At 62.0% G+C, this 56,420-nt stretch carries 51 protein-coding genes (1 of these 51 running past the window's edge); 27 read left to right on the forward strand and 24 right to left on the reverse strand.

What is annotated here, in order from left to right; genetic code table 11:
• Positions 1-331, forward strand: a 331-nt coding sequence (locus tag HMPREF2736_RS12255; protein ID WP_141761636.1) for an HNH endonuclease signature motif containing protein, incomplete at its 5' end; no start/stop codon positions are given.
• A gap of 23 nt (positions 332-354) precedes the next feature.
• Here the strand turns inward: HMPREF2736_RS12255 and HMPREF2736_RS09780 are convergent.
• The 5 genes from HMPREF2736_RS09780 to HMPREF2736_RS09800 form a co-directional block, all read right to left on the reverse strand.
• Positions 355-864 carry a GNAT family N-acetyltransferase gene (locus tag HMPREF2736_RS09780; RefSeq protein ID WP_083323059.1) on the reverse strand — a complete coding sequence of 170 codons (510 nt, stop codon included), beginning with the start codon at positions 862-864 and terminating at the stop codon, positions 355-357.
• Complete coding sequence (gene dapD, locus HMPREF2736_RS09785) at positions 854-1,828, reverse strand: 2,3,4,5-tetrahydropyridine-2,6-dicarboxylate N-succinyltransferase (protein ID WP_070829511.1); 975 nt, start codon at positions 1,826-1,828, stop codon at positions 854-856. The genes HMPREF2736_RS09780 and dapD overlap by 11 nt, the downstream gene beginning before the upstream one ends.
• A gap of 5 nt (positions 1,829-1,833) precedes the next feature.
• Positions 1,834-3,192, reverse strand: coding sequence for an amino acid permease (locus tag HMPREF2736_RS09790; RefSeq protein ID WP_070829512.1), 1,359 nt, complete (start codon positions 3,190-3,192; stop codon positions 1,834-1,836).
• Positions 3,192-4,613, reverse strand: a complete 1,422-nt coding sequence (locus tag HMPREF2736_RS09795; protein ID WP_070829589.1) for an amino acid permease — start codon at positions 4,611-4,613, stop codon at positions 3,192-3,194. The genes HMPREF2736_RS09790 and HMPREF2736_RS09795 overlap by 1 nt, the downstream gene beginning before the upstream one ends.
• Positions 4,614-4,675: 62 nt before the next feature.
• On the reverse strand, positions 4,676-5,617 hold the full coding sequence (locus HMPREF2736_RS09800) for a 2,3,4,5-tetrahydropyridine-2,6-dicarboxylate N-succinyltransferase (RefSeq protein WP_070829590.1): 942 nt from the start codon (positions 5,615-5,617) through the stop codon (positions 4,676-4,678).
• Between the two features lie 29 nt (positions 5,618-5,646).
• Here HMPREF2736_RS09800 and dapE point away from each other — a divergent pair, with 29 nt between their 5' ends.
• From dapE to HMPREF2736_RS09835, 7 genes are read left to right on the forward strand one after another with little or no spacing between them, the layout of a single operon-like run.
• Positions 5,647-6,735: a succinyl-diaminopimelate desuccinylase gene (gene dapE / locus HMPREF2736_RS09805; protein WP_070829513.1), complete on the forward strand. Its 1,089-nt coding sequence runs from the start codon at positions 5,647-5,649 to the stop codon at positions 6,733-6,735.
• Positions 6,736-6,740: 5 nt separating this feature from the next.
• Positions 6,741-7,526, forward strand: coding sequence for an LOG family protein (locus HMPREF2736_RS09810; protein ID WP_070820553.1), 786 nt, complete (start codon positions 6,741-6,743; stop codon positions 7,524-7,526).
• A gap of 4 nt (positions 7,527-7,530) precedes the next feature.
• On the forward strand, positions 7,531-8,358 hold the full coding sequence (gene folP, locus HMPREF2736_RS09815) for a dihydropteroate synthase (RefSeq protein WP_070829592.1): 828 nt from the start codon (positions 7,531-7,533) through the stop codon (positions 8,356-8,358).
• Entirely contained in the window at positions 8,355-9,104 is a 750-nt protein-coding gene (locus HMPREF2736_RS09820; RefSeq protein ID WP_256381023.1) for a glucosyl-3-phosphoglycerate synthase, read from the forward strand. Before folP ends, HMPREF2736_RS09820 begins: the two co-directional genes overlap by 4 nt.
• A 10-nt stretch (positions 9,105-9,114) precedes the next feature.
• Positions 9,115-9,420 (forward strand): hypothetical protein, encoded by a 306-nt coding sequence (locus HMPREF2736_RS09825; protein ID WP_070421784.1) that lies wholly within the window; start codon positions 9,115-9,117, stop codon positions 9,418-9,420.
• Between the two features lie 12 nt (positions 9,421-9,432).
• Positions 9,433-9,603 carry a DUF3117 domain-containing protein gene (locus HMPREF2736_RS09830; RefSeq protein WP_070421785.1) on the forward strand — a complete coding sequence of 57 codons (171 nt, stop codon included), beginning with the start codon at positions 9,433-9,435 and terminating at the stop codon, positions 9,601-9,603.
• 28 nt (positions 9,604-9,631) lie between these two features.
• On the forward strand, positions 9,632-10,492 hold the full coding sequence (locus HMPREF2736_RS09835; RefSeq protein WP_070829514.1) for a methyltransferase domain-containing protein: 861 nt from the start codon (positions 9,632-9,634) through the stop codon (positions 10,490-10,492).
• A 118-nt stretch (positions 10,493-10,610) separates the two neighbouring features.
• Here HMPREF2736_RS09835 and HMPREF2736_RS09840 read toward each other — a convergent pair whose 3' ends face one another.
• Entirely contained in the window at positions 10,611-12,035 is a 1,425-nt protein-coding gene (locus HMPREF2736_RS09840; RefSeq protein ID WP_070829515.1) for a GH32 C-terminal domain-containing protein, read from the reverse strand.
• Complete coding sequence (gene glgA / locus HMPREF2736_RS09845) at positions 12,035-13,189, reverse strand: glycogen synthase (RefSeq protein WP_070829516.1); 1,155 nt, start codon at positions 13,187-13,189, stop codon at positions 12,035-12,037. The genes HMPREF2736_RS09840 and glgA overlap by 1 nt, the downstream gene beginning before the upstream one ends.
• Before the next feature lie 67 nt (positions 13,190-13,256).
• On the opposite strand from glgA, the gene glgC reads away from it, so the two are divergent.
• A complete protein-coding gene (gene glgC / locus HMPREF2736_RS09850; RefSeq protein WP_070829517.1) occupies positions 13,257-14,474 on the forward strand; it encodes a glucose-1-phosphate adenylyltransferase in 1,218 nt (405 codons plus the stop codon).
• Here glgC and HMPREF2736_RS09855 read toward each other — a convergent pair.
• On the reverse strand, positions 14,471-15,124 hold the full coding sequence (locus HMPREF2736_RS09855; protein WP_070421859.1) for an O-methyltransferase: 654 nt from the start codon (positions 15,122-15,124) through the stop codon (positions 14,471-14,473). The genes glgC and HMPREF2736_RS09855 overlap by 4 nt on opposite strands.
• 111 nt (positions 15,125-15,235) lie before the next feature.
• Here HMPREF2736_RS09855 and sigE point away from each other — a divergent pair, with 111 nt between their 5' ends.
• The 3 genes from sigE to tatB are packed head-to-tail and all read left to right on the forward strand — an operon-like array spanning position 15,236 to position 16,563.
• Positions 15,236-15,826, forward strand: a complete 591-nt coding sequence (gene sigE, locus HMPREF2736_RS09860; protein WP_070820549.1) for an RNA polymerase sigma factor SigE — start codon at positions 15,236-15,238, stop codon at positions 15,824-15,826.
• Positions 15,827-15,845: 19 nt separating this feature from the next.
• On the forward strand, positions 15,846-16,166 hold the full coding sequence (locus HMPREF2736_RS12820; protein WP_070453058.1) for an anti-sigma factor family protein: 321 nt from the start codon (positions 15,846-15,848) through the stop codon (positions 16,164-16,166).
• Positions 16,167-16,176: 10 nt separating this feature from the next.
• Entirely contained in the window at positions 16,177-16,563 is a 387-nt protein-coding gene (gene tatB / locus HMPREF2736_RS09870; RefSeq protein ID WP_070829518.1) for a Sec-independent protein translocase protein TatB, read from the forward strand.
• Here tatB and HMPREF2736_RS09875 read toward each other — a convergent pair.
• Positions 16,556-17,692 (reverse strand): Mrp/NBP35 family ATP-binding protein, encoded by a 1,137-nt coding sequence (locus tag HMPREF2736_RS09875; protein ID WP_070829519.1) that lies wholly within the window; start codon positions 17,690-17,692, stop codon positions 16,556-16,558. The two genes, tatB and HMPREF2736_RS09875, sit on opposite strands and share 8 nt — an antisense overlap.
• Positions 17,693-17,751: 59 nt before the next feature.
• Between HMPREF2736_RS09875 and HMPREF2736_RS09880 the strand changes: the two genes are divergently transcribed.
• Together HMPREF2736_RS09880 and HMPREF2736_RS09885 are read left to right on the forward strand one after the other, a co-directional pair.
• Complete coding sequence (locus tag HMPREF2736_RS09880; RefSeq protein ID WP_070829520.1) at positions 17,752-18,279, forward strand: YflT domain-containing protein; 528 nt, start codon at positions 17,752-17,754, stop codon at positions 18,277-18,279.
• A 6-nt stretch (positions 18,280-18,285) separates the two neighbouring features.
• Complete coding sequence (locus HMPREF2736_RS09885) at positions 18,286-18,996, forward strand: type 2 periplasmic-binding domain-containing protein (protein WP_070829521.1); 711 nt, start codon at positions 18,286-18,288, stop codon at positions 18,994-18,996.
• 63 nt (positions 18,997-19,059) lie between these two features.
• On the opposite strand, the gene HMPREF2736_RS09890 is transcribed toward HMPREF2736_RS09885, so the two are convergent.
• From HMPREF2736_RS09890 to HMPREF2736_RS09900, 3 genes are all read right to left on the reverse strand, one after another.
• Positions 19,060-22,794, reverse strand: a complete 3,735-nt coding sequence (locus tag HMPREF2736_RS09890) for a multifunctional oxoglutarate decarboxylase/oxoglutarate dehydrogenase thiamine pyrophosphate-binding subunit/dihydrolipoyllysine-residue succinyltransferase subunit (RefSeq protein ID WP_070829522.1) — start codon at positions 22,792-22,794, stop codon at positions 19,060-19,062.
• 123 nt (positions 22,795-22,917) lie between these two features.
• Positions 22,918-26,532 (reverse strand): ABC transporter ATP-binding protein, encoded by a 3,615-nt coding sequence (locus HMPREF2736_RS09895; protein WP_070829523.1) that lies wholly within the window; start codon positions 26,530-26,532, stop codon positions 22,918-22,920.
• Positions 26,519-27,424 carry a hypothetical protein gene (locus tag HMPREF2736_RS09900; RefSeq protein ID WP_070829524.1) on the reverse strand — a complete coding sequence of 302 codons (906 nt, stop codon included), beginning with the start codon at positions 27,422-27,424 and terminating at the stop codon, positions 26,519-26,521. Before HMPREF2736_RS09900 ends, HMPREF2736_RS09895 begins: the two co-directional genes overlap by 14 nt.
• Before the next feature lie 100 nt (positions 27,425-27,524).
• Between HMPREF2736_RS09900 and HMPREF2736_RS09905 the strand changes: the two genes are divergently transcribed.
• Entirely contained in the window at positions 27,525-29,054 is a 1,530-nt protein-coding gene (locus HMPREF2736_RS09905; RefSeq protein WP_070829525.1) for a carboxylesterase/lipase family protein, read from the forward strand.
• A gap of 88 nt (positions 29,055-29,142) precedes the next feature.
• The gene (locus HMPREF2736_RS12440; protein ID WP_070829526.1) at positions 29,143-29,961 is read left to right on the forward strand and encodes a hypothetical protein; all 819 of its coding nucleotides are present in this window, start codon (positions 29,143-29,145) and stop codon (positions 29,959-29,961) included.
• Here HMPREF2736_RS12440 and HMPREF2736_RS12445 read toward each other — a convergent pair.
• Positions 29,958-30,485, reverse strand: coding sequence for a hypothetical protein (locus HMPREF2736_RS12445; protein ID WP_168161869.1), 528 nt, complete (start codon positions 30,483-30,485; stop codon positions 29,958-29,960). The two genes, HMPREF2736_RS12440 and HMPREF2736_RS12445, sit on opposite strands and share 4 nt — an antisense overlap.
• Before the next feature lie 95 nt (positions 30,486-30,580).
• On the opposite strand from HMPREF2736_RS12445, the gene HMPREF2736_RS09920 reads away from it, so the two are divergent.
• The 5 genes from HMPREF2736_RS09920 (at position 30,581) to HMPREF2736_RS09940 (ending at position 35,541) form a co-directional block, all read left to right on the forward strand.
• A complete protein-coding gene (locus HMPREF2736_RS09920; protein WP_070829528.1) occupies positions 30,581-31,780 on the forward strand; it encodes an MFS transporter in 1,200 nt (399 codons plus the stop codon).
• The gene (locus HMPREF2736_RS09925; RefSeq protein ID WP_070829530.1) at positions 31,777-32,772 is read left to right on the forward strand and encodes a nucleoside hydrolase; all 996 of its coding nucleotides are present in this window, start codon (positions 31,777-31,779) and stop codon (positions 32,770-32,772) included. The genes HMPREF2736_RS09920 and HMPREF2736_RS09925 overlap by 4 nt, the downstream gene beginning before the upstream one ends.
• A gap of 91 nt (positions 32,773-32,863) precedes the next feature.
• Positions 32,864-33,670, forward strand: coding sequence for a glycosyl transferase family 9 (locus HMPREF2736_RS09930; protein ID WP_070421802.1), 807 nt, complete (start codon positions 32,864-32,866; stop codon positions 33,668-33,670).
• Between the two features lie 9 nt (positions 33,671-33,679).
• A complete protein-coding gene (locus HMPREF2736_RS09935; protein WP_246821233.1) occupies positions 33,680-34,387 on the forward strand; it encodes an energy-coupling factor transporter transmembrane component T family protein in 708 nt (235 codons plus the stop codon).
• A complete protein-coding gene (locus tag HMPREF2736_RS09940; protein WP_168167634.1) occupies positions 34,378-35,541 on the forward strand; it encodes an ATP-binding cassette domain-containing protein in 1,164 nt (387 codons plus the stop codon). Before HMPREF2736_RS09935 ends, HMPREF2736_RS09940 begins: the two co-directional genes overlap by 10 nt.
• A gap of 103 nt (positions 35,542-35,644) precedes the next feature.
• On the opposite strand, the gene HMPREF2736_RS12050 is transcribed toward HMPREF2736_RS09940, so the two are convergent.
• The 4 genes from HMPREF2736_RS12050 to HMPREF2736_RS09955 all read right to left on the reverse strand — a co-directional run bounded on the left by HMPREF2736_RS12050 (position 35,645) and on the right by HMPREF2736_RS09955 (position 39,509).
• Positions 35,645-36,265, reverse strand: coding sequence for an Eco29kI family restriction endonuclease (locus HMPREF2736_RS12050; RefSeq protein WP_083308970.1), 621 nt, complete (start codon positions 36,263-36,265; stop codon positions 35,645-35,647).
• Positions 36,265-37,455 (reverse strand): DNA cytosine methyltransferase, encoded by a 1,191-nt coding sequence (locus HMPREF2736_RS09945; protein WP_070829532.1) that lies wholly within the window; start codon positions 37,453-37,455, stop codon positions 36,265-36,267. The genes HMPREF2736_RS12050 and HMPREF2736_RS09945 overlap by 1 nt, the downstream gene beginning before the upstream one ends.
• A 94-nt stretch (positions 37,456-37,549) precedes the next feature.
• Positions 37,550-38,362 (reverse strand): DUF6414 family protein, encoded by an 813-nt coding sequence (locus tag HMPREF2736_RS09950; protein WP_141750685.1) that lies wholly within the window; start codon positions 38,360-38,362, stop codon positions 37,550-37,552.
• A 187-nt stretch (positions 38,363-38,549) separates the two neighbouring features.
• On the reverse strand, positions 38,550-39,509 hold the full coding sequence (locus HMPREF2736_RS09955; RefSeq protein ID WP_070615246.1) for an L-lactate dehydrogenase: 960 nt from the start codon (positions 39,507-39,509) through the stop codon (positions 38,550-38,552).
• 134 nt (positions 39,510-39,643) lie between these two features.
• On the opposite strand from HMPREF2736_RS09955, the gene hisD reads away from it, so the two are divergent.
• Entirely contained in the window at positions 39,644-40,942 is a 1,299-nt protein-coding gene (gene hisD / locus HMPREF2736_RS09960) for a histidinol dehydrogenase (RefSeq protein ID WP_070829534.1), read from the forward strand.
• Between the two features lie 18 nt (positions 40,943-40,960).
• On the opposite strand, the gene HMPREF2736_RS09965 is transcribed toward hisD, so the two are convergent.
• The 4 genes from HMPREF2736_RS09965 to HMPREF2736_RS09980 form a co-directional block, all read right to left on the reverse strand.
• Positions 40,961-42,370 carry an amino acid permease gene (locus HMPREF2736_RS09965; RefSeq protein ID WP_070482733.1) on the reverse strand — a complete coding sequence of 470 codons (1,410 nt, stop codon included), beginning with the start codon at positions 42,368-42,370 and terminating at the stop codon, positions 40,961-40,963.
• A 413-nt stretch (positions 42,371-42,783) separates the two neighbouring features.
• Positions 42,784-43,743 (reverse strand): hypothetical protein, encoded by a 960-nt coding sequence (locus tag HMPREF2736_RS09970; RefSeq protein WP_070450190.1) that lies wholly within the window; start codon positions 43,741-43,743, stop codon positions 42,784-42,786.
• A 40-nt stretch (positions 43,744-43,783) separates the two neighbouring features.
• Positions 43,784-44,377, reverse strand: a complete 594-nt coding sequence (locus tag HMPREF2736_RS09975; RefSeq protein ID WP_070829536.1) for a hypothetical protein — start codon at positions 44,375-44,377, stop codon at positions 43,784-43,786.
• 13 nt (positions 44,378-44,390) lie between these two features.
• Positions 44,391-45,740 carry a CitMHS family transporter gene (locus HMPREF2736_RS09980; protein ID WP_070482738.1) on the reverse strand — a complete coding sequence of 450 codons (1,350 nt, stop codon included), beginning with the start codon at positions 45,738-45,740 and terminating at the stop codon, positions 44,391-44,393.
• Positions 45,741-45,839: 99 nt separating this feature from the next.
• Between HMPREF2736_RS09980 and HMPREF2736_RS09985 the strand changes: the two genes are divergently transcribed.
• The 3 genes from HMPREF2736_RS09985 to HMPREF2736_RS09995 all read left to right on the forward strand — a co-directional run bounded on the left by HMPREF2736_RS09985 (position 45,840) and on the right by HMPREF2736_RS09995 (position 50,031).
• On the forward strand, positions 45,840-47,981 hold the full coding sequence (locus HMPREF2736_RS09985; protein WP_070450179.1) for a DEAD/DEAH box helicase: 2,142 nt from the start codon (positions 45,840-45,842) through the stop codon (positions 47,979-47,981).
• A 107-nt stretch (positions 47,982-48,088) separates the two neighbouring features.
• The gene (locus HMPREF2736_RS09990; RefSeq protein WP_070829538.1) at positions 48,089-48,904 is read left to right on the forward strand and encodes a chymotrypsin family serine protease; all 816 of its coding nucleotides are present in this window, start codon (positions 48,089-48,091) and stop codon (positions 48,902-48,904) included.
• A 98-nt stretch (positions 48,905-49,002) separates the two neighbouring features.
• The gene (locus HMPREF2736_RS09995; RefSeq protein WP_070829539.1) at positions 49,003-50,031 is read left to right on the forward strand and encodes a chymotrypsin family serine protease; all 1,029 of its coding nucleotides are present in this window, start codon (positions 49,003-49,005) and stop codon (positions 50,029-50,031) included.
• Between the two features lie 70 nt (positions 50,032-50,101).
• Here the strand turns inward: HMPREF2736_RS09995 and HMPREF2736_RS10000 are convergent, their stop codons facing one another.
• Genes HMPREF2736_RS10000 through putP form a run of 3 tightly spaced genes read right to left on the reverse strand, consistent with a single transcriptional unit; the run spans position 50,102 to position 52,805 of the window.
• The gene (locus HMPREF2736_RS10000) at positions 50,102-50,587 is read right to left on the reverse strand and encodes a DUF2269 family protein (protein ID WP_070829541.1); all 486 of its coding nucleotides are present in this window, start codon (positions 50,585-50,587) and stop codon (positions 50,102-50,104) included.
• Between the two features lie 16 nt (positions 50,588-50,603).
• A complete protein-coding gene (locus tag HMPREF2736_RS10005) occupies positions 50,604-51,224 on the reverse strand; it encodes an HNH endonuclease family protein (RefSeq protein WP_070482743.1) in 621 nt (206 codons plus the stop codon).
• 6 nt (positions 51,225-51,230) lie between these two features.
• Positions 51,231-52,805, reverse strand: coding sequence for a sodium/proline symporter PutP (putP, locus tag HMPREF2736_RS10010; RefSeq protein ID WP_070829543.1), 1,575 nt, complete (start codon positions 52,803-52,805; stop codon positions 51,231-51,233).
• A gap of 118 nt (positions 52,806-52,923) precedes the next feature.
• Between putP and HMPREF2736_RS10015 the strand changes: the two genes are divergently transcribed.
• Both HMPREF2736_RS10015 and HMPREF2736_RS10020 read left to right on the forward strand, forming a co-directional pair.
• Positions 52,924-56,052 carry a DEAD/DEAH box helicase gene (locus HMPREF2736_RS10015; protein WP_070829545.1) on the forward strand — a complete coding sequence of 1,043 codons (3,129 nt, stop codon included), beginning with the start codon at positions 52,924-52,926 and terminating at the stop codon, positions 56,050-56,052.
• Positions 56,045-56,420, forward strand: partial view of an SWIM zinc finger family protein gene (locus HMPREF2736_RS10020; protein WP_070450157.1) — the 5' end (the start) only. The gene runs 440 nt beyond the window's last position; 376 of the gene's 816 nt are visible here — the first part of the coding sequence; it begins with the start codon at positions 56,045-56,047; its stop codon lies beyond the right edge, outside the window. The genes HMPREF2736_RS10015 and HMPREF2736_RS10020 overlap by 8 nt, the downstream gene beginning before the upstream one ends.

Genomic DNA, 56,420 nt, shown 5'->3' on the forward strand with positions numbered 1-56,420 from the left:
AGTCAACCTGTATCGCACCCAGCGGTTTGCCAATGGCAAGCAACGCGCGTTGGCATCCATGATGTCGCCGACGTGTCCGGTGCCGGATTGCCGGCATGGGGCTGACAACTGCGAAATGCACCACATCCAGGCCTGGCGGTATGGCGGGGAAACCAACCTGGCCAACCTCGTGCCGTTGTGTCGGTTCCATAACGGGCGCAACGATGATGACCCGCGTGAAAACCGCTACGGGCGAATACAGATACGTGATGGGATACCGGTGTGGGTATCGCCGGGAGGGTCGGTCGTCGAGAAGCATCCGCCCGGAGCCATGCAACAACTCTTCAACTAGTCAATAACCCGCCAACGAGCGGGCTATTCGGCATGCCTGACATACTCCACGTGGCCGTCGCGCTCGCCGGCAAAGGCGAAACCGCTAACCTCCGCGACGTGGCGCGAGGCAGCATTGCCCGGCAGCGCACGAATAATCAGCAGGGGAGCCCCCTCGGCGAAAGCGTGATCGGTCACCAGGCGCACGGCACGAGTCATCAGGCCACGCCCGCGGGCCCACGGGGCAGTGTTGTAACCAAAATCGGCACCACCGGAATCATCGGGGCGCAGCTCGATGCTGCCGCAGTACCGGTCATCGACGACAAGCGCCCACCGTGCACACCCGTCACCTGAGTCGCCGAGGAACGCCTCGGCCATCTCGACGGTGTACGGCGACGGCACCGTCGTCCACTCAATCATCCGCGGGTCAACCGACGCAGCGAACAGGTCGTCGCGCACGCCCGGAACGGTTTTCACGCGCGACCACGGCAGGAGCGTCAACTCGCCGTCGGTGAGAGTGTCGTTGGCGGGTGGGAACCAGGGGTTAGTTGGCATGGAGGGCCTCGTTGAGTTCGATGCCCTTTGCAGGGACGGCTTCGACGGAGCCGGTGACGGAGTTGCGGCGGAATTGCAGGCCGTTGGCGCCGGAGAGTTCGAGGGCCTTCACCTCGGCACCGGTGTCTTTGCCCAGGGCTTCGGCGACGGGTGCGGTGAGGACGACTTTTGTGCCGGCGGTGACGTAGAGGCCGGCTTCGACGATGCAGTCGTCGCCAAGTGAGATGCCCACGCCTGCGTTGGCGCCGAGGAGGCAGCGTTCGCCAAGCGAGATGACTTCTTTGCCGCCGCCGGACAGGGTGCCCATGATGGAGGCGCCGCCGCCGATGTCGGTTCCGTCGCCGACGACAACACCTGCGGAGATGCGGCCTTCGACCATGGATGCGCCGAGGGTGCCGGCGTTGAAGTTCACAAAGCCTTCGTGCATCACGGTGGTGCCTTCGGCGAGGTGGGCGCCGAGGCGGATGCGGTCGGCGTCGCCGATGCGCACGCCGCTCGGCACAACGTAGTCGACCATGCGTGGGAATTTGTCCACGGAGAAAACGACGACGGGGCCGTTTTCGGCGAGGCGGGCGCGGGTCATTTGGAAGTCGGCGACGGCGCAGGGGCCGTAGTTGGTCCAGACGACGTTGGACAGGAGGCCGAACACGCCGTCCATGTTGGCGCCGTGGGGGCGGATGAGGCGGTGGGACAGCAGGTGGAGGCGCAGGTAGACGTCGTATGCGTCGATGGCCGGTGCGCTGAGGTCGGCGATGGTGGTTTCGACTGCGACGCGGGCGACGCCGCGGGCCTCGTCGGGGCCGACGAGGTTGGCGAAGCGGGCATCTGGCTCTTCTAGTCGACGAGTGCCTGCTTCCGACACCGCCTCGTCAACCTTGGGGGCGGGGTACCAGACGTCGAGGACTGTGCCGTCGTGGGTGATGGTCGCGATTCCGCGTGCAATTGCAGTCGTGGGGGTAGTCATGGCGACTACCTTACGACACTGCGTTTCTTGGTCAGCAGCGACAAGCCGACCAGGATGGCGGAGAGGATGATGACGGAGATGACTTGGGAGCGGGCGGCGTCGTCGAAAAGCATGAGCACCGTCAAACCGACGAGGGCGGCGAGCGTGACCCATGGCACCCAGGTGGCGCCGTGGACACGGACGGCGGATTCGCTGATGCGTGGGTGGAGTTTGATGAAGCTTAAGGTGATCATGATCCAGGTGACGATGAGGCAGCCGCCGGTTGCGGACATGATGAAGTCGATCATTCCGGGCGGGTTCCACCATTGCAGGCCGACGGCGAGAAACGCGAAGACTACGGAGACGAGCACGGAGTTCATGGGCACGTTGTTGGCGTTGGTTTTTGCCATCCATTTTGGTGCGTCGCCTTCGAGCGCTTGTTGGTAGCCGAGGCGGGAGGTGCCGTAGAGCTGCGCGTTGAATGCGGAGAGTAGTGCGAGCACGATGACGACTTCCATGAAGGCTGCGGCGCCTGGGATGTTTGCCATTTCGAGCACGGCGGTGAAGGGGGAGTCGGCGGCGGAGTCGGCGCCGTCGATGGTGGCGTATGGCAGCAGCAGGGTGATCACGGCGACGGAGCCGAGGTAGAAGATCGCGATGCGCCAGATGATGGAGTTGACGGCGCGTTTGACGTTGTCGGCGGGGTCTTCAGATTCGGCTGCAGCGATGGTGACCACTTCGATGCCGCCGAATGCGAATGCCACGGCGAGGAGGCCTGCGGCGATGCCGGCGACACCATTGGGGGCGAAGCCGGATTCGCGCACGTTGTCAAAGCCGACGAAGCCGCTGGCGGGCAGCACGCCCAGCCAGAGGAGAACGCCGATGATGAGGAATCCGACGATCACCGCGATTTTGATCATGGCGAACCAGTACTCGAACTCGCCGAAGCCCTTCACTTGCGCGAGGTTCACCGCGGTGAGCACAACTACGACGATGAGCCCGGGCACCCATTGGGGCACGTCGAACCAGGAGGCCATCATGGCGGAGGCGCCGGTGAGTTCGGCACCACACGCCATGATCAGCAGGAAGTAATACAGCCAGCCGAGGAGGAATCCTGCCCAGTGGCCGTACGCCATGCGTCCGTAGGTGGCGAATGAGCCCGATGATGGGTGGGCGGCGGCCATTTCGCCGAGCATGCGCATCACGGCAATGACGATGAGTCCGGCGATGGCGTATGCGACCAGAATCGCGGGTCCGGCGGCACGAATGCCGACGCCGACGCCGAGGAACAGGCCCGCACCCACGGCAGTGCCGAGCCCCATGAGTGTCAGGTGGCGGGACTTCAGCCCGGTGCCGAGCTCGCTATTGCTTGTCGACGACCCCATTACCGCACCTCCTCAATCTCTGCCACGTTCTTCTTCGCCGGTTGCTTTCCTGTCGCGCGGGTCCACAAAATTCCCGCGAGGGAAACAACACCGACGACGACGGCGACGGCGAACATTTGGAAACGCCCGTCGGGGTCGGCGAGCATCAGGGCGATAACTCCGCCGGCAAGCGCAACCATGACCCAGGGCAGGACGTTTGGGGCCCACATACGTACGTCGGTGATTTCGCCGCTTGCTTCGAGTTGTGGGTGCAGACGCACGAACGAGAGGGCGACGACGATCCACAGCACGATCAGGCAGCCACCGACTGCGTTGAGGAGGAAGGCGAGCAGCCCGGGCGGGTTCCAGTACTGCAGGGCAACGGCGACGAAGCCGAAGAACACGGACACGATCACGGCACGGACGGGCACGCCGCGGGGGTCGGTTTTAGCGAAGGTCTCGGGGGCGTCGCCACGCACAGCAAGGTTTTGCATGAAGCGCGACGAACCGTAGATCTGCGTGTTGCAGGCGGACAGCAGGGCGACGACGATGACGGCCTCCATGATGCCGACGGCACCCGGGATGTTTGCCATTTCGAGCACTGCAGTGAACGGGGAGTCGGCTGCGGAGTCCGCGCCGCCGATTTCGTCGAAAGGCAACAGCAGCACGATCAGCAGCACGGAGCCGATGTAGAAGATGGAGATGCGCCAGATGATGGAGCGGATCGCGGAGTGGACGCCGGCTTCGGGGTTTTCGGATTCGGCGGCGGCGACGGTGACCAGTTCAATGCCGCCGAACGCGAAGGCGACCGCGAGCAACGCGGTGGCAACGCCAGCCCAGCCGTTGGGCATGAAGCCGACCTCGCTGATATTCGACAGGCCTACGAACCCGCCGGTGGGCAGCACACCGAGCCACAGGGCCACACCGATGCACAGGAACGCCACGATCACAACGACCTTGATCAGGGCGAACCAGAATTCGAACTCGCCGAAGTTTTTCACCGCGGCGAAATTGATCACGGTGAAAAAACCAATGGCGATCAGCGCCGGGATCCAGGGGGAAATGGCGAACCATTGGGCGACGATCGCGGACGCGCCGGTGATTTCGACGGCCATGATCATGATCATCATGAACCAGTACAGCCAGCCGATGGCGAAGCCGGCCCAGCGGCCGAAGGCTTGCTCGGCGTAGGTGGAGAACGTGCCCGACGACGGGCGCGCGGCGACCATTTCCGCGAGCATCTGCATGAAGCACACGGTGATGAAGCCTGCGACGACGTAGGCGAGGATGACGGCGGGGCCTGCGGCTGCGATGCCAACGCCGGTGCCAAGGAAGAGTCCGGCACCGATGGCTGAGCCGAGGCCCATCATGGTGAGGTGGCGCGTTTTCAGGCCGCGTGCGAGCGCGGTGGAATCGGCGACGGGGGAAACGGGGGTTGACATGTCGAACACCTTAAACCTCGACATGCAGTGAAGTGCATTCTTTTCCGGTTTATATGCGTGTGTTACGTGCGCGTGGTTTCTGCGGGGCGCAGCACGGGGGCGGTGGTGTAGGGCTCGTGTTGGATGCGCAGGTTGTTGCGGCCGGCGAGTTTTCCCGCGGGAAAATCTTCTCCGGTGGCGGGGTCGAAGATTCGGGTGTGGGGTTCGAGGGTGATGCCGGCGCCGATGTCGCAGTTGTTGCCGAGGGTGATGCCGTTGATGCTGGCGGTGGGGTGGAGGTGGCAGTTGGCGCCGATGCGCATGGGGTGGCGGGCGAGGGCGTTGTTGTTGGTGGGGGTGGCGATGAGGGCGGTGCTGCGGGCGAGGGTGGTGTTGGCGCCGACGGCGACTGCGGAGGAGATGGTGCCTTCGATGCGTGCGGGGCCGAGGGTGCCGGCGTTGTAGGAGATGTAGCCTTCGCGGACGACGGTGGTGCCTTCGGCGAGGTGGGCGCCGAGGCGGACGCGTTCGGCTTCGGTGATGGTGACGCCGGTGGGGACGACGTAGTCGACCATGCGGGGGAGTCGGTCGATGCCGTAGACGTGGATGGGGCCGCGGGCGCGGAGGTTGGTGCGTACGGTTTCGAAGTTGTCGGGGAGGCAGGGGCCTTTGTTGGTCCAGGCGACGGGGGTGAGGTGGTCGAGGGCGTTGTCGAGGTTGATGGTCAGTGGTTCGACGAGGCGGTGGGAGAGGAGGTGGAGGCGGAGGTAGACGTCGTGGGCGTCGATGGGTGGGGCGTCGAGGTCGGCGATGGTGGTGCGTACGGGCACGGTTTCGACGAGGCGGTCGCGGTCGGCGCCGATGAGGCGCAGGAATTCGGGGGAGAGGTTGTGGGCGGAGGTGCGTTGGGTGGTGGTGGGGTGGTCGTCGTTAAGTGTGAGCTTGGGGTTGGGGTACCAGGTGTCGAGCACTGTGCCGTCTATGGCGATGTTGGCGATTCCGAGGCCGTGTGCTCCCAAAGACATGGCCGTCATTGTAAACGTAGGATCGCGGTGTGACTTCCTTAGATCTTTTTGCGGACCCTGTTGTTTTGTCGGCTGCGTTGGTGGATATTGAGTCGCCGTCGCACCATGAGGAGGCGATCGCGGACGCCATTGAGGCTGCGTTGCGTGACCTTGAGCATGCGGAGGTGCAGCGCTTCGGTAATACCGTGGTGGCGCGTACGAATTTCGGGTTGGATTCGCGGGTGGTGTTGGCGGGCCATATTGATACGGTGCCGCTGGCTGATAACACGCCGCATCGGCTCGCGGACGGTATTTTGCACGGCTGTGGCTCAGTGGATATGAAGTCGGGGTTGGCGTGTTATTTGCATGCGTTTGCCACGTTGGCGCAGCCGGGGAAGGCGGCGCATGATTTGACGCTGATCGCTTATGAGGGCGAGGAGGTGGCGCAGGAGTTCAATGGCTTGTACCACCTTGAGCGTGATCATCCGGAGTTGCTGCAGGGTGATATTGCGTTGTTGGGCGAGCCGTCGGGTGCGATCATTGAGGCGGGTTGTCAGGGTACGATCCGCGTGTTTGTGGATGCGCATGGCACGCGTGCGCATTCGGCGCGCTCTTGGCTTGGCCATAATGCGGCGCATGATCTTGCGGGCGTGCTCACCCGTATCGCGGCGTATGAGCCGCGCACTGTGCTTATCGACGACTGCGAGTACCGCGAGGGTTTAAACGTCGTCGGGCTGGAGGGCTTCGTGGCGACGAATACGATCCCGGATCACGCGCGACTGATCGTGAATTTCCGCTACGCGCCGGATCGCAGCGTCGAGGACGCGAAGGCGCACTTGGAAGAGACACTCGCGCTGGAAGAGGGCCTCGAGCTCATTTACGACGACGTCGCGCCGGGTGCCATGCCGGGTCTTGGCGACCCGGTGGCGGCTGGGCTGGTCAAGGCTGTGGGCGGGAACTTCCGCGCCAAGTTCGGGTGGACGGATGTGGCGCGCTTTTCTAGCCTGGGTGTTCCTGCGGTGAACTTCGGGCCTGGCGATCCGGGGTTTGCCCACAAGAAGGACGAGCAGTGCCCGGTCGATGAGATTCGTCAGGTGGCAGCGCAGTTGCTCGATTACTTGAGTGCTGAAAGCGAGTAAGAGATATGGCTCCGTTGAATTTCCCCCGCCCGGACCGTGACCGGAAGTTGCGTGGGCCGATGGCGCTGCGCAACGAGGCCGAGCAGGCCACGACTTATGACCAGCGTTTGTTGGAGTCCATGGGGCAGTCTGATGGGTACTGGAAGCACCAGGATCCGTGGCGTGTGATGCGGATCCAGTCGGAGTTTGTGGCTGGGTTTGATGCGTTGTCGGAGTTGCCGAAGGCTGTGACGGTGTTTGGCTCCGCACGTCTTGGCGAGGGCACGCCTGAGTACCAGTTGTCCTACGAGGTCGGCCGCGCGCTGGTGGAGGCGGGCTACGCCGTGATCACCGGCGGTGGGCCGGGTTTGATGGAGGGGCCGAACCGGGGTGCTCACAACGCGGATGGTTTGTCGGTTGGTTTGGGTATCGAGTTGCCGTTTGAGCAGGGCCTGAACGACTGGGTGGATCTGGGTCTGAATTTCCGGTACTTCTTCGCTCGCAAGACTATGTTTTTGAAGTACTCGCAGGCGTTTATTTCGCTGCCCGGTGGTTTCGGCACGATGGACGAGGTCTTTGAGGTGCTGTGCATGGTGCAGACTGGCAAGGTGACCAACTTCCCGATCGTGCTGATGGGCACTGAGTTTTGGTCCGGGCTCGTGGATTGGATCGAGCAGCAGTTGCTTGGCCGTGGTTTGATTTCGCCGGGGGATGAGAAGTTGTACCTGGTGACTGATTCCGTGGAGGAGGCCGTGGCGCACATTGTGGAGGCCCACAAGGTGATGACGGACGAGCGCCTGCGCGATGAGTGAGGTCATGGCGATCGTGAACCGCACGCCCGACTCGTTTTATGACAAGGGTGCGACGTTCGCGATTGAGAAGGCGCTTTTGCGTGTCGACGACGCCGTTTCCGCCGGGGCCAGCATCATCGACATCGGCGGCGTGAAGGCAGGCCCGGGCGACGACGTGTCCGTTGCCGAGGAGATCGACCGTGTCGTGCCGCTGATCGCCGGGGTACGTGAGCGCCACCCGGACGTGACGGTGAGCGTGGACACCTGGCGCGCCGCGGTGGCCGAGGAGGCGATCGCAGCCGGCGCGGACCTGATTAACGACACGTGGGCCGGCTTCGACCCCGAGTTGGTTGAGGTGGCAGGCGCCCACCGCGTGGGGTACGTGTGCTCGCACACCGGCGGGGTCACGCCGCGCACGCGCCCGCACCGGGTGCACTACGACGACGTGGTCGCCGACGTGATTGCGGAAACCACCGCCTTGGCCGAGCGCGCCGTCTCCCTCGGCGTGCCGGAGGAGGCGATCTTCATTGACCCCACGCACGACTTTGGCAAGAACACCTACCACGGGCTGGAGATCCTGCGGCGTATCGACGAAATCGTCGCCACCGGCTGGCCCGTCCTCATGGCCCTGTCCAACAAGGATTTCGTGGGCGAGACCGTCGGGCGTGGCCTCAACGGTGCCGACATCACCCAGCGCGTGCCCGGCACCCTCGCAGCAACCGCGTGGGCGGCCGCGCGCGGGGTGGCGGCGTTTCGCGTCCATGAGGTCGAGGCGACGATCGACGTCATCCGCATGATCGAGGCGATCCAGGGCACCGCGGCACCGCTGGCAACCGTGCGGGGGCTCGCGTGAGTGCCGACACGCTCGCCGGCATGCGCACCGATGTACGAATCAGTGTGGTGATTCCTGCGCTGGATGAGGAGGCGACGGTGGGTGGGGTCGTCGAAAAGTGTGTGGCTTCGTCAGCGGACGAAGTCATCGTCATCGACTCAGACTCCACCGACCGCACCGCCGAGCGCGCCGCCGCAGCCGGGGCAACCGTGGTGAACTGGCGCGACGTCGACCCACGCACACCCTGGCCCGGCAAGGGCGAGGCGCTGTGGCGCGGCGTGAAAGTCGCATGCGGCGACGTGGTGGTCTTCGTCGACGCCGACGTGACCTCACTCGAACCCTGGTGGGTCGACGCGCTCGCCGAGCCATTTATCGACGACACCGTCCACCTTGTCAAAGCCTCCTACACCCGCGAAGGCGCCGGCGGTCGCGTCACCGAACTGACCGCGAAACCCCTCCTGCGCGCCCTGTTCCCAGACATCACCGTCGACCAGCCGCTCGCCGGCGAATACGCCATCCGCCGCTCAACCGCGCTTTCGCTGCCGTTCGTCGCCGGCTACGGGGTGGAAGCGGGCTTGCTCATCGACGTCGCCCGCACCCACGGCCCAAAAGCCATCCAGCAAGCGCAACTGAGCCCCCGCACCCACCGCAATAGGCCGCTGTATGAACTTGCTGGGATGGCTGATGTCGTCGCAAAGACGATTCTCGCGCGCGCGGGAAAATTCCCCGTCGAGGTCGGCGAGCGCCCCGCCTGGGCCGACAGCTAAACTAACCCGCATGCTTTCCTGGATCATCCTCATCCTGGTGCTCGCACTGCTGAGCATCATTGGCCTGAAACTGTTCGCCACCGTCTTCGGCCGCGGCGAGGCCCTGCCGCCCATGCCACCAACAGAAGAGGTGAAGGAAGCCAACCGCCGCGCGGTGGAAGAAGGCAACTTCGGCGACATTCAGCTCGAGGTTGTGCACCGCGGTTACCGCATGGATCAGGTCGATGCGCTCATCGAACAGTTGGCGGGCGGCAACCTTGCGCCGGAAACACGGGTAGAATCTCCGGAAGAACACGTTTCGGAAACAAAGCAATAAGGAGTGTTGACGATGGCAGCAATGAAGCCGCGTACCGGTAGTGGCCCGATGGAAGCGGTGGAGGAGTCGCGCAAGATCGTCATGCGTATCCCGTCTGACGGTGGCGGACGCCTCGTCATTGAACTGAGCAAGGAAGAGGCTGGCGAACTTGGCCGCTTGCTCACGGAGGCTGCTGGAGAGTAGTTCCGGCCAAACGCGGTAGTATCACCACATGCTCAACGAGATCGTGGATGTACTCGCGGACCCGGTAGACCTGACCCCGCTTCGGGGCGAGGACGATTTTGGTCGTCTCGTCTCCGAATCGGGGCATTCTTATGACGTAGCCAAGCAGGGTTATGTCACGCTCGCGTCGGGGCGCGGGCTGAATCATGAGGGCGATTCGCTGGAGATGATTAACTCCCGCGAAACGTTCCTGTCGAATGGCCATTTCGCGCCGTTTGTGGAGGCGGTGTCGGATCGTGTGGCGGATGTTGTGGAGCATGCCGCAGGCGATCATGATCCGGTAATTCTGGAGGCTGGCGCCGGAACCGGCTACTACCTCGCGCACACGCTGGACCTAATTGATGGCGCGCGTGGCGTGGGGTTGGATATTTCGGTGCCTGCTGCGAAGCATTTGGCTAAGGCGCATCCGCGTTTGGGTGCGATTGTGGCGGATGTGTGGGAGCAGCTGCCTATCCGCACGGGGGCGGTTGATGTGGTGACGGTGGTGTTCGCGCCGCGCAATCCTGCGGAGTTTGCGCGTGTGCTTAGCGACGACGGCGAGGCCGTCATCCTCGTCGCCGACCAAGGCCACCTCGATGAGCTGCGCGAGCCGCTCGGCATCCTCGGGGTGGAGGACGGCAAGGTGGCGCGACTGATCGAGCAGTCGGCGCAGTGGCTGACCCCGGTGGCTGATCCGGAGTTGATTTCGTTCCCGATGAATCTGGGCCGTGACGCGATCGCCGCGCAGGTGGGTATGAGCCCGTCGGCGCGTCACCTGGATAAGGACGTGCTGCACGCGCGACTCGAGGACCTCCCGGAGCAGATGGAGGTCACCGCCCGCGCCCAGCTGATCCGTCTGCGCAAGAAGTAGCACGCCGGCGCTTCGCTCACGACGCGCTAAAGAAACGGAGAAGGCCCGCGTGATGCGGGCCTTCTTGCTGTGCCTGGCTCATGTGCCGGCTCATGCGCCGGCTCACGCGCCGGCTGGCTTAGAAGCGGGCGGGGTATCCGCGGCGCCACTCGCCGCTGATGGATGCTTCGCCGGTGGCGCGGCTGCGGATGCCGTTGCAGCCGCCTTCGGGCCAGATGCGCGACGACATGACAACGCTGCCGCCGCCGGCGTAGACCTCGAGGGTGCAGCCGTCGACGATGACGGTGACGTTGTCTTCGTCGTCGTCGTGAAGCGGTGCGGTTGCGGGGGAGCCGTCGAGGCGGTCGAGTGTGAGCTGCTCGCCGTTATGAGTGATCACCGCAGCCGGTTCGTTGTTGCCGTCGAGCACCTCGAGGGTGACCTGGGAGCCGGCCGGGATTTCGCACAGGCCGGCCCACATGCGGGCGCGGTCGGTGGCGCTGACGGCGTCTGGCAGGCCTGGTGCGGGCACTTGGAAAAGACGCCCACCTTGCAGGGTGGCGCGGCGCGGGAGGGTGAGGGCGTTGGCCCAGCCTTCGGTGGCCCAGTTGGGTTCGAGGGTGGGGTCGCCGGCGCGGTCGGTGTTGGTCATGAACCCGAGCAGGTAGGCGCGCTCGTAGCGGTTTTCCGCAGTGGTTTCGTCCAGCGGGTAGTTGGTGTTGCGTGGGCGGGTGAAGTCGTGGCCGTAGTCGAGAAGCGTAAACGGCGTGGTGATGTCGAAGACGTTGCCCCGCAGCCGGCCCACGGCGTAGACGGCGGTGTCTTTGCCGTCGCGTTCCAGGGTGATGAACAGGACGTCGCGGATTTCGCCGTCGACTTCGTCGCGCAGGCGCACGATGCGTGGGGCAACGAGGGAGGCATCGAGGGTGATGCCGGTGTCGCCATTGAACTCGAGCGGGCCTTGCAACTCCCAGTCTCGGCCGTCGGGGGAGGTGAGGACGACCGGCTTGGGGTCGGTGACAGGCCCGGTCACGGCGAGCATAAGCCAGCCGTCGTGGCCTTGGTCGCGGTCGGCTTCCGTGTCCCAGGCGGGTACGACGCAAGGCGAGCGGAAATTGGTGTCGCCGGCGGTGTCGTCGACTGCGGTGCCGGTGCGCTCGGCGGCATCGGAGACGTCGGTGTCGTCAGCGTCAGCGTCGTCGGCGTCGAGGTCGTCGTAAAGCCTGTCCACGTGCGCAACGTGGGCGATCTGGATGGTGTTTCCTGCCGGGGTTTCGGAGGAGAAGTACAGGTTGACGCCGTCGCCCGCGGAGGTGACGGACCCTGCACGGATGTTGGTTTCGTCGCCGGAGGGGACGATGACGTCGTTGCAGTCGAGCCAGTTGAATGCGTCGTCTTCGCTGACTTCGTGGCCCCAGCGGCTCGGGGTGTCGGGGGTTGGGCGGTACTGGTAGAACATGTGCCACAGGCGGTTCTCGCGGCTGCCGATGCGGAATACGCCAGCTGGGCCTTCGAGAATGCCGCATTCTGCGGTGACGTGTAGTTCGGGACGGTAGACCGTCATCAGATCAACCCCTTGTAGATGTCTACGGTTTGTTTGGCGATTGTGCGCCACGAGAAGGATTCTTTGGCTCGGGTGAGTCCGGCGCTGCCCATGGTGGCGGCGCGGTGTTTGTCGCCGGCGACAGCGTTGACCGCCTCGGCGAGGCGTTGTTCGAAGTCGGTGGTGTCGTCGGGTGTGTAGTCCACAAGCACGCCGGTTTCGCCGTCGACGACGACTTCGGGGATGCCGCCGACGCGCGAGGCCACCACCGCGGTGCCGCACGCCATGGCCTCCAGGTTCACGATGCCCAGCGGTTCGTAGACGGATGGGCAGACGAAGACGTCGGCGATGGTGTAGACCTGTCGTACTTTTTCGGCGGGCAGCATGTCTTGGACCCAGAACACGCCGTCACGCTGCGCTTGTAGCTTTTCGACGAGCCCACGCGTCTCAGCAGCAATCTCCTCGGTGTCGGGGGCGCCGGCGCAGAGGATGAGCTGGACGTCGTCGTCGAAAAGCTGTGCTGCTTTGAGCAGGTGGGCGACACCTTTTTGGCGGGTGATGCGCCCGACAAACGCGACGACCGGCCGCGAGGTGTCTACTCCGAGTTCTTCGGCGATGGTGCCGGTGTCCGGGTACCAGTTGGCGGGGTCGATGCCGTTGAGGACGACGTGGACGCGGGAGTCGTCGATACGCGGGTAGGCGCGCAAAATGGCATCTTTCATTCCGGCAGATACGGCGATGACCGCGTCGGCGTTTTCCATCGCGTTTTTCTCCGACCAGGAGGACACGTTGTAGCCGCCGCCGAGCTGTTCGCGCTTCCACGGGCGGTCCGGCTCGAGCGAGTGGGCGGTGACCACGTGGGGGATCTCGTGGAGCAGCCCGGCGAGGTGGCCGCCGAGGCCCGCGTACCACGTGTGCGAGTGCACCACGTCGAGCCCGGCTGCGGCATCGGCCATGCGCAGGCCTGTGGACAGGGTTTTGATCGCGCTATTGGCCCCCTCGAGTGCGGGGTCGACGCCGTGGACGTATACACCTGCGGCGTCGCGTGGGGCGCCCATGCAGTGGACGTCGACGTCGGCGAATTCGCGCATGAACCGCGTGAGTTCTGTGACGTGCACCCCGGCGCCGCCGTAGACCTCCGGCGGGTATTCGCGCGTGAGCATTCCTACCTTCATGTCCGCCGAGCCTACTGACGTTGCGGAATCCCTGCACGAGCCTTGAATTGGCATTAGCCTTGCGGTTATGAAAAGCCAGCCTCGAGTTCTCGCCATTGTCCTGGCCGGCGGGGAAGGCAAGCGCCTGTTTCCCCTGACGGCTGACCGTGCCAAACCCGCCGTTCCGTTCGGCGGCAACTACCGTTTGATCGATTTTGTGTTGTCGAATTTGGTCAACGCCGGCTACATGCGTATTGCGGTGTTGACGCAGTACAAGTCGCACTCTCTGGACCGCCATGTGGCTACGGCGTGGAACATTTCTGGGCCAACGCAGCAGTACATCGCGTCGGTTCCGGCGCAGCAGCGTCGCGGCAAGCGTTGGTACAACGGGTCGGCGGATGCGATTGTGCAGTCGCTGAATCTCATTTACGACGACATGCCTGACTACGTCTTGGTCTTTGGCGCGGACCACGTCTACCGGATGGATCCGTCGCAGATGGTTGAAGATCACATCGCTTCGGGTAAGGCTGCCACCGTGGCAGGCATTCGCGTGCCGCGTGCGGAGGCGAGCGCGTTCGGTTGCATCCAGGCCGACGATGACGGCACGATCACCGAGTTTTTGGAAAAGCCGGCCGACCCACCGGGTACCCCGGACGATCCGGAGATGACGTTCGCATCGATGGGCAACTATTGCTTCTCTACCGAGGCGCTAATCCAGGCGCTGCTGGAGGACGAGCAGAACGAGGATTCCAGCCACGACATGGGCGGCGACATCATCCCGTACTTCGTCGCGCAGGGCGAGGCGAATGTGTACGACTTCTCCATCAACGGCGTGCCGGGCGCAACCGATCGTGACCGCGGCTACTGGCGCGATGTGGGCACGATTGATTCGTTCTACGAGGCCCACATGGATCTGATTTCCTCGCACCCGGTGTTCAACCTGTACAACAAGGCGTGGCCGATCCACGCGACTGACGACGACAACCTGCCCCCGGCAAAGTTCGTCCTCGGTGGTATTGCGCAGGAGTCCATTGTGGCGTCCGGCTCGATCATTTCCGGTGCGACGGTGCGTAACTCGGTGCTGTCCACCGACGTGCGCATCGAAGAAGGCGCGACGGTGGAGGGCTCTGTGCTCATGCCGGGTGTGCGCGTGGGCAAGGGCGCGGTGGTGCGCCACTGCATCCTGGACAAGAACGTTTACGTCTCCGATGGGGAGACGGTCGGTGTGAATACGGAGCGCGACCGCGAGCGGTTCACGGTGTCCGACGGCGGTGTTGTCGTCGTCGGTAAGAGCGAAGTTGTTTAGCCGATTTTGGTGATCAGCGTCAGGCCGCCGTCAAGCGGCAGACGCGCCACCGCGGCGCCGCGCTCGGCTGTCAGCGTATCGACGAACTCATCCGCCTCACGGGCGGCCTCTGTTTCGCGGTCGCGGCGGGTGGGGTCGGCCACGGTGCCGTCGAGAAGCGAACCTGCAAGCACCAACGTGCCGCCCGGGGCCAGCAACGGCCAGGCGGCCTCGATGAGCGGGCGCAGTTCGACGGGGGAGACGTCTGCGTAGACGATCTGGTAGGCGTCGTTAGCCAAGCGCCCCATTACTTCGAGGGGACGTGCGGTGAGGAAACGTACACGCGACGGGCTAAACCCTGCGTTGCGCACCGCTTCCTTCGCGCCGGCCTGCAGTGCGGCTTCCGGCTCGATGCAGGTCATTGTGGCCTTCTCCGGCAGGCCTGCGAGCAGGTGCAAGCCCACAACACCGGCGGCCGGGGTCACCGCAACCGCACCCTGGGATGCGTTCGGGGTTGCCGCCGCGAGCACCGTCAACAGGTCGCCGACCACCGGGCTGGGTGCCGGGGTGCCGTTTTCGGCAGCGTCCTCGCGCGCTGCGCGCAAAGCTTCCGCAACCTGGTTGGAAAGGTGGCCGCCTTCGGTGGAACGGGCGGCGAGGTACGAGTTCATCTGGGTAAATGCGGTCTCACTCACACGCCACATCATAGCCGTGTTGCGTTCACAGGATTCTGTTAACTGGTTGGCTGGCTTTGGGGCAGTGAGTCTGCGAAACTATTGCGCATGAGCACTGACGTTCCACTCACCGGTACCGCAGCGTTTGACGCAGGCCAGGCAGCAATGCCGACCTGGTCTGAACTGGTGAAAGAACATGCCGACAGTGTCTACCGCCTAGCGTTTCGTCTCTCCGGTAATCAGCACGACGCGGAAGATCTCACGCAAGAGACGTTTATGCGTGTGTTCCGCAACGTGAAGCAGTACCAGCCTGGAACGTTCGAGGGTTGGCTGCACCGCATCACCACGAACCTGTTTTTGGACATGGTGCGTCGTCGCGCCAAGATCCGCATGGAGGCGCTGCCCGAGGATTACGAGCGCGTGCCCGGCACCGACATGACTCCGGAAGATGCGTACTCCGTGACCAACCTGGACCCTGCGTTGCAGAAGGCGTTGGACGATTTGAAGCCGGAGTTCCGCGTGGCCGTGGTCCTGTGTGATGTGGTGGGGATGAGCTACGAGGAGATCGCTGAAACCCTCGGAGTGAAGATGGGTACTGTACGATCGCGTATCCACCGCGGTCGCACGCAGATGCGCGAGTCGTTGGAGAAGCAAGCCCTCCACAGCGCCGCCGCGAAGGAACTTATCCGCGCCCGGTAGCAGGGAAGGAGTCGGCGCCGTGACCAGGTTTAACTCCACCGATCATCTCAATCCGGAGGCGATTGCCGCCTATGTGGACGGCGAGTTGTCCAAGGCTGCCACCGTGCGCGCCGAGCGGCACCTGCGGTTGTGTGGGGAGTGTTGTGAGGAAGTTCAGGCGCAGCGGGGGACGTCGCAGCGTCTGCAGGTGTGTAATTCCTCCGACATGCACGCCCCGGCGTCGCTTGTGGAGCGACTGGCGATGCTTTGCGACGAAGACGTGACCGACACCCCCGAAACCCCCAAGGGGATCCGGAGCCGAGTGGAGTCTGCGATTCGCTCGCTGACGCACCGTGAGTAAGGTGAGTTAGGTGTTTTCTAGCATCGGTTGGGGCGAGATTTTCTTCATCCTGATCATCGGGTTGATCGTGATCGGGCCCGAACGCCTGCCTTCTGTCGTCGAGGATGTGCGCGCCGCGATCTATGCGGCCAAGAAAGCGATCAACAACGCCAAGGCGGAACTCAACGGCGAGCTGGGGGAGTTCGAGGAGTTTAAGAAGCCGATCGATACTGTCTCGCGCTATGCGGCGATGGGGCCGAAGCGTGCGATGGCGAAGGTGTTGTTCGAAGACGACGACCCCAGCGAGCCTCCAGCGCCGAAGACACCACCACAGGCGCCGCCGCAACAACAAATGCGCCCCGAGCCGCGCGGTACGCAGCCGGAGCGCAAAGGCTTTTCCTGGGAGGACGTTATTTAACCTGCGGGTTCAGGCTCTTGCCTGCCAGTGAGTTCGGGCGCACCTTTAGCTTGTCGACGATCTCAAGCACCGCCTTGGCCGCCGGCGACTCCGGGTCGGAGATGACAACCGGGGTGCCGGTATCGCCGTGCTCGCGAAGCTTCGGGTCCAGGGGTACGGAGCCGAGCAGCTTCACATCCGAGTCGGTCAGCTGGGTCAGGCGCTCGGCGACGTGCTCGCCCCCGCCCTCGCCGAAGATGTTGAGTACCGTGCCGTCCGGCATGGTCATGCCCGACATGTTTTCGATCACGCCGGCGATCTTCTGATCAGTCTGCTGCGCGATCGTGCCGGCGCGCTCCGCGACTTCGGCTGCCGCAGCCTGCGGGGTGGTGATGATCAGCAGCTCCGCGTTCGGCACCAACTGCGCGACGGTGATTGCCACGTCACCCGTTCCCGGGGGCAGGTCCATGAACAGCACGTCCAGATCACCCCAGTAGACGTCGCCCAAGAACTGCTGGATCGCACGGGTAAGCATCGGGCCACGCCACACGACAGGGGCGTTGCCTTCCACGAATTGTCCCACCGAGATGTGGCGCACGCCGTGGGCGATAGGGGGCATGATCATTTCGTCGACAAGCGTGGGGCCCTGCTCTTCAGAACCCATCAGCCCCGGCACGGAGTGGCCGTAGATATCAGCATCCACAATGCCCACCGTCAGGCCCTGGGCTGCCATCGCGGTAGCCAGGTTGACCGTCATCGACGACTTACCCACACCACCTTTGCCGGAAGCCACCGCGATAACGCGCGTGCGCGTATCCGGATCCGCGAACGGGATAGCCGGGCCGGTCTGCTCGCCACGAAGTTTCTGAGCAAGCGCACGGCGCTGCTCGTCGCTCATCGTGTGCAGCGTGATGCTCACGTCGCCCACGCCGTCGAGCTCCTCGACTACAGCGCGCACATTCGACTCGATGGTGTCGCGCATCGGGCAGCCCGCGATCGTGAGATAAATACCGACCGCAACATCGTTGCCGTCGATGGTGACCGATTCCACCATGTCGAGCTCCGTGATCGGTTTGCCGATCTCCGGATCCTCAACGCGCGAAAGCGCCTCGTGGACATCGCTTTCCAAAATCTGATGTTCAGTAGCCATTGCCACCGAATTATACGGCCGTTCCTGGGTGATTTTGGAATCCCGATACACTACGCAACATGACTCAACCCATGAACCCGTCGTTGAACAAGGCTCTCGGCGCAACAGAAGTGCCTACCGGCTGGCCAGTCGGCAGCTTCACCACCTACGCCGAGGCGCAACGCGCAGTGGACAACCTGTCCGACAGGGAATTTCCTGTAGAGAAACTTTCCATCGTCGGCGTAGACCTGATGCAGGTAGAGAAAATCACCGGCCGACTCACCTGGCCGAAGGTACTGGGCACCGGCGCACTGTCTGGTCTGTGGATGGGCCTGTTCTTCGGCCTGCTGCTCTCCCTGATCTCTGTTCCGGGCGCTGGCCTGAGCATGTTCGTGTGGGCCATTGTCATCGGTGCGATCTTCGGCGCTGTGGCCTCCGCAGTGGCGTATGCATTTACCGGCGGCAAGCGCGACTTCGCGTCTGCAACCACCATCGTGGCTGGCCGCTACGACGTGCTGTGTGAGCCGGATGCTGCACCGCAGGCCCGCGACATGATCGCACAAGCAGGCGGTCGCACTCCCGCCTCTGAAAACGTCATCGGCGAGTAACCGACCATGAAGGCACACCACCAGTTTGTTGCAGCCGCAGCCCTGTGCACGGCCGCGGTTGCGCTCTCTAGTTGCGCGTCGGAGGACAACATCTACACTCAGGCGCGGCCGGAGAAGGCCGATATCGCCATCGCCATCGACGGCGCCTCCAACGAACAAGTCGTACTTGGGGAGATCTACAGCCGCGTACTTAAGGGCCAAGGCCGGCCGACGAGCGTGACCTCAGTGACGGGGCTGGATGACGCGCCGACGCTTGAGGTGTTGCGTGAGCAGCCGATTGACTTCGTCGTCACGTGCACTGGGCGTCTGCTCGAAGAGTCGGACCCTAAGGCCGCCAAGGAGCTAGCGGGCGGCGATGTGACCGATGGCGCATATACTGACGAGGTCTATGGGGCCGCTGTCGCCGCCATGCCGGGGGATATGCGCACCGTCGACCCGTCACCCGCCCAAGCGTGCGGAGAGAGCGAACTGTCGCAAAACGTCATCCCGGTGTTCCATAAAGGCACCTTCGACCGCGGTGAGATCAACCGCCTGAACTTCATCACCCGCGTGCTGTCCACTGACCGTCTCGAGGAGATGGCGGAAGAAGTGGACAAGGGTGCCACGGTGGAGGATGCGATTGCGGAGTGGATGATCGAATACGCCCACATCGACGTCCACCACGACGCCCCGGCAGACCCAGAGGATGTGATCGACCCGGACTCTGCGTCCAAATAACCGAATAACAAAAACTCCGGCCCGGCTTTTCACAAGCCGGGTCGGAGTTTTTAGGTGTGCAGGTTAGTCAGCGAATGCTTCCTCAAGCAGCTGCTTTTCTTCCTGCTGGTGCACCTTGGCCACACCGGTTGCGGTGGTGGACTGTGCACGACGGGACACGCGGACCATCTCCGGCATGTCCGGGATCAGGGTGCGCAGGTGCTCGTTGTAGAACGGCCATGCGCCCTGGTTTGCCGGCTCGTCCTGCACCCAGCGGATCTCCTTGGCGTTCGGGTAGTTCTTGAACGCATCCGACAGGCGGTTGAACGGGATCGGGTGGAGCATCTCCACGCGGACGATCGCAATGTCGTCGCGGCCATCCTTCTGACGCTTCTTGTCCAGCTCCCAGTAGATCTTGCCGGAGCACAGCATGATGGTCTTCACCTTGTCGGTGAAGCCGATCTTCTTGTTGCCGCGCTCGACGAAGTTCGGGTCGTCGATGACGGACTGGAAGCGGTTGACCTCGGTGAAATCAGACGGCTGGGACACTGCAGCCTTGTTGCGCAGCATGGACTTCGGGGTGAAGACGACCAGCGGACGCTTCATCTCGCCGAGAGCCTGACGGCGCAGCAGGTGGAAGTGGTTAGCCGGGGTGGACGGCTGCGCGATGGTCATGGAGCCTTCCGCGACGAGCTGCAGGTAGCGCTCGATACGAGCAGACGAGTGGTCCGGACCCTGACCCTCGTAGCCGTGCGGCAGCAGGGAGATCAGGGAGGACACTTCGCCCCACTTGGTCTCGGAGGAGGACAGGTACTCGTCGATAATCGTCTGGGCGCCGTTGGCAAAGTCGCCGAACTGTGCTTCCCAAGCGACAACCGCGTCCTTGTTGCCAAGGGTGTAGCCGTACTCGAAGCCCATGCCTGCGTACTCGGTCAGTGCGGAGTTGTAGACCTGGAACTGGCCGCCGTTGCCGGCTTCCTGCGCGTTGTGGTCGAGCGGGTTGAACGGCTCGGCGTTGTCCGGGTTGTACAGCACAGCGTGACGCTGGGTGAAGGTACCGCGCTGGCAGTCCTCACCGGCGAGGCGGACAAACTTGCCCTGCTCAGCCAGGGAACCGAAGGCGAGCAGTTCGCCCCAGCCCCAGTCGATGTCGCCGTCGGTGAACGAGCCGCCGCGCTTGGACAGGACGGACTTCAGACGCTTGTTCGGGGTGAAGTCCTCCGGCAGGTTGGCGTACGCGTCTGCGAGGCGCTTGAACTGCTCTTCGGAGATGTTCGTGTCCAGGCCGCGGGTGAGCTTCTGGGAATCGGTGATACCGGTCTGCTCGCTCGGCTGGCCCTTCTCGGACTTCACGTCGGTGAAGACCGCGTCGAGCTGGTCGTGGAAGTCCTGTGCCGCCTTCTCTGCGTCTTCCTGGGTGATGTCGCCACGACCGATGAGGTCCTGGGTGTAGCGGGTACGCACCGACGGGTGGTTGTTGATGCGCTCGTACATGACCGGCTGGGTCACGGTCGGGTCATCAGCCTCGTTGTGGCCGCGCAGGCGGTAGCAGATGAGGTCGATGAAGACGTCCTTGCCAAACTCGCGGCGGTACTCGGTAGCGAGCTGAGCAACCCATGCGGCTGCCTCCGGGTCGTCGCCGTTGACGTGGAACACCGGGCAGTCGAAGCCCTTGGCCAGGTCGGTGGCGTAGTAGGAGGAACGGCCGGAATCCGGGGTGGTGGTGAAGCCGATCTGGTTGTTCACCACGATGTGGATGGTGCCGCCGACGGTGTAGCCCGGCAGGCGAGACAGGTTCAGGGTCTCCTGGACGATACCCAGGCCGGTGAACGATGCGTCGCCGTGGAGCATAAGCGGAACCACCGGGTGGTCTTCGCGGCCCTTGGTGGCCTTGATCTGGTCTTCCTTGGCGCGCGCCATACCGACGAGCACCGGGTCGACTGCCTCAAGGTGGGACGGGTTCGCAGCCAGGGAGACCTTGATCTCGCCGTCGCCGAACATCTGGATGTGCTCGCCCTCGAAGCCGAGGTGGTACTTCACGTCGCCGGAGCCACCTTGCTGGGCTGCGCGCATGTTGCCTTCGAACTCGTTGAAGATCGTTGCAACCGGCTTGCCCACGATGTTGAACAGGACGTTCAGGCGGCCACGGTGCGGCATGCCGATGACAACCTCTTCCAGGCCCTGGCCTGCAGCGGTGTCGATGATGGCGTCCATCAGCGGGATGAGGGTCTCTGCGCCCTCAAGGGAGAAGCGCTTCTGGCCGAGGTACTTCGTCTGCAGGAAGTTCTCAAAGGCCTCAGCGGCGTTGAGCTTCTGCAGGATGTACTTCTGCTCTGCACCGGTCGGCTTGGGCATGCCAGCCTCGACGCGGTCGCGCAGCCATTCGCGCTCGTCGCGGTCCAAGATGTGGGAGTACTCGGAGCCGACCTTCAAGGTGTAGGAGGAGCGCAGGCGCGCCATAACCTCGCGCAGCGTCATCTGCTCCTTGCCGCCGAAGCCACCGACGTGGAAGGTGCGGTCCAGGTCCCACAGGGTCAGGCCGTGGGTCTCCATGAGCAGGTCACGCGAATCCGGCTTCGCCAGACCAGGCTGGTGCCAATGCAGCGGGTTGGTGTCTGCGATGAGGTGGCCGCGGGAGCGGTATGCCTCGATGAGCTGCATGACACGGGTGTCCTTGTTAATGCCCGTGTTCGGAAGATCCTGTGCCCAGCGAAGCGGGGAGTACGGGATCTGCATGGACTGGAAGATTTCGTCCCAGAACTTGTCGTCGATAAGCAGCTGCGAAATGTCGCGCAGGAACTCGCCGGACTCTGCACCCTGGATGACGCGGTGGTCGTAGGTGGAGGTCAGCGTGACCAGCTTGCCAACGCCGAGCTCAGCGAGGCGGTCCTCGGACGCGCCGGCGAACTCTGCCGGGTAGTCCATAGCGCCAACGCCGACGATGGTGCCCTGGCCCTTGGTCAGGCGCGGGATGGAGTGGCGGGTGCCGATGCCGCCTGGGTTGGTGAGCTGGATGGTGACACCGGAGAAGTCATCCATGGTCAGCTTGCCGTCGCGTGCACGAGCGACGATGTCCTCGTATGCGTCAACGAACTCGGAGAAGGACTTCTTCTCGCACTCCTTGATCGCAGCGACGACGAGGGAGCGGGAACCGTTCTTGCCCGGAAGGTCGATAGCCAGGCCGAGGTTGACGTTCTCTGGCTGGATGGCGAAGGACTTGTTGCCGTCCTCCTTGTAGTTCTTGTTCATGTCCGGGTGCAGCTTCGTCGCCAGGACGATGGCGTAGCCCAGGATGTGGGTGAAGGAGACCTTGCCGCCACGGGTGCGCTTGAGATGGTCGTTAATCAGCGCGCGGTTCTCAAACATGAGCTTGACCGGCATGTCTCGCACGGTCGTCGCCGTCGGCACCTCGAGCGACTCGTTCATGTTCTTCGCAATCGCACGGAATGCGCCCTTGAGCTGGAACTCGCCCGGCTCGACCTCGACCTGTGCGATCTTGTCCAGCGGGGAGGCCTTCGGCTTCGGCAGGGTGCGCTGCGGGCGGTTAGAGACCTTTGCTGCGGCCTCGTCGACCTTGGTCTCGCGACCATCCTGCGAAGGTGCGCCGGTGGAACGGGCAACCTTCGGGTCGGTCTTCGCCTGGCTTGCACCTGCCTGGGAAGGGGTGACGTTGGACGTGCCATTGGCGGTCTTCGGTGCACCCTTTTTCTCAAACAGTTCACGCCATTCGGCGTCGACCGAGTTCGGGTCGTCCTTGTACTGCTGGAACATCTCGTCAACCAGCCAGCTGTTCTGGCCGAACGTGTTTTCGCTGCTCACGGCAGGTTCTCGCCTTCCTTCTGTTTTGATTTCGCGGAACGTTTCTTTGACTGTAATCGTCCGCGCTGATATGGCGCGAACTTGGGTTGTTCCTGTCCACGGGGTTTCCGTCTTTCACCCCCGTTAGCGGTTGGCAGCCCACATTTGGGCATACCTACCGCCGGCGGTGAGGAGGTCCTCGTGGCAACCGTCCTCAATGATACGTCCTTCGTCGATGACGAGTATTCGGTCGGCCCGCGCAGCGGTTGCGAGGCGGTGTGCGACGACCACTGACGTGCGCCCCAAGGTTGCGCGGTCGGCGGCGTCGAGTACCGCGCGTTCGGTTGCGGGATCAAGGGTGGCGGTGGCTTCGTCGAGAAGCAGCACGGCAGGGGAGAGCATCTCCGCGCGTGCGAGCGCGATGATCTGGCGTTGCCCGGAACTCAAGCCTCGGCCGCGTTCACCGACGCGCGCGTTGAAGCCGCCGGGGATCGTATCGACGACACCGAGCGCGCCAATGCGGTTCACCGCCGCCTCGATCTCCTCTGGGGTCGCGCCCGGCGCGCCGTAGGCGATGTTGTCCGCGACGGTGCCGGGGAACAGGTAGGACTCCTGCGGGACCTGGGCGAGTGCGCGGCGCCAATCTGCAAGCGGGAACTCCGCGATGTTTGTGCCGGAGGCGCGCACCTCACCGGAAGTGGGGTCGTAGAACCGGGCGAGCAGTTTGACCACGGTGGATTTGCCTGCGCCGGTAGGGCCGACGAGTGCCACGGTGGTACCTGGCTCGATGGTCAGGTCCATGTGGTCGATCACGGGGGAGGCGTCTGTATCGGTGGAGACTGAGTAGGAGAAGGTGGTGTCGTCGAAAAGCAATTGCCCACTTGCGGCCTTGTGGGCGCCGGGGTTGGTGCCAGTGTCGGGGACGGTGGTGCGCTGGGCGAGCAGTGCGCGGATGCGGTCGAAGCTGACGGTGGCTTGCTGCCAGGAGTCGAAGATTTGGCCAAGCTGCTGGATGGGGCCGTAGAGCTGGCCGAGGTACATGGTGAATGCGACGAGCACACCGACGGACAGCGATCCGTCGGCGATGCGTCCCGCACCAAAGCCGACGATGACGGCGGTCATGGTTTGGGAGATGAAGTGCATGCCGGGGAAGTACAGCGCGACCAGGGTGACGGAGCGCATGCGCAGGCGGCGGTATTCGTCGCTTAGGGCCGTGAAGTGTGCTTCAAAGTGGGGCTGCGCGCGGTGGGTTTGGGTGGTGCGGATGCCGCCGATGAGTTCCGCGAACTCGCCGTTGACCGTGGAGATCTGTTCGCGTGAGGCCTGGTAGTAGCGCTTGGAGAAGACTCTGAACGCCCAGGTAGCGACGACAATCACCGGGACGGCGGTCAGCGCGATGAGGGTGAGTTCGCCGTCTGTGGCAACGAGCATAACGATCACGCCCACGAGCGAGCCAACGGCGACAATCGCCTGGGCAAGCCCGGTTTGTAGGAAGCTCGACAAGGTGTCGATGTCCGTGGTCATGCGCGTCATAATCTTGCCGGACAGTCGCGATTCGAAGTAACTCAACCCCAGTTGCTGCAGGTGCGCGTAGGAGCGCAGGCGCAGCCCGTAGAGGAGGCGTTCGCCGGAGCGCGACGACAAAACAGTCATGAGTGCATCCGAGGCCCAGGCGATCGCGACCACACCGAGCGCAATGAGCCCCGCGTTGATCAGGTTCTCCTGGTTACTTGGGGTAATGCCGCGGTCCACGGCGGCGCGCACGATGGTGGGGAAGGCCAAGTCCGCCAGCACGCCCACAATCAGCAGGGCGACGGTGCCAGCGATGAGCCAGCGCACGGCCTTGAACATGTCGCGGATGTGGAATTCGCTCGACGGGGTGCGCAGGCGGGTCAGTGTCTGCTCGGCCAGATCCGGCAGTTCGCGCGCTTCCGGGAGGCGCTCCACACGCGCGAGCAGTTCCGGGGTGGCGTTGATGGTGGAGGCGCGCCCGCTCGTCGGCACGATCACGCGCTCCTGCGGTTCGGTGTCCACTTCGGGCCACAGGTCGCCAATCTCCTCGTACAGCGTCTCGGACTCGGGGTCCATGGAGGCGCGATACTCGTCGGTTGCCATGACCTCGTCGCGGGGCCCTTGCTTGACGACGACCCCACCGCGCACCACCGCTACCCGATCCGCATGATCCACCGTGGACTGGCGGTGTGCCACGGTCAGCACCGCAATATCACTCAGTGCGTCGCGCAGGTTAGCCAAGATGTGGGCTTCGTTGATGGAGTCGATGGCGCTGGTGGCGTCGTCAAGCACGAGCACCTCAGGGCGTGACATGAGCGCGCGAGCAAGCGCGATGCGCTGGCGCTGACCACCGGAAAGGGTGAGACCGCGCTCACCGACTTGGGTGTCGTAGCTGTCGGGGAGGCGCTCGATGAACTCGTCTGCCAGGGCGAGACGTGCCGCCTCGCGCACCGCGGCATCAAGTTCGTCCGGCGACATGTTATCGGCAGCCCCCATGGCGATGTTGTCGCGCACGGAGGAAGAGAAAAGGAAGGCGTCGTCGAAAACACAGACCACATTGCCACCGGTGACCGTGCCCGTATCCGGGGTATAGAACCCGCCTGCTAGTTGCACCGCCATGGTTTTACCCGCGCCGGGCGGGCCGACCATTGCAACGGTCTCGCCCGGCGCGACCGAAAGGGTGAAGCCGTTTAAGACGTTGTGGCCGCCGGTCGAAAAGTGCACGTCGCTAAAGTGCAGGCCGGGTTCGGCAGGCAAGTTTTCGGTGGAATTCACGGTGGAACTCGCGGTGGACTCTTCAGGTGCGAGTGCCAGCACATCCGCGAGCCTGTCGAAGGAGCTCATGCCCATCTGCATGCGGACGTACTGGTTGGTCAGCATGGAAAGGGTGGACGTCATCGTGGTCAGGTACGCGGTGAATGCGACGAACTGGCCGATGGAGATCCTTCCGTGGATGGCGAGCATGCCGCCGGCGATGATGGTGACCACCAGCGCCACCTTGGGCAGTTGGGAGAGCATCGGCTGGAAGCGTGCGGTGAGTTTCGCCGCCCGCATTTTTACCGCGTAAAGGTGGCGGCCAAGGTTGTCGAGCTGGTCGATCTCGCGCTGTTCCTGCCCGAACGCCTTGACCACACGCACGCCGGAGACGGTTTGTTCGACGTGCTCTGCAAGTTCTGCGGTGGCGTGCTGGTTGACCCACGTTGCTGCGTAGAGCGTTTTGCGCGACCGGTTGGCCTCCCAAAGGAGCACAGGCAACAGTGCCAGCGACATCGCGGTCAGTGCGACGTCCATGCTCAGCATGACGATCAAGGTGGCTACCAGTTGCACGATGCGTGTGAGCATCATCGCCAGAGTGTCCAGCACCGTCTGGTACATGTTCAGATCCGAGATCGAGCGCGAGACAATCTGGCCTGTCACGATCTTGTCCTGTCCCGGCCCGTCCAGGCGGTGCAGTGTGCGCAGGATCTTGGTGCGCAACCAGTGTTGCGAGGTCGTGGCAAGGCGACCGGAGGTGGTGCGCCGGATGATGCTTAGGACGTAGGTGGCCGCTGCGACTGCCACCATCAGCCACGCCACGCGGGCAACGGAACCGTCCGCATTCCCGGTGGCAATATCAATCGCTTGGCCAGTAAGAGCGGGCTCGGCCACGCGGGTGAGCGCCGCCAAGATGGCAGCGGCGAACGCGACGGCGGCAGGCGCGCGGTTCGCCTTGAGCGATTGGGTAAGAAGTGGGCTAGTGGTCCTCATGTTCCTTGTCGTCGCTGTCCTTCCCGCTACTGTCCTTACCGTCGCGGAAGATCTTCAAAATCCATGCAGCGAATTCCTTCGGGTTGAAGCCCCCCTTGATGCGACCGGTCTCATCGGCCGTGTCTTCGGGCTCGAGCGGGGTGGCAAACTGCAGCGGCACCGGGCCGAGGGCCTGCTGAATGTTATCGATGATGTTGCCGGCCAGCTTGCGGTTCACCGTCGTACCGGCAATCGCACCCAGGCCGAGCGGCAGCATCTTGCCCAGCCAGGCGCGACGCATGGAACGACGCAGCGAACGCATAGCCATGCGCTGCAGCACGTTGTTGGTCTCATTGAGCGTCGGGCCAGAAAAGCGCGACAGGGTGGCCTTGCCAGGCAGCTTGCGGGAGTTTTCGCCGAGCAGCGTATCCACGATTGCCAGGCCCTTCGTACCCATCAGCGTGGTCAGCACGATGGCGCGGCGGTGCTCGGGGTCGGAGATGTCGTCGCCACGCAAATATGCCGATGACATGGCGTAAAATGCCGCGAGATCCAGAAAGAGGGCGGACTCGCCGGCCACAGCAGCAGCACCTGTGAACAGGCCAACGCCTGGTACTGCCGCAGCGGCACCCACACCGGCACCGGTGCCCGTGACGGTGTTTTTCAGATGCTTATCCATAATCGCCTGGATCTGTGCCGGCGACTTATCCGGGTTGTCGCGGCGCAACCAATCTACATATCCGCGGATCACAGAGGTCTGCAGTCGCACGGCCTTGTCCACCGCGCCGATGAAAACACGACCGAGTTTGCCCGCGTCCTTTTCCAGCTGCGCTGAATTTTCCTGCAGCGCGACCTTGATTTCCTTGCGGAGCTCCGTCTCGTCGATCTGCGTTGATTTCTTCTTACCGAACACGTTTATCCTCCTGCCGTGAACTGGCGATGGGTAATTGGTACAGCATAGAACGACTTCATATCCCGGGAAGACCGGGCGGAAACGCTCTAGGCTTGAACGCATGAATGCGCGCCGCCAACCAGTCGTACAGACAACGGCCGGAGCCGTGCGCGGTCAAGTCGACCCGCACACCGGAATGCGCACCTGGCGTGGCGTGCCATTCGGCGCCAACACCGCTGGTACTCACCGGTTCCGCGAACCGAAACCCGTCCAACCCTGGCCTGGGGTGCGCGACTGCACACGCTTCGGCCCACCCGCCATGCAAGGCACCTTCGGCATCCGTGGCACGGTGCTTGGTTCGGAGGACTGCCTCAACTTAGACATCGTCAGGCCCGACACTGATGAGGTCTTGCCTGTCGTTGTCTGTTTCCACGGCGGCACTTTTGTCACCGGCGCCAGCCACGAAAAAGTCCTCCAAGGTCATCGCCTCACCGCCGCGACGAACATTGTCTACGTCTCCTTAAACTTCCGCCTCGGCGTGCTCGGCTACCTCGATGTGCGATCGCTTGGCGACGACTGCGTGGCCAACCCCGCTATCCGCGACCAGATCCTCGCCCTGCGGTGGATCCGGGACAACATCGCAGCCTTCGGCGGCGACCCAGATGCTGTGACCATCATGGGCGAATCGGCAGGCGGTGCTGCCGTGCTGCATCTCATGTGCGCACCCGATGCCCGCGGCCTGTTCCACCGCGCAATCGCGCAGTCCCCGCCACCGGCCAGCGTCCACTCGAGGCGCCAAGCCGCCAGGTGGGTCCAAGCCCTCATCAGGAAACTCGGGCTCGCACCAGACACCACCCTTGACCAGCTGCGCGACATCCCCGCAGAAACCCTCGTGCGCGCCGGGCAATCACTGATGTTTAACAGCAAGGAAGCGCTGCAATTCAACATCAGCTTCATGCCCACCCTGGACAGTGCCAGCCTGCCCCAACACCCCATTGACACGTTCAACGCCGGCGAGCAAGCCCGCGTGCCACTGATCGTGGGAACCAACTCCGACGAAGCCAGTTTCACCAAAGCCATCTACCAAACCTCCCGCCAGCGCCAACGTGCTGCGCGCCGGGCGTTGAACGTGTTTGACCCGGACAATGCGCTGGATGTCATCGAGGCGTACGACGATGTCGGCGCACGCGGCGATTTTGCGGAGTTGATGGCAGACGCCGTGTTCTGGGCCCCGAGTGTCATCCTGGCCACCGCGCACCGCATGGTTGCGCCGACCTATATGTATCGGTTCGCCTACGCATCTGCCGCGATGCGCAAGTTGGGCCTCGGCGCGATTCACGCAGCTGACCTTGTGGCGGTCTATGGCGATCCCTTTGCCACAGTGACCTCCAAACTGGATCGCTTCGGGCCGCGGGACACGTTCCAAGAGGTCAGCCGGCTCATGCAGTACCACTGGGGCGAGTTCTTCCACACCGGCACACCTGGTCCGGAGTGGCCCAGCTACGGGTTTAAGCGTGGCGACGACCCGGGGCGTGCGACTGCGGTGTTTGAATACGGCATGCGTGTGGAATACGACCCGAAAGCCGAACAACGCACCGCGTGGGAGTCGTTTGACATGCGCGAGTGGGGAATTAGCCGGACGGATTTATGACATCCGCGATGATAATTCCAGGCACGCGCCAGCGAACGTGGCTAGGCTGAAGCCAGTCTGAAGGTCAATGCGGAAGGAACCCACTGTCATGAGCTTTTTCGAGGACATCGCGGCCGCGTTGGACCGCGACGGTATTGAGTCGCGCGTAGGCGGGGACACGATGTTTGTCCCCATGTCTGCGGCGTTGGAATTGCAGTTTGTGGAAATTGATCCGCACCTGCCGGCAGCGAACGTGTACATCGCCGCGGCTGACGTGGACGAGGACGACGATGAGTTTGAGGCCGTCTTAGTTGCTGTGGTGTTCTCCGTGGAGGCAGCGGTGGCTGCTGTTGCTGAGCACATGGCGACCGACCAGGTGGTAACCGTGCTGCGCGACCTGCTGGAAAGCACGGACGAGCGCATTGGGGATCTCGAGTTCTTCCAGGACCACGTCAACCCGCAGCAGGTGCGCGCCGAAGTGGGCGCGAATGCCGAGTTGCAGGTCGTCGTCGAAGCCGTCAACGGCGTGCCGAGCGCCACAGTGACCTTCGTTGCACTCCCGGATGACTACGACGATGTCATCGAGGACGCCGAGGGCGAGTTGTGGGAGTCCGACGGCGATGCGGAACTGTCTGAGGAGGACCGCGCACGTCTGTTTGACGTCATCCATGACGAGGCAGTTGCTGACGCTGAGAAGCTCGAGCTGGGCAGCTTCACCGACTTCGATCGCCTCTTTGACGTGCTGTCGCTCGCCGCCGACCAGGCAGAGGAATGGGAGGCGCAGCTGCTTCCAGTCGACGACGAGATTGACGAGCCGGACGTCTACGACATCTTCGGCCAAGACGACGAAGACTACGACGAGGACCGCGATGATGAGGATGATGAGGATCTCGACGACGAAGACTTCGACGAGGACGACGAGGACTAAGCCGCGCTGAGTCCTTCGAACATGGAGGAGGGCGACTCGATCGGGGTGAACGCCCCGTCGACGAGCCAGACGTAACTTGCTGCCTTCGCCCCCGGAATTTCGTGGACGGTGTGGGCAGCATCATCGGGGATGACCGCGCGCACCCAGGACTCGGCAAGCAACGTGTCCACGGGAACCCCCGCGGCATCGGTCACGCGCAGTTCGATCAAGTAGGCCGGAATGTGGCGCTGCCCGTATCCCTGAATACGAGCGCGGGCGCGCGGGCCAACACGCCGCCGCGTGACCGCCAACGACAGCGTCGGACCGTTGTCTATCCGGGGTAGCGATATCACCGGTGGCCGCCAGGTCGCAGCCGGGCGAGACAGCGAGCGTGGGTGGTGGATCATCGCGTTGATGGCGTGCAGCTTCTCGGGGAAGAGGTCTCGGATTTCAGCAGCCAGTGAATCGGCGCTGGCGTATGCATCGGCATCCACAGTGGGGGAGGTGCGGAACATGGACAGGGCATTCTTTGCGTTCAACTTCATGGCTCAAACACTAAAAGTGGCCCCGACACCACCCGGTACGTATTCGAACATATGGGCGATGCGGTTATTTGACGCGTTGTGTAACCTTGCTGTTTATGAGTGCGAATAAGGTGGTGAAACCGTCGATCCCCCGCACCATTTGGGTGCTCACGGGCGCCGCCTTCATTGTTGCGCTCGGGTACGGGTTAATCGCTCCGGTTCTCCCGCAGTTTGCGGGAAGTTTCAACGTATCCATGGCCGCAGCAGGTGCGGTCGTGTCTGTGTTTGCTCTTGCCAGGTTGCTTGGTGCGCCCGGCGCGGGTGTGTTGGTGGACAAACTGGGCTCGCGCCCGATCTACCTCACAGGCTTGAGCATTGTGGCTGTCTCCACGTTCTTCGTGGCGTTTGCCCAGGCGTATTGGCAGATTCTTGCGTTGCGGTTCATCGCGGGTTTCGGCTCGACGATGTTTACGTTGTCGGCGCAGGCGTTGATTGTGCGGGTGACGCATCCTTCGATCCGTGGCCGCGCGAACGCGTTGTACGCTTCGGCATTTCTTGTGGGCAATGTGTTCGGTCCGATCGTGGGCGCAGCGTTGTCGTATTTGGGATTCCGTATCCCGTTTGCCATTTATGGCGTGGGGGTCGCGGTTGCGGCCGGCCTCGTCGCGTGGCTTACTCAGCCGCGTCCAGGTGCGAAGGCGTTGCCGAAGGCGAAGCCCGCGATGCGGCTGCAGAGCGCCTGGCAGGTGCCCACCTACAGGGGATTGCTGGTCGCGGCGTTTACCAATGGGTTTGTGAACATGGGTGCGCGCGTGGCGGTGTTGCCGCTCTTTGCCGCCGCGGTGTTTGAGCAAGGCGGGGCAGCGGCTGGTTTCGCGCTTACGGCGTTCGCGCTCGGCATGGCGATCATGCTGCAGTTTTCCGGGCGTATGTCGGATCATTTTGGCAGGCGCCCGATGATCTTTGCGGGCATGGCAATGTCTGCGGTGTTTACGGCGGTGCTTGGCACGGCGACAAGTTTCTGGCCGCTCATGATCTGGTCGGTGCTGGCCGGCGTGGCTTCCGGCACGATGAGCCCGTCCATTCAGGCAGCGTTGGCGGACATCATTGGCAATGAACGCTCCGGCGGTAAGGTGTTGTCCACGTTCCAGATGACGCAGGATGCGGGCCAGATTTTCGCGCCTGTGGTTGTCGGCGCGATTGCGCAGACCGCAGGCTTTACTGCCGCGTTCGGCGTATGCGGTGCAATGTGTGCGGTGGCGGCTGTGGTGTGGCTGATCATCGGTAAGGAAACGATGGTGAAGGAGCCACGATGAGAGTAATTCTGGACTGCGACCCGGGTATCGACGACACCTTAGCCCTCATCTGGCTGACTGCGGCCACGCAGGCAGGCATCCATGAGCTTGAGTGCGTGACCACGACTGCCGGCAACGTCGACGCCGACCAGTGTGCCAAGAACGCCGCATGGATCCTGTCGTTGTGTGGTTTGCCGATTATCTCTCTCGCCGCTGGAGTACCGGCGCCGCTTGAGGTGGAACTGACCACTACGCCGGAAACCCACGGCGATACGGGGCTTGGCTATGCCACCGCGCCTGAGCGTCACGTCGAGCACGACTGGGAAGCACTGTGGATCGACGCGATTGAGCGCGGTACTGACGATCTGCACCTCATCGTCACCGGCCCCATGACCAACTTGGCGTTTTTCGCCCACGCCCACCCACAGCACTTCGCGCGCCTGAAGCACATCACGGTGATGGGGGGTGCGGTGAACTACCCGGGCAACACCACGCCGACGGCGGAGTGGAACTTCTGGGTTGATCCGCACGCCGCCGCCGACGTCTTCGACATGACACCGACTCCGATCACGTTGTGCTCACTTGGTGTGACGGAGAAGATGTTGCTTGAGCCTGAGCGGTTGGAGGGGGTCGTCGCAAAGCTAGGCGCGAGCCCGATTGCCCAGCACTTGGGTGACATTGTGCGGTTCTACTTCGAGTTCCACGAGGAGGTCGGGGAGGGCTACCGCGCGCAGATTCACGACTTGCTCACGGTGCTCATCGCGCTTGGTGCGGTGGACGTTGAGCATTGCTTGACGACGATCGCCGTCGAGGCCGATTCCGACCTCACCCGCGGCACCTCAGTGGCGGATCTGCGCGACATTTGGGAGCGCGAACCCAACGCGCGCCTGGTCACCGCTGCGGACATCGATGCCGCGTGGGAGTCCTTTGACTGGGCCTGCGAGATCCATGCACGCGTGGTGGCGGGTGATGCAAGTCTTATGGAACTGCGCCACCTCAAAGCGGACGACTAACTGCTACACTGCCTGATCTGGACGTTCCTGCCGAGGTGACATAGGCAGGGGCGCAATTGCTCATTTGCCCGTGAGAATTACGGAAAGATCCATGTCACACACCACTTCTCAAAACTCGCAGAAGGCGCAGTGGACCCCGCTGCGTCGCGTTCTCGTTGCCCTTGGCGCGCTGATTATCGCGGCGACCTGGCTCTACTTCGTTCTTGTCCGCCCCGCTGACTGGGATCAGGTCACAGGCTCCGGTCCTGGCATTACGTTGCTGGCGGGCTACGGCGTGGGCACCCTGCTGCTACTCGTGGCCATCGTCCCTGTGTTGCCGGCGCGCACGCTCGGGCTGATTCCGATTGCGATCATCATCAACTCCGTCATCGGCGAGATCGTCGGCTCGATTGGTCTGCCGCTGTACCTCGACTCCGTGGGCACCGTGCTGGTCGCAGCCCTGGCCGGCCCGGTTGCGGGCATGGCCACCGGCGCGCTGAACAACGTGGTGTGGGGTCTGGTCAACCCGGCTGCCTTGCCGTTTGCTGCGGGTGCGGCCTTGGTCGGCTGGCTCGCCGGTGTGTTCATCCACCGTTTCAACGCGTTCCGTAACCCTGGCACCGTGGTCGGCTTTGGCCTTGTGCTCGGCGTTGTTGGCGGCATGGTCGCAGCCCCTGTCGCTGCGTACGTCTACGGCGGCACCGCCGGCGTGGGCACCGGCGCACTGGTGAGCCTGTTCCGCGAAATGGGTGGGTCCCTGATCGCATCGGTAACCACCCAGGCGTTCATCTCTGACCCGGTGGATAAGCTCATTGTCCTGTTCATCGCCTACGCCACAGTGAAGGCGCTGCCGAAGCGCACCGTGGCTGCCTTCGCGCCACAAGAACCTGTCGCACCAGCATCGACACCTGAGGCGTAAAGCACTTCCGTGGCAGACCGTCTGAGTCCTTCAACCCGTGTGAACCCGTTGACCGCTTTGGCCATCGGGGCGTCGGGCTGGATTCTGGTGCTCGGGCTGAACCGGCCAGAAGTTTCACTCGCAGTGCTGGCCGCGGCAATGGTGCTGGGGACGTGGCGCACCCGCAACGTCGCGCTCATTGCGGCCACCGCGTTGCTTGCCGCCCCGGTTGCCGCATCCATGGTGCTCATCCACGCGCCCTACGGTGAGCATCGCATCGCGCCGCTGCTTACTAGCGACGGACTTGCCACAGCAGGGGAGTTAGCCGCACGCTTCACCGCACTGATTGCCAGCCTGCTCGCGGCCGTCGCATGGTCGCGCACCCCGGACCTGGCCAAGGCGCTGCAGGCAGCACCGGGTGGCAACCGGATCGGATACATCGCCGGCACGACACTGCAACTCGGCCCCCAAGGTGCACACCGCGCCCGGATCGTTCGCGACGCCAACCGGCTCAAAGGCGAGCGCATCACCGTAAAAACCGTGGTCCCGAACCTGATCATGCCGGTGCTTACAGAGTTGCTCACCCAAGCCGGTGCTCGCGGCCAAGCCTTAGAGACCGCAGGCTACGACCTCACCGGCCCTCGCACCGTGCTGCACCCTGTCCACGACAGCCGCATCCAGCGTGCCGCCCGCATCCTCATCCCGCTTGCGTGTTTGGGGGTCGTGCTGTGGATCTGACATTGCTCACCCAGACGCTCAACGAGCACCGCGCGGTGCAGGTGATCGGTAACTCTGGAGCAGGCCTGACCACCCTGGCAGCGCAAGTGCACCGCGAGTGGGATCACGCCGCCGTAGTTCAACAGGACGCCACCGCGCACGTGTCGTATCTTCGCGATACCGTCATCGAAGAAGTCGCTCTCGGCCTCGAGCAGCGCGGCATTCCCGCCGACGAGATGCGCAAGCGTTGCGAGCGCATCCTTCTCGCCGCAGGTCTGAGCGATCTCGCCGAGCGCAACCCAGCGCAGCTTTCCGGTGGCCAAACGCGACGCCTCGCCATCGCAGCCGTTGCGGTGCTCGAGCCGGGCATTGTGCTTCTCGACGACCCCTTCGCCGGCCTCGACCCAACCTCCTGCACCCGCATCACCGAACTGCTGGCTTCGCTGCCGTCGAAGGTGGTCATCCTGGGCACACGGCTTCGCAACATCGACTCGGCCGCACTCGGACTTGTCGGTGGCATCCTCCAGCCGAACGTCCCACCCAACCCGAATCTGCAGTTGCCTGACCGCGTCACAGCAACTGATGAACCGATCAACCTCGGCGAAGTCTCCGCAGCGCGCGGCGAAACATCCCGCAAGTGGTGGCAGTTCCGCACCACGTCAGAGCCATCGTTCACCGCCGGACCGGTGCAACTGACTGTGCGCCCCGGTGAGGCTATGTGGCTGCGTGGCGACAACGGCGCCGGCAAGACAACGCTCCTTCGCGCGATGGCTGGCCTCGACGACAACCCGGGCCTGGAACAGACTCGCGGCGTGACCGTGTCGCTGGCGTTGCAGCGCGCCGCAGACCAGCTCGCAGAATCCACCGTGGGTCGGTTCATCGGCAACGACGATGCCGTCGCTGCACTAGGCCTAGACCCAGACGCCCACCCGTTGGACCTGCCGTCAGCGCATTTCCGGCTCGCACAGCTTGCCCAGGTGTTTGCCCAGGGGCGTGACCTTGTGCTTCTCGACGAGCCCGACGTCGGCCTCGACATCCCCTCCCGCGAGCGTGCCCACGCCCTCATCGCAGCAGGCCTGGCACGCGGTCAGGCGGTGATCTTCACCTGCCACGACACCTGCTTCGCCGCGGAGGTGGGGGAGTATGCGGTGGTTACCCATTCAAAATTGGGTTAAAAACCCTAGTGATTATCTGTGATTACAGCACCGCAAAAGAAAAGAAATCCTTCTGTTCAATTCAACGTGCATTGAGAGCGGGATGAAGTAGAAGAGAATCCTGCTACTTCGGTGTTGTTGGCTCGTACATTCTCAGATAGTTTTCCAGCTCTTCTTCAACAACTGAAAGTGGCTCTGGTCGTTCTCGAAGGAGCTTCGCCCAGGACCTACCAGGATGAAGAGTGTCCCATCTTGGCCGCAACCCGTTTCTCCGACCTGAGCCAGGATCGTGGTTTCCGAAGCCGTCGATAAGCGAATTCCAGACCGGGTGATGCAGCCGAATAGCAATTATTTCGGCGAGCTGAACCCAAGTCGGAGCTACGACTAGATATCTCACCGAAAAATCATGAACATCGAGATTGTTCGCTGATTCAATGGACTTTCGATGATTCTGTATACGGTTGAATAATTTTGGACCGTCAAGAACGTTTTGTTGATCGGGATCTCCCTTTCGGTGGCTCTCTGCTTCGGCCTTCCCGATATAGATTGCCCACGTGCCGGGATTCTCTCTATTGGCCAGCGCAATTCGTTCGTACGCAGGGAAATCACCGGTGTAGTAGAGCGCATACACCCCAGCACCATGAAACCGCTTGATTTCAGTTAGTGGAACCACCGGTTGCTCATCAAGCGCTCTCGAGATGGATATGCCAAGGTTTTCGTAGGAAAGTGGATCAAATGCGGACATTAGACGACTGCCTTTACGAGAGGAAGGTCGGTGAATTTACGTTGTTTAATAGCTGTATCAAGCGCAAGATGTTCTGCTACTGACTCGGCAACTGCCCGTCCTAGTCTTACTGGAACAGCATTCCCTAACTGCCGCATAGCCTCGCCCCATGCACCGTGAAGGGCATACCCATCTGGGAAGGTCTGAATCCTTGCTGCTTCCCTAATGCTGAAGTAGCGAACCGATCCATCTGGAAACCGAATCATATTTTCGCCACCCGGAACCCCATGTGCTCCTGCTTTTAGCGCTTTAGATGGTTCGTCTATGTAACTCCCCGTATGGCCGGGGTAAACCCTAGCTCCAGGCTGGAATCGGTGATCAAGCCAGCCTGGAGTGCCGTCTTGACGAGGCTCGGGCATGGTTTCTAGCGCGTCTCGCACGGTAAGCCATGGCTTGAGATTCGGATTTCCCTTCCCGGGGCGCTGTAAAACAACTTGATCTCGTTGGGGTGTTTTGTGTCGCTCCCAGTATTCACCAGATATCTGGGTTTGCTGAAGGGCGGTTCCACTGTGCGTCGGTTCCGGAAAACTCCATCCGGTTTCTATATCGGATCTAAACCCAACCATAAACACGCGGTGTCGGTGCTGGGGGACTCCGTAGTCTGCTGCGTTAACGATGGTAGTCACCACATCGTACTCGAGATCTTGTGCGCCCCCAGTGTTGTCGACCTGCTTGAGACGTTTGTAATGCTCCAGCCAGGATTCTCCTTGACGTGCGCGGACCATCGGGTAGTTAAGCCTTAGCTTGATGAAGGAAAAATAATCGGTGAAAGCGGCGCGTGTAAGACCTTTAACGTTCTCTACGATGAAAGCTCGCGGCTTTAGGTCGGCAACTGCGGCTGTCATTGCAGGAAACATGTCTCGGGGGTCGTTGTCGGCTTTCGCTTTTCCTCCCATGGAAAAAGGCTGACAGGGTGGTCCTCCCGAGACTAAATCAATTTCGTGTTTGTTGAATTGATTCCAATTGATTGACCGTACATCGCCTTCTATCACTTCAAGGCCCTGAATGAGGGGGTAGCCGTCGGAGATATTATTGCGAAGGGTTGCAGTGGCCCATTTGTTCCACTCAGCAGCTGCCAAGTGGTGAAATCCTGCTAAGGACGACCCCAAAAGTAAGCCACCGCCACCTGCAAAAAGTTCTATGCTCTTCATGTTTCCTTAATTTACAAGTGGGGCCGATGCATTCCGCCTGAAAATAGAACAGATGATCGAATGCGGATTAGATTATGTTCTCGTGTCCTGAGTTCTAGATATAGACTGCCAGGTAGTCCACGACTAACAGTGGCCCCTCCAGAAACTGGTTTTGTTCCTCAGCGGTTGATGGTCCTTTGCGGCCTGCAGCTCTGCGCTGTTCGCGGCTCATAGGTATCCCGGATGCTGCATGCAATGAAAACCAACGTCCTTCTGGAATCTTCTTTCGGACTTTTGCCACAATTCGGGCCCTGTCATCGAAGCCATCTTTAGTACGAATATGGTCTTGCTGTAGGGTTCCCACGATTCGCCAGGCAGTGGCGTCGTCTTCTCCGATAAGGATCGGTTTCAAGTTAACGCCATCCATAAAATCCGCCATTTGGTTAAATTGTTCGGAATCTGGGAGATCGTTCTGTGGTGAGCCGAATATCTTGGTGAGTGGTGCGACCTTTGCAAGTGAACGTAAGCTGCCCGGAAGTTCGTTGTTAGCGAGGATCTCGCTAATTTCTGAGAGATAAACATCGCATTCCCACTCGATCATTTCTCCGGTGCGAATGTGTTGGAATGAGGTGTCCGGTTCGAGGATTTCGTTCCAGGAAGCTGCTTCGCAATTAGCTCGGCCGTACTTAATTAGTCGGTCAAGTTTCGCGGTGTCATGATCTCTAAATGAGCGGGTGTTTTCTCCGGTTTCAGCACGAGCCTTTTCACCGCTAATTACTTTTGCGTCGATTGAGCCACCGTTGTGGGAGGTTTTTGATTGCTTGTCGATAATGGACTCGGTTAGGCCATTTTCGATACCGGCGATGTAGTCATCTAATGCTTGTGTGTCTAGGTAGAAAGGGCGGATGAACAAATCAATATCTTTCAATCTGGCGTAAATGAGAATGTCAACACAGCATAGTTGGGTTGTGGCAATTTTTGGTTTGGCTATTCGAGGTCAGTCGCCTACCGAATCGTATCTTGGACGTGCTGTTGCCGCCCTAGTGAAGTGAATGGTGAATGGGAGGTCAGTTTAAACAGCGTGGCGATGTGGGGTCGTCGATACGCAAATTCTCTTAGATCTCTGCCTTGTCGATAACCTCGCGCAGGACCTTGGCGGAGTGGTGGAACTTGGCGGTTTCGGTGTCGTCGAGACGAAGTTCGACGACGTTGCGCACGCCGCCACGGTTGAGCACGGTTGGGGTGCCGATGTAGATGTCGTTGAGGCCATACTCGCCCTCAAGAAGCGCAGAGACCGGTAGGACAACGTCCTCGTTTCGCAGGATTGCGCGAGTGATGCGTGCGAGCGCGTTGCCGACACCAAAGGACGTGTTGCCTTTGCGTTTGATGATGTCGTAGGCAGCGTCGCGGGTCCGCACAAACATCTCGTCGATCTGCTTATAAATATCCGGATTGCGGGCGGCTTCCGCCTCGAGCAGAGCGGGGAGGGGAACGCCACCGATGGAGCCGGAGGACAGAACAGGCAGTTCGGTGTCGCCGTGCTCGCCGATGATGTGCGTGTGCACCGCAGAGGGAGCGATGTCGAAGTACTGGCCTAGGTTGTGGCGCCAACGCGCCGTATCTAGCACGGTGCCTGCGCCGATGACCTGATTCGACGGCAGTCCGGTCTGCTTCCAGGACACGTAGGTCAGCACATCCACTGGGTTGGTGGCCACGACGTAAATGCCGTTGAAGCCGGCGGCCATAACTTGTTTGTTGATGGACTCGAAAATCTTCACGTTGCGCGCCACAAGATCCAGACGCGTCTCGCCGTCGCGCTGTGCAACGCCAGCGCAATTGACCACGAGTGCCGCATCCTTGCAGTCCTCATAGGTGCCAACCGTGACATCCATGTGGTGGCCAGAAAACGGGATCGCGTGATTGAGGTCTTCCACCTCAGCCCATGCAAGATCCTCGTTGAGGTCGATGATGGCGAGATGATCTGCCAGACCCTGGTTCAAGATGGCGTAGGCGTACGCGGTTCCGACAGCGCCGGCGCCGATGAGGACAACTTTCGAACCTTGAGTGACAAACATATGACCATTATTCCATGTGATGATTACGGGGAGCGGGGTGGGTTGGTGGCTTCGAGGTTACTTCGGTAAACCGCTTTTTAAAGGGCGAATGCTGGATAACATCTATTGATGTCCAAGACAATCAAAGGAGCATCATGCTAAACGTGACAGACCTGCGAGGGCGAGAGACCTCGGTACGAGAACTGCGTGCAATTCTTCCTCGTGCGGGCACCGATGTTGGCTCCGCAGCAGAACAGGTCGCGCCGATTGTCGACGACGTCCGTAGCCGCGGCGCCGAAGCAGCACTCGAATACGGGGAACGTTTTGACGGCGTACGCCCGGAAACGGTTCGAGTTCCTGCGGATGCCATGCAGGCCGCATTGGATGGTTTGGATGCCGATGTTCGAGCTGCACTGGAAACCTCGATTCAGCGGATCCGACAGGTGCATGCTGAGCAAAAGCCAGCTACACGCAAAACCGAACTCGCGACAGGAGCAGTTGTTACTGAGGTGTTCCGCCCGGTACATCGCGTGGGGCTTTATGTCCCGGGCGGTAAGGCTGTGTATCCGTCGAGTGTGCTGATGAATGTGATTCCGGCCCAGGAGGCGGGCGTGGAGTCCATGGTGGTGTGCACCCCGCCGCAGGCAGACTTTGACGGTCAGCCGCACCCGACGATCCTCGCCGCATGTGCGCTGCTTGGTATCGACGAGGTCTGGGCCGTTGGCGGCGCACAGGCGGTGGCGCTGATGGCCTACGGTGACGATGACCTCGAGCCGGTCGACATGATCACCGGCCCCGGCAACGTGTTCGTTGCAGCGTCTAAGCGCCTGGTCAACGGCGTAGTTGGCATTGACGCGGAAGCCGGTCCGAGCGAGATCGCGATCATTGCCGACGACACCGCCGACCCCGTCTACCTCGCCTACGACCTGATCTCCCAGGCGGAGCACGACGAGCAGGCCGCATCGATTCTGATTACGGATTCTCCGGAGCTGGCTGAGGTCGTCGACAAGGAAATCGCGAAACGCTACGGCATCACGCTCAACGCTGACCGCGTGCGCGACGCGCTGGAAGGCCCGCAGTCCGGGATTTTGATTGTGGACGACATCGAGACTGCCGTGCACGTGACCAACGTCTACGCGCCCGAGCACCTGGAGATCCACACCGCGAATGCGCAGGCTGTGGCGCGCGAGATCAACAATGCCGGCGCCATCTTCGTCGGCCCGTACTCGCCGGTGCCACTGGGGGATTACTCAGCAGGTTCGAACCACGTGCTGCCAACGTCAGGTACCGCACGGTTTGCTGCGGGGTTGAGCACGCACACCTTCCTCAAACCAATGAACATCGTGAAGTACTCCGCCGACGCCTTGGAAGAGGTCGCGGATGCCGTGATCACCCTTGCAGACGAAGAAGGCCTCCCCGCGCACGGGGAGGCCATCAAGGCAAGGCGGGGCTAGCCGCCGGAGGCGAGGTTGCTACTTCGCCTCATACTCATATTCCGTCTGGGCGACAGCCTGTGGGCGACCGGTAACGAAGTACAGGATGGTCATCACGATCAGGAAGCCCACACCGACGGCGAGTGCAACGTGGTAATCAGGCAGCCACACCATGGTGCCGAAGGTGAAGAGGATGAACGCCACCGCGAACCACTGACCATAAGGCCAGAACGGAACCGGGAACTTCAACGCCTTGACCTCTTGGGCGGTCATCTCGCGGCGGGAAGCGATGTGTGCGATCAGAATCATCAACCAGACGAAGATGGTGGCAAAGGTTGCAAGTGCTGCAATGGTGCCGAAGATGTCCGGGTAACGCTGGTTCAGGTACACACCGACGATCAGGGCGACGATAAGCATGGCCACAGTCATCACCGGAACATCGCGATAGGTCTTTGCCATGGACCTCGGCGCCAGGTTTTCCTTGGCCAGGCCGGCGAGCACGCGGCCGGTGGAGAACAAGTCAGCGTTAATCGCCGACAGGGAAGCGCTGAGCACAACCACGTTCAGCAGCGCTGCGGCCCAGCTCACGCCGAGAGTGTCGAAGATCTGAACGAACGGGGAATCATCACCGTTAATCGTGCGCCACGGGTTGATCATCAGGATGACCAGGATGGACAGCACGTAGAAGATCAGGATGCGCATCGGGACAGTGTTGACGGCCTTCGGAATTGCACGATCCGGATCCTCAGCCTCAGCACCTGCGACACCGATGATCTCAGTACCACCGAAGGCGAAGAGGACGAGGATGAAGGAAGCTGCCATGCCGGAGAAGCCGTTAGCGAAGAAACCACCGTCGTTCCAGAGGTTGTCAATGCCCATTGCCTCCGGGGACTCACCAAGGTTGAAGATCAGGATTGCGGCACCGCCGACGATCATCGCGATCACGGCACCGACCTTGATCAGGGTGAGCATGAACTCGAGCTCGCCAAACAGGCGGACAGCGGCCAGGTTAGCTGCACTGATGATCAACAGTGTGACGGTGATCCAGACCCATGCGGGTGTTGTGGGGAACCAGAACTTCATATAGATCGTGATTGCCGTTAAGTCAGCCAGACACACGATCATCATCTCGAAGGCAAACATCCAACCGGTGATGTAGCCACCGAGGCCACCCAGGTACTCGCGGCAGTACACCGCGAAGGAGCCACGCACTGGGTGACGCACACTCATCTCGCCGAGAGCTCGGAGGATGAAGTACATCACCGCGCCACCCAGGAGGTAGACGAGGAGCACAGAAGGACCAGCCGCCTGGATTGCGCCGGCGGAGCCGTAGAACAGGCCGGTACCAATCGCGGAGCCCAAGGCGATGAAGTGAATGTGGCGGGCCGTTAGGCCCGGCATTTTCGGTTTGGGAGTGTCTTGTTGCGTAGGTGCAGTCATGGTGGACATTAACTGTGCTCTTTCAAATGACAATGTGCGAATCGAAGTGCGAATCGAATCGCTACGGGAAAATATTGGTGATGACATTGCCCATGGCTGGGCTGCGTCTTCCCGGTTTGACCTTCCGGCGGTGGCACAGTGATTGGGGGCTCGCCGCGGGGGAGGGTCTCCGGGTGCGCGGCGTGTTCCGACGAATCCTTGACGCTAACGAAAAATCCCCCGCGCTTTGCTGCGAAGGGCAGTTAGCGCAGGGGCGAAAAAGTCGGCCGACACCGCGCTACAGATGATGATGCAGGCGGGCCGGCTGGGTATTCGGCAACGCGAAAGCGACGGCCTGGTCGGCCGTGGCGGAAAATGCGTTGCGGTTCATCACGTGGAGAACCATAACACGGCTGTCTTGAGTTTGGGGCGAAAATGCCAAATTAATTTTTCAGGCGGTGTGCTTCGGAGGGGTTGAGCAGGATCACGCCGCCTGAGCCCTCGAACGCTTTAGCGCCGTTCATCTGCGAATCTGTGCAGGCGGTTCTGCGGTTTTCGGGAAGGTCCTCGTCGTCGCCAAGTCGGTAACGGCCAATGCAACCCCAGCCGTTCTTCTCATTCGTCCATGCGGACACACTGCCTTGGATCTCACCGTTCTTCGCGGCTTCCTTGTATCCCTCAAGCGTCATCATTGCGACATCGCACGTGGTGTTGTCCTCCAGGGCGTACACGCCCATCTCAGTGCCAAGAATGTCGGAGGTGCCGCACTGTTCGCCCTTTGCCACCGTGTGTTCTTCGGTGATGCTCTGGGTCTTGCCCGGGCGGGAGTACACGCCGTCGTGGACCTCGAAGGTGTCATTGCCATACTCGACGCGGACACCGCCACCGTTGAGGTTGGTGATCACGACGTCATTGATCGTGACACGCTCGCCTTCGTTGAGATGGTTCGGCTGGATGTCGTAACCCTGGGAGCCGGGAGAGACTGCGGTGATGAATCCACCGCGGTCCGGCTTGTACCAAATGACATTGGGGATTTTGGTGTTCGGATCGCCACCGGTGTGCTCTACGGGAGGAATCGGATCGACGAACGCGGCCTGGCAGAACACTGGAGTGTCATCCGGGTTCCTGCCGATCCGACACCCGAACACCCCTGAGTCGAGCCCAACAACATTGTGTTCGAACCGCGAAGGATCGACATCCGTGTAGTTGTCTTGAGTGTCCTCGGCCGACGTTTCCGGTGCGTCGGAAGCGGTCGTCGTGGATTCGGTGTCTTGTGCCGAATCCGAAACGGTTGGCTCAGGCAGGGCCTGCTCAGAGCTATCGCCGCAACCGGTCAAGGTTGCGGCGGTGACGAGTACTGCGGCGAGAATCGATGTGGTGCGGTGTGCGCGGGAAAACTGCATACCGCCTAGTTTAGGAACACCACGTGGTGCTCATAGGGAATTACGCCCCTGGTGTGAAGTGGTCGGAGGAGTATTGCCCGTCGGGGGAGATCTCAAACCAGGAGTTGTCGCGCTCGCCGCGAATTGTGCCGTCGGCCCCGTGGGTGAAGGTGTAATAGCTGATGGTCACCTGTTCACCGGGGTGAAGCACGTCGCCCACGGGTTGTGCGTCACCGCCGCCGACATCGTGGGTCGTGGCAAAGCCAATCTCTGACACCCACATCAACCGGTCAACGGGAGTGCCCTGGCTGTTGTCAATGTCTAAGGGCGGCATCTGCCCAGCCGGTGCGATTACGCACCCCAGATACCCGTCGTCATCTCCGCCGGCGGGGAAGTACGAACAGGAGGTTTTGGAGTCGAACTCCACGACGTACGCCGGGTACTCGCCGCCTTCTGTGAAGTCGGCGGGATCACGCTCGACGAGGGCAGCTTCTGTTGCTTGGGCAGCTTCTGTTGCTTGTGCGGAGGGGTCCACTGAAGATTCGTTCAGTTCCGCCTCCTGGACGTCGTCGCTGGTGGAGCATGCAGAAAGCGCCAGTGAGGCAACAAAAGCAGCGGCGAGGGCTGCTGCAGGCGTTGCGCGTTGTGTGTTCATGCACACGACCCTATTAGGCGAAGACGCCCACCGCCCAGGAACCGAGCACCAAAATCACCGAGAACACCCAGCAGATCGGGAAGGCGATGCGCAGGTACTTGCCCATCTCCGCACGCGCCAGGCCGAGCGCGAGCCACAGTGCAGGCGAGAAGGGGCTGACGAATGTGCCAATGACGTTGCCCACGATCATGGCGGACGCAGCACCCATGCCAGAGACGCCGAAGGCCTCGGCGGTTTGCTGCACGATAGGCAGGACGGAGAAGTAGTACGCGTCTGTAGACGTCGCCAGATCCAGTGGCACGCCAAGCAAGCCGATGATCACGTGGATGTACGGGCCGACGGACGCGGGCAGGATGGCAATTAGCGACAGTGCGATCTGCTCCAGCATGCCGGTGCCGTCCAAAATGCCGAGGAACATTGCCGCTGCGAGAATGACGCCGGCCATGGACAGGGCGGTTGGGGCGTGTCGTCGCAAAGCATCGCTCTGATCGTCGAGCGACGGGAAGTTTAGCGCCATGAGCAGCGCGGTGCCGACGAGGAACGCGGACGCCGGCGAGGCCAACCCAGCGACCAGCACGCCGATGAGTGCGAGCGTGATCAGCGTGTTTGCCCACGTCACCCACGTGCCACCACGCTGGGTGAACTCCAACTTTGCGCGCTCTTCTGCTTGACGACGAGAAAAGTCTTCTGCAACCGCGTGAACATCCACCAGCGGGTGGTCGCCAGCCTGCTTAGCGGTGCGACGCTGCTCGATCACACCGAAGATCGCGGCAACGACGAACACGAGGACAATGGCCACACCCTGGACCGGCAAGAGGTGGGCCCAGATCTCGTTCGGGGAAGGGCCGATGACGGAACTTGCGCGGCCAACCGGGCCACCCCACGGCAGCATGTTCATCACCGACGCCGACAGAGCGACGAGCGTGAGCAGGACGTAGCGCGACATACGCATCGCCTCGTAGAGCGGCAGCAACGCGGGGATGGTGAGCAGGAATGTTGTGGAGCCAGAGCCGTCCAAGTGCGCGACGATCGCGATGGCAGCAGTGCCGATTGTGACCAAAATCGGCTTGCCGCGAGTCGCGCGGATCAACGCCTTAATCACCGGCTCGAACAGGCCGACGTCCGAAAGAATGCCGAAGTAGATGATGGCGAAGATGAACATCACCACGACCTTCATGACTCTGTCGAGTCCGTCGAGGTAGAAGTCCGAAATCTCCGCAACGCCTGCGCCGGTGAGTATCGCACCGACGATCGGGATCAGCGTCATTGCGACGATCGGATGGGTTTTGCCTTTGAGGAGCAGGCCGACCGTCACCACGATGATGGCAAGGCCAAGCACTGTCAGTGCGAGGGGAGAAGTCATGGCTGGATACTAAATGATTGCTGAGAAAAAGCGGGTTTGATTCTTTAAAAACCGTTGAAATAGCAGATTGAGGGGGTAATGCCGTAGTGTTGGCAGGCGATGAGCATTTCCGAAAACGCCACCGGCGGCGAGAACGAGCCGGATATGAATGTGTCGGAAAATCAGGAAAACCCGCAGGATGTCGCGGCCGAGATTGTTGAGGCCGTAGTAGAGGACACCAGGGATGCGGAGATTTCTGAGGTAACCGGCGCCGCACAAGAAGAAGCGGCCATTGAAATTGAAGACAACGTGGTAAAGATCGCGGATACGGACGAAGAGTCCGACAACGGCGATAACGCTGCAGATACCGCAGAGGAAAAGGCAGAAGAGGTAAAGCCGGAGAACGGCTTTGAAACCCTCGGCCTGCCAGACAAGGTTGTGGAGGCCGTCAAGCGCGTCGGTTTCGAGCAGCCCTCGCCGATTCAGGCACAGACCATCCCGCTGCTGATGGAAGGCCGCGACGTCGTCGGCCTGGCACAGACGGGTACGGGTAAGACCGCAGCATTCGCGCTGCCGGTGCTGTCCCAGATTGATCCCAAGAAGCGTCACCCGCAGGCACTTGTGCTCGCCCCGACGCGTGAGCTGGCACTGCAGGTGTCGGACTCCTTCCAATCGTTTGCCGATCACCTGGGCGGCATCAACGTGCTGCCGATCTACGGCGGCCAGGCCTACGGCATTCAGCTCTCGGGGCTGCGCCGTGGCGCACAGGTGATCGTCGGTACGCCGGGTCGCGTCATCGACCACCTGGAGAAGGGCTCGCTGGACATCTCCAACCTGCGCTTCCTCGTGCTCGACGAGGCAGACGAGATGCTGAACATGGGCTTCCAGGAGGATGTCGAGCGCATCCTCGAGGACACCCCGGATGAGAAGCAGGTTGCGCTGTTCTCGGCGACGATGCCGAACGCGATCCGCAAGATTTCGCGCGACTACCTGAACAATCCGGAAGAGGTCACCGTTAAGTCGGAGACCCGCACCAATACGAACATCACCCAGCGCTACCTGTTTACGGCGCACCGCAACAAGCTCGACGCGATCACCCGCATTCTTGAGGTGACCGAGTTTGAAGCGATGATCGTGTTCGTTCGCACCAAGAACGAGACCGAGGACGTTGCAGAGAAGCTGCGCGCACGCGGTTTCTCCGCCGCTGCCATTAACGGCGATATTCCGCAGCAGCAGCGCGAGCGCACAGTGGATCAGCTTCGCGACGGCCGCCTGGACATCCTCGTGGCCACCGACGTCGCAGCCCGTGGCCTGGACGTCGAGCGCATCTCTCACGTGCTGAACTACGACATCCCGAACGATACGGAGTCGTACGTCCACCGCATTGGCCGCACTGGCCGTGCAGGCCGTACCGGCGAGGCGATCCTGTTCGTCACCCCGCGTGAGCGCCGCATGCTGCGCTCGATCGAGCGTGTGACCAACGCGACCATCGAAGAGATGGAACTGCCGACTGTCGACGAGGTCAACGAGAGCCGCAAGACCAAGTTCATGGACTCCATCACCGAGTCGCTTGAGGCTTCTGAGCTGCAGATCTTCAAGACCATGGTGCGCGAGTACTCCGCGGCCAACAACGTGCCGATGGATGACATTGCCGCAGCGCTTGCTACCCAGGCGTTGGCTGGCGACGAGTTCCTGATGAAGGAGCCGCCGCGCGACAAGCGTGACCGTCGTGATCGTCGTGACCGCGATCGTTTCGACCGCGACGACCGTCGTGGCCGTGACCGATTTGATCGTGGCGAGCGTGGTGGTCGTGGTCGTCGTGGTGACAGCGAGAACTTTGATACCTACCGTCTCGACGTGGGTAAGCGCCAGCACGTGCGCCCGGGTGCGATCGTGGGTGCCCTGGCCAACGAGGGTGGCCTGAGCTCCAAGGACTTCGGTCGCATCACCATCGGCGGTGACTTCACTCTGGTGGAACTGCCGAAGAACCTTGACCGCGCTGTACTGGACCGTCTGGAGGACACCCGCATTTCCGGTCAGCTGATCAACATCCAGCGTGACCATGGTGCACCGCCGCGTGATCGTGGCGGACGTGGCCGTGGCGGCTACCGCGGTGGGCGCGACCGTGACGATCGTGGGTACGGCGGCCGTGGCCGCGGTGACCGTGACCGCGGTGGATACCGTGGCGGGCGCGACCGTGATGACCGCGGTTACGGCGGCCGTGGCCGTGGCGACCGGGATCGCGGTGGATATCGCGACTAGTTCTTAGCGCGTCAACGACACGGGGCCACCTTGGTACCGGGTACAGTGTGGAAAGCATTTGCCCGGCCGGGGTGGCCCCGTTTTGTTTGTAAAGAGAGCACGCCTTCATGCTTCAACCGCGCTTGTTGTCCACCATCGCTGCATTTGTGATTGCGTTCGTCGCTGGGGTTGGGGTGCTTCCAGTGGAGGCGTCAGCGCAAACCCGCACTGTCACGCAGGGTGGATCTGTAGTGGTGCATGGCACCGGTGTGTGCACGGTGGGTTACAACGATCCGGCACGTCACCGCAGTTTTGTTGCGGCGCACTGCGGACGGAACGGAGCACGGGTGGAAATCGTCGACCCCGCTACCAATGCACGCAGCGGGGCAGTGGGCACCTTGTACCGTTCGCGGGCGTACGACGGCCACCTGGGTAACGACTGGGCTGCAATCCAGTGGGATCCAGGTGTGCGCCTTGACGGCAACCGCATCACAGGCGATGCCTGGGTGCACCCCAACGACATTCGAATGGGAGAGACCGTGTGCTACTTCGGTCGAACCTCGCATGCGGGTGGTGGACGCACCTGCGGTTCTTTTGGCGGGTCGGCGGATAACACGTTTCTCCTTAACGCACCTTTGACTCGCCCCGGTGATTCGGGCGGGCCGATGTGGGTGCCCGGTCGTGGTTTCGTTGGAGTGGTTTCCAGCATGTGGACCTCGCGTCAGTTGCCGCTCGTGCAAGGCAAGAACTTCGTCGTCGGGGTCGTGCCGCAGGACGGTCCGCCGGTACCAGATGCGCGCCTTGTCGGACTGTGGGCGCAGAACACGTTCCTACCGGGGCTGACTGGTCCTGTCGCTGAGGGGATCCGGGCAGTTATCGACGCCATCTTGCGCCTGTTCACCGGGCTTGGCTTTCATGGTCCTGCGTCGCTGCACTACGGCTAGGTGTTTCGCCGTGCGATTGAACGTGGAATTTGCCTGCGTGATGCGGTGTGAGCAGGTAATCTAATGCGCGTCACCCGTGCCCTAGGAAAGTCATACAAATGAGAAAATTGGGATTCGCCGCCACGGTGAACACCGAGGTCCGTAGCCTCGTAGCCGCCGCTGGTGCAGCCGCGCTGGTGCTGAGCCCAGCGGTTGCAACCGCGGCAACGCCGACCGTTGTCGAGCAAGGCAAGGCCATCTACATCGAGGGCCACGGGGCCTGCACCATCGGCTATAACGATGTGGCAAACCGAAAGAGCTACACCGCTGCACACTGCGGCAGCGAGGGCGCGCGTGTGTCCCTCATGGACCGCGCGACAATGGAATTTAGCGAAGAGATGGGCACGTTCCACCCATCGAAGAACTTCACCCGCCTGCCTTACAACGACTGGGGCTGGATCGAATGGGACGCCGGTGCGGCAATTGCCGGTAACTCGTATTCCGGCGACAAGGTGCTGACCAAGGACGACGTGAAGATCGGCGACGAGGTCTGCTCACACGGCGAAACCAGCCACATGGGCACACGCAACATCTTATGCGGCACGTTTGCCGGATGGTCTGCGGAATCCTTTGGCGTGCAGCTCGAAGGCTGGCAGCAGGGCGATTCCGGCGGACCAGTGTGGGTACCGGGACGGGGCTTCCTCGGCGTGATGTCGGCTGCGGCACTAGGAGAGACCAAAGCACCTTCGATCGTGATTGGCGGGAAGAGGCAAACGGGCAAACCAGTGGGCTGGGCCGCGTCAATCCACGACGGCGAGACGCTGTCGGATCGTCAGTTCCAGATTGACTTTGCCAAGGCAGGCGGGCTGGACACCAGCATGTTTGAGGGCAACCCCGGAACACCAGGCACTACACGCCCGCCGATTGCTGTGCCGAATCTGCCAACGAAGCCAGCCCCGGCCCCAGTGCCTGGGCAGCCGGGCACCCAAACGAGCAACCAGGCAGGCACCCAGCCGGGTGCGAAGCAGGATGCCCAGGGGGAGAAGGGGTCGTCGACAAGCAGTAGCTCGCTGTCTACCGGCGAGATCATCGGCATCATCGTCTCGATCTTGATCGCCGCCATCCCCGTTGCGATGCAGTTTCTCTAACCTGCGCACATGAAAATCGCCCCGGATCCGCGCGGTGCGGATGCTGGGCGATTGCTTGCGCTGAGGAGGTTTAGAACAGGTCCGTCGGCAGGAACATCAGGACAAGCACCAGAACCCACAGTACGTTGAACACGCCGGCGCCAGCGTTCGCCTTCGCCTTGGACTTCTCAAAGTCCTCGGTGACATCAGTCGGATCAGCCTCATCAGGGGCGAGCGCACCGATCGTGCCCAGCATCTTGCGCTGCTGCGGGATCACCATAGCCAGCAGGATCGCCCATGCGATCACGGACAGGATAATGGCCGAGTGCAGCCAGTAGTTGGTGCTGTAGCTCGCCCAATCTGCAAACATGACAACGCCGCCGAGCAGCGGAACAAGCACGGAAAGCAAGCCGTAGGTCTTCGTGATGCGGTACAGCACCGACGCGCGACCCATCGCTTCTTCGCCACCGTTACGGGCTTCTTCAGCCTGGCGAGGGAACATGGAGGCGGAAACGACAACTGGGCCGAGCAGCAAAATGGCAGAGGCCACGTGCAGGAAGACAAGCAATGTATTCATGTGGCGCTACTCTACCTCACAGTTGTTGATTGGCGACGAGTCCCATAACGCCAGAACATGCACGTTTGATCACCTTCACGTCTTCTGCCGGTAGCGGAAGGCGGTATTGGGTGGCCACCTCCACGATGCGGGTGCCGTAGGCGCAGCGGGCTCGGCGATTCGGCGGCATCCACTCGGAGGGCAGTTTGTCGGACTTGGCCTGGTTCGCTGCGGAAGATACGGCGATGAGGTTGAGCGGGTCGTTGTAGAACGCGATGCGGGTGGCGTCGTCCCAACGGTGCGCACCGAGGTCCCACGCAGCGGAGACAGGGAGGATGTGGTCGATCTCGATGTCTTCGCGACGCATCACGTCCCCGGTAAACGGGTCGGTGCCGGTAGCGCCGGCGCCGGCACGCGCTTGGGCGACGGGCAGCATATCCGGTGAGCATTGCGTGCTGTCAAGGTCGCGGACCACGATGCGCTCGCGTGTCGTGCACCCGGTGCCATCAATGGCCCAGCCGGAACCAAACGCGGTGCGGTCGTAGCCCAGCACAGTCGCGCGCTGAGGGAGAGTCGGGATAGAAAAACGCGATCGTGCCGTGGGAAACGGCACGATCGCCAGGGTGAGAATCACCAGGATTGTCAGGTAGGTACGCATACCTCCTTAGACGGCGGTTGAGCCTGCCTGGTTCCCACGGGTTGCCTCAAGGGCCTCCTGGAAGGTCGCGTCCGGGTGTGCAAGGGCGTAGTCGGTAGCAGCGATAGCCTCATCGAACTCTTCTGCCACGCCCTCCTTCGGGCGGGTAGCCAGGGACACGCCGACCATGGCGATGGTGGCAAAGGCGACGCCCGGGACGATCTCGTAGATGATGTCGCTGAGGTAGGTACCCCACACAAACACGGTGACAGCACCGACGATCATGCCGGCCAGTGCGCCCGGCGCGGTGAGCTTGCGCCAGTACAGCGACGCCAGGATTACCGGGCCGAAGGAGGCGCCGAAGCCGGCCCAGGCGAAGCCGACGAGCCCCAGGATCGTGTCGGACGGGTTGAGCGCCATGACCATGCCGATCGCGGCAACGACGACCACCATCGTGCGCGAGAGCACGAGCAGGGTGGTGTGGTTCGGGTTCTTCTTAAAGATGCGGTAGAGGTCCTCGATCAGCGCCGAGGAGGTGACCAGCAGCTGCGAGGACATCGTGGACATAATCGCCGCCAGCACGGCGGTGAGCACGATACCTGCGATCAACGGGTGGAACATGATGCGAGTCAGATCCAGGAAAACGGTTTCAAAACCAGACTGATCAGTCACGGAAGCGGACTTCTGGCCGAAGTATGCGGTGCCAACAAGTGCGGTGAGCGTAGCACCCGCGAAGCAAATGAAGACCCAGATGCTGCCCGTACGGCGAGCGGTCTTTGCCTGTGCAGGGGAGCGCAGCGCCATGAAGCGGGTGACAATGTGCGGCTGGCCGAAGTAGCCAAGGCCCCACGCCAAGTTGCCGATAATCGTTGCTGCGGAGACACCAGCGACCATGTTGAAGAAGTCGGGGTTACCGTTCTCCCACGGACCGTACGGCTGGGAGGTCGGCCACGTGAGGACGTCGGACGGGCTATTGAGTGCAAACAGCGCGAGCACCGGCACGATCAGCAGAGCCAGGAACATCAAGGTGCCCTGCACGGCATCGGTGTAGCTCACAGCCAGGAAGCCACCGATGAAGGTGTACAGCACGGTGACAGAACCGACGATCAACACACCGGTCAGGTAGTCACCGTCGAAGGTGGACTCGTAGTAACGGCCACCGGCGACCATGCCGGAGGAGACGTAGAACGTGAAGAAAACGATGATGATCACTGCGGAGGTGAAACGCAGCGCGCGAGACTGGTCGTGCGTGCGGTTTTCAAAGAAGCTCGGCAGCGTGATCGAGTCGTTGGACACTTCCGTGTAGGCGCGCATGCGGGGTGCGACCCACTTCCAGTTCGCCCACGTGCCAAGGAAGAGGCCGATGGCGATCCAGAGCTCACTGAGGCCGGAGACGAACAGCGCGCCGGGCAGGCCCATCAGCAGCCAGCCGGACATGTCCGAAGCACCGGCAGAAAGCGCCGCGACGAACGGATTGAGGCCACGGTCGCCTAGTACGTAGTCGTCGTACTTCTCGGTCTGTAGCCATGAGTAGAATCCGATGGCTACCATGACACCGAAGTAGAGGACGATCGCGAGGACAAGCCAGAAACTCTCTGACATAGTTTCTCCAATCTTCTTGTAACGTTCGCCACACTTTAACGTAAGGGTGCTCTACGTTGCACATAATCCTTAAAAACTTTTAGGAGTCAATTTCGGGGTGAGTGGTATAAGGGTGGGTATGCCTAAATACGTTTTGCACGGGCTCTGGACGTCCGACGCTGGACTTGTCATTTGGGCTGAGCAGGTAGAAGGCCACAAAATTGTGACGATTGGCCAAGTTCCGGAGGGGACTTTTCCGCCAATTGTGCATTCGCTTCTCGACGATTCCCGGTTCCGTCATCGAGAAATCCTGCTCCTGCAAACTCCGAAAGGCCGCCAAGTAACACTGCGTGCTCCGGTGGCAAAGTTTGCGCCCGAGGATGCGATCAGGTTCTTGGAGAGCATCGCACATCTCGACGGGCCATCACCGGCAGCAACCCCGTCGCAGCGCCAATCGATCGCACCTGACCTGTATTGGCTCATTCGTATGTACGCGGGGTTGACCAAGTTCATCCGAGCCGGGCGAGTGTCCATCCATGTGCCGTACCGGGAGAACCAGTGGTTTGCACAGTGGCAGTTGGGCACAGGTCTTGAGGAGCGTGGCTGGCTCGCGGAGATGATCGCCGCAGCGCCGGGCGTGCTCACGGCCAATAACCACAAGTTAAGCGAGGATTGTGCAACGACATTTACGCACTGGATTGCCTCGACTCGTCTGCGTGATACTGCGACGTCAGAAGCCGGGCGTCCGTTTCCACGCCACGACTTTGTGCTGTCGCTGATGTTCGATACTCCACTTCGTCGCGGCGGACCGAGCCTGGCGCAGCAGGTCGGTGATTGGAACGGCACGATCACCGCCGCGAATCTGCAGCTGGTCTTCATTGCTGAAGACCCGCAAGAGCCGATGACAGATCTTGACGACGACCGCGACGGCGACGGCAGTAGCAACAGTGACGCCGCTGCAGCGGAGCCGTTGTGGCCGGTGCGGATCCAGGTCCGCTCACAGGCGGATTCACCCCGCCCGGTTCGCATGGCGGATTTTGATAGCGCGTCGGCGGATCACCTTCGTGGCCAGTTGCGCTCCGCGATCGCAGTGTCGGAGCTGCTCGATCCCTCACTGCATGGTGCCCAAGGGCGTACTGACGGTGATTGGGATGTGCTGCTTACGGCTGATCAGATCGTCGAGTTCGTCCAAAACGTTGCGCCCAAGTTGCGTGCGGAAGGCTTCGTCGTCATGCTGCCGCGAACGTGGGCGACGGCGGAGACGTCGTCGCAACTGAAACTTGCCCGTCACGAGGACCCGCACGATTCCGCCACGGTCACTCGCATGGGCTTTGACACGCTGGTCAAGTACGACTGGCGCCTTTCCATCGGCGGAGTGGAATTGACTGACGATGAGATGGCGGAACTTGCGCGCTCCAAAACCGGGCTGATCAAACTGCGCGGGGAGTGGGTGCTGGCCGATACCAAGCATCTGTCTAAGTCCGCGAAGTATCTGAACAAGCTCAAGGAAAGCACGCTGAAGAACGCGCTCGCCGAGGCGGAAGCCGCCGAGATCCACGCGCGTCTTGCAGAAGCCGGTGGCAGCGAAGATGCCGAACAACTTGCAGAGATCGCACGTGCGGCTCGCGCGGAGTACGAACGGCTAAAAGAAGCGCAGGGCGAGGGTGTGGTCTCCGCTGCGGAGCTGCGTCAGCTCGCCTTGGAAACTGGCGACGATAGCCCGATCGCGTTTACCGGCTCACCCTGGTTTACCTCGCTTGTCGGCGGCACCGACCGCCCCGCGCCTGAGCGCGTAGAGGTCCCTGAGACTGTCAACGCCGAGCTGCGCGAGTACCAGCGCCGCGGTGTGGACTGGCTGTACTACATGTCCCGCAACAACCTAGGGGCTGTGCTTGCAGACGACATGGGGCTTGGCAAAACCCTCCAACTGCTGACCCTGCTCGCGGTGGAAGAGGCGAACGGCAGGAAGACCGGACCGACGCTTGTGGTTGCGCCGACCTCAGTAGTGGGCAACTGGGCGCGCGAAGCAGCCCGCTTCGTGCCGGGTATGAAGGTGCGGGTCCACCACGGCACGGGACGGCTCAAAGGTGACGAGTTGTTCGCTGCGGCCGAAGAAGCGGACATTGTCATTTCCTCCTACGGCACGGTTGCCCGCGACGTGAAAGACCTGGCCAAGGTGCGTTGGGATCACGTGGTGCTGGATGAAGCGCAGGCGATTAAGAATTCGGGCACGCAGACGTCGAAAAGCGTGCGCGCCCTGCCAGCACGCCACCGCATCGCGCTGACCGGCACGCCGATTGAAAACAAACTGTCGGAGCTGCGTAGCATCCTCGACTTTGTTAACCCCGGCATGCTTGGCTCCCAGTCGTTTTTCCGCAACCACTTTGCCAAGGTCATCGAGGCCCACAGCGAAGATCCTGTCGCGCTCGAGATGAGCGAGCGGCTTCAGCGTCTCACCGCGCCGTTTATCATGCGCCGGCTGAAAACTGACACGGCGATTATCAGCGACCTGCCCGAAAAGGCCGAACATGTCATCGCCGTAGACATGACAGCCGAGCAAGCCGCACTGTACAAGGCGCTCGTGGACACGATGCAGGAAGAACTGCAGAACCGAAAAGGCATTGCGCGCAAAGGCCTGGTGCTGTCCACCATCACGCGCATCAAGCAGATTTGTAACCACCCGGCGCACTTTCTTGGCGATGGCTCCCCAGTCACCATCAAAGGCGTCCACCGCTCCGGCAAAGTACAAAAACTCATGGAACTGCTGGACAACGCTATCGAAACCGACCAGCGCGTCCTGATCTTCACCCAGTACAAGGCCTTCGGCGACATCCTCCAGCCCTACCTTTCGGAGCGCCTCGGCGGGAAGATCCCATTCCTCCACGGCGGCGTGGGCAAAACCGCGCGCGACAAGATGGTGGAAGATTTCCAAACTGAAAACGGCCCGCGCGCCATGATCCTGAGCCTGAAGGCCGGCGGCACAGGACTCAACCTCACCGCGGCCTCTATGGTCATTCACCTCGACCGCTGGTGGAACCCAGCCGTAGAAAACCAGGCGACCGACCGCGCATTCCGCATCGGACAAGACAAAAACGTTACCGTGTACAAAATCATCACCCGCGGCACCATGGAAGAATCCATCCAAGACATCCTCGACGGCAAAACCCAACTCGCAGGCACCGTCGTCGGCCAAGGCGAAGGCTGGATCACCGAACTGGACACCGATGATCTGGCACAACTGATCAGCTACAGGGGGCAAAATGACTAAACGCCCACGCGAAGACAACGTCATCTACGCCAACTTCGGCGCACGCACACGCGTCTCCAGCCCAGCCGAAACCGGGGCGCAGACCAGCGAACCCTCGCGCGTCAACAGGCTATCCGCACCAGCGATGCGCATATTCAACGCTGCAGTGCGCCAAACCGACGTCGCGCGCGCCAAACGCGGCCGCACCTACGCCGACGGCGGGCACGTCCTTGGGCTGACCGCCGTAACCAACGGCATGCACGCAGACGTTGCTGGCAGCCAAAACGAGCCCTTCCGCACCACACTCGTCCTGCCACACCGCAGCCGCGAAGACATCGAAACAGCCATCGGCTCGCTTGTGCGCGAAGCAGGTTCCCTCGAGCGCCTCC

Origin of the sequence: Corynebacterium sp. HMSC036E10 (assembly GCF_001836265.1) — a bacterium.
GTDB classification, from domain to species: domain Bacteria; phylum Actinomycetota; class Actinomycetes; order Mycobacteriales; family Mycobacteriaceae; genus Corynebacterium; species Corynebacterium coyleae.

What these genes read in the sequence shown, in the direction of transcription:
- HMPREF2736_RS09780 (WP_083323059.1), bottom strand. Translation starts at nt 864, where the DNA reads ATGCCAACTAACCCCTGGTTCCCACCCGCCAACGACACTCTCACCGAC.
- dapD (WP_070829511.1), bottom strand. Translation starts at nt 1,828, where the DNA reads ATGACTACCCCCACGACTGCAATTGCACGCGGAATCGCGACCATCACC.
- HMPREF2736_RS09790 (WP_070829512.1), bottom strand. Translation starts at nt 3,192, where the DNA reads ATGGGGTCGTCGACAAGCAATAGCGAGCTCGGCACCGGGCTGAAGTCC.
- HMPREF2736_RS09795 (WP_070829589.1), bottom strand. Translation starts at nt 4,613, where the DNA reads ATGTCAACCCCCGTTTCCCCCGTCGCCGATTCCACCGCGCTCGCACGC.
- HMPREF2736_RS09800 (WP_070829590.1), bottom strand. Translation starts at nt 5,617, where the DNA reads ATGTCTTTGGGAGCACACGGCCTCGGAATCGCCAACATCGCCATAGAC.
- HMPREF2736_RS09810 (WP_070820553.1), top strand. Translation starts at nt 6,741, where the DNA reads ATGGCTCCGTTGAATTTCCCCCGCCCGGACCGTGACCGGAAGTTGCGT.
- folP (WP_070829592.1), top strand. Translation starts at nt 7,531, where the DNA reads ATGGCGATCGTGAACCGCACGCCCGACTCGTTTTATGACAAGGGTGCG.
- HMPREF2736_RS09825 (WP_070421784.1), top strand. Translation starts at nt 9,115, where the DNA reads ATGCTTTCCTGGATCATCCTCATCCTGGTGCTCGCACTGCTGAGCATC.
- HMPREF2736_RS09830 (WP_070421785.1), top strand. Translation starts at nt 9,433, where the DNA reads ATGGCAGCAATGAAGCCGCGTACCGGTAGTGGCCCGATGGAAGCGGTG.
- HMPREF2736_RS09835 (WP_070829514.1), top strand. Translation starts at nt 9,632, where the DNA reads ATGCTCAACGAGATCGTGGATGTACTCGCGGACCCGGTAGACCTGACC.
- HMPREF2736_RS09840 (WP_070829515.1), bottom strand. Translation starts at nt 12,035, where the DNA reads ATGACGGTCTACCGTCCCGAACTACACGTCACCGCAGAATGCGGCATT.
- glgA (WP_070829516.1), bottom strand. Translation starts at nt 13,189, where the DNA reads ATGAAGGTAGGAATGCTCACGCGCGAATACCCGCCGGAGGTCTACGGC.
- glgC (WP_070829517.1), top strand. Translation starts at nt 13,257, where the DNA reads ATGAAAAGCCAGCCTCGAGTTCTCGCCATTGTCCTGGCCGGCGGGGAA.
- HMPREF2736_RS09855 (WP_070421859.1), bottom strand. Translation starts at nt 15,124, where the DNA reads ATGAACTCGTACCTCGCCGCCCGTTCCACCGAAGGCGGCCACCTTTCC.
- sigE (WP_070820549.1), top strand. Translation starts at nt 15,236, where the DNA reads ATGAGCACTGACGTTCCACTCACCGGTACCGCAGCGTTTGACGCAGGC.
- HMPREF2736_RS09875 (WP_070829519.1), bottom strand. Translation starts at nt 17,692, where the DNA reads ATGGCTACTGAACATCAGATTTTGGAAAGCGATGTCCACGAGGCGCTT.
- HMPREF2736_RS09880 (WP_070829520.1), top strand. Translation starts at nt 17,752, where the DNA reads ATGACTCAACCCATGAACCCGTCGTTGAACAAGGCTCTCGGCGCAACA.
- HMPREF2736_RS09885 (WP_070829521.1), top strand. Translation starts at nt 18,286, where the DNA reads ATGAAGGCACACCACCAGTTTGTTGCAGCCGCAGCCCTGTGCACGGCC.
- HMPREF2736_RS09895 (WP_070829523.1), bottom strand. Translation starts at nt 26,532, where the DNA reads ATGAGGACCACTAGCCCACTTCTTACCCAATCGCTCAAGGCGAACCGC.
- HMPREF2736_RS09905 (WP_070829525.1), top strand. Translation starts at nt 27,525, where the DNA reads ATGAATGCGCGCCGCCAACCAGTCGTACAGACAACGGCCGGAGCCGTG.
- HMPREF2736_RS12440 (WP_070829526.1), top strand. Translation starts at nt 29,143, where the DNA reads ATGAGCTTTTTCGAGGACATCGCGGCCGCGTTGGACCGCGACGGTATT.
- HMPREF2736_RS12445 (WP_168161869.1), bottom strand. Translation starts at nt 30,485, where the DNA reads ATGAAGTTGAACGCAAAGAATGCCCTGTCCATGTTCCGCACCTCCCCC.
- HMPREF2736_RS09920 (WP_070829528.1), top strand. Translation starts at nt 30,581, where the DNA reads ATGAGTGCGAATAAGGTGGTGAAACCGTCGATCCCCCGCACCATTTGG.
- HMPREF2736_RS09925 (WP_070829530.1), top strand. Translation starts at nt 31,777, where the DNA reads ATGAGAGTAATTCTGGACTGCGACCCGGGTATCGACGACACCTTAGCC.
- HMPREF2736_RS09930 (WP_070421802.1), top strand. Translation starts at nt 32,864, where the DNA reads ATGTCACACACCACTTCTCAAAACTCGCAGAAGGCGCAGTGGACCCCG.
- HMPREF2736_RS12050 (WP_083308970.1), bottom strand. Translation starts at nt 36,265, where the DNA reads ATGTCCGCATTTGATCCACTTTCCTACGAAAACCTTGGCATATCCATC.
- HMPREF2736_RS09945 (WP_070829532.1), bottom strand. Translation starts at nt 37,455, where the DNA reads ATGAAGAGCATAGAACTTTTTGCAGGTGGCGGTGGCTTACTTTTGGGG.
- HMPREF2736_RS09955 (WP_070615246.1), bottom strand. Translation starts at nt 39,509, where the DNA reads ATGTTTGTCACTCAAGGTTCGAAAGTTGTCCTCATCGGCGCCGGCGCT.
- hisD (WP_070829534.1), top strand. Translation starts at nt 39,644, where the DNA reads ATGCTAAACGTGACAGACCTGCGAGGGCGAGAGACCTCGGTACGAGAA.
- HMPREF2736_RS09965 (WP_070482733.1), bottom strand. Translation starts at nt 42,370, where the DNA reads ATGTCCACCATGACTGCACCTACGCAACAAGACACTCCCAAACCGAAA.
- HMPREF2736_RS09970 (WP_070450190.1), bottom strand. Translation starts at nt 43,743, where the DNA reads ATGCAGTTTTCCCGCGCACACCGCACCACATCGATTCTCGCCGCAGTA.
- HMPREF2736_RS09975 (WP_070829536.1), bottom strand. Translation starts at nt 44,377, where the DNA reads ATGAACACACAACGCGCAACGCCTGCAGCAGCCCTCGCCGCTGCTTTT.
- HMPREF2736_RS09980 (WP_070482738.1), bottom strand. Translation starts at nt 45,740, where the DNA reads ATGACTTCTCCCCTCGCACTGACAGTGCTTGGCCTTGCCATCATCGTG.
- HMPREF2736_RS09985 (WP_070450179.1), top strand. Translation starts at nt 45,840, where the DNA reads ATGAGCATTTCCGAAAACGCCACCGGCGGCGAGAACGAGCCGGATATG.
- HMPREF2736_RS09990 (WP_070829538.1), top strand. Translation starts at nt 48,089, where the DNA reads ATGCTTCAACCGCGCTTGTTGTCCACCATCGCTGCATTTGTGATTGCG.
- HMPREF2736_RS09995 (WP_070829539.1), top strand. Translation starts at nt 49,003, where the DNA reads ATGAGAAAATTGGGATTCGCCGCCACGGTGAACACCGAGGTCCGTAGC.
- HMPREF2736_RS10000 (WP_070829541.1), bottom strand. Translation starts at nt 50,587, where the DNA reads ATGAATACATTGCTTGTCTTCCTGCACGTGGCCTCTGCCATTTTGCTG.
- HMPREF2736_RS10005 (WP_070482743.1), bottom strand. Translation starts at nt 51,224, where the DNA reads ATGCGTACCTACCTGACAATCCTGGTGATTCTCACCCTGGCGATCGTG.
- putP (WP_070829543.1), bottom strand. Translation starts at nt 52,805, where the DNA reads ATGTCAGAGAGTTTCTGGCTTGTCCTCGCGATCGTCCTCTACTTCGGT.
- HMPREF2736_RS10015 (WP_070829545.1), top strand. Translation starts at nt 52,924, where the DNA reads ATGCCTAAATACGTTTTGCACGGGCTCTGGACGTCCGACGCTGGACTT.